Origin of the sequence: Paenibacillus sp. FSL R7-0340, from assembly GCF_038002205.1 — a bacterium.
In the GTDB taxonomy this organism is placed as follows: Bacteria; Bacillota; Bacilli; order Paenibacillales; family Paenibacillaceae; genus Paenibacillus; species Paenibacillus polymyxa_B.
The window spans coordinates 1,020,343-1,078,013 of record NZ_JBBOBY010000001.1 but is presented as its reverse complement, the minus strand read 5'-3'; the positions used below and the strand labels follow the sequence as shown (position 1 = coordinate 1,078,013).

Here is a 57,671-nt window from a genome sequence, read left to right as displayed (position 1 = left end):
TAACCATAATGCGGAATTTCACTCTCACAAGGCTTACATTGTCCTGGTCTGCCTTTTCGTTAATATCCAAAATATCCAATCTTGTTCTCTCCCTCAGCTTCGGTCATAGAGCTTGAACAAGTCTAACAGAGCACTGTTAAGAGAATGTTAAAACAAGCATTTTGCATAAATCCAGAAAATGGTTTTAAGCATACGATAAATTTTACATCATTTTTACCAAAGTCAGGAGTGGTTTTTACCCTAGCTACGGGACTAGCTGTTAAGATTTGGTTTGTCACAGCATTTACAGGTTTTTTATTATCGTTATCACTATGTTTAGGGGGAAATTATTTTGTTCAAAAAAGCACTGACCTTGTGCATGACTTTCACACTGGCAGCGGGTCTAGCCGCTTGTGGCTCCAATGCAAGCAATAACAACAGCGCGTCCACTCCGGGTACAGATGGCTCTAAAAACGAAAGCACAGCCTATGTTCCTAAGGAGTTAAAGGTACAGTTCGTTCCTTCTCAAAATGCAGATACGCTCGAAGCCAAAGCCAAACCGCTCGAAAATCTACTGGGTGACAAGCTTGGGATCCCGGTGAAAGTAACGGTATCTCCTGACTACAATACGATTGTGGAAGCCATGTCTTCCAAACAGGTAGATGTAGGATTCCTTCCGCCGAATGCTTATGTACTGGCCCACGATAACCGTAAAGCAGCCGACTTGCTGTTGCAAGCTCAACGCTACGGAATTGAAGATGCTACAGGCAAGGACACGACTGAAAAAGTAAACTTTTATAAAGCAATGATCGTGGTGAAAAAGGATTCTCCGATTCAAAGTCTAGCTGATCTGAAAGGCAAGAAGGTTGGCTGGCAAAATGTAACCTCCTCCGCAGGCTACGTGTACCCTGCAGCAGAGCTAAAAAAAGCTGGCGTGGACCCCGACACGGATGTGCAGGGTGTGACAATCAAAGGCCACGATGCTGCTATTCTGGCGTTGCTGAACGGTCAAGTTGATGCGGTAGCTGTTTTCCAGGATGCACGTAACACGGTGAAGAAGGAAATTCCGGATGTATTTGAAAAAACTCGCGTCATTCATTACACAGCTAAAATTCCAAATGACACCGTCAGCGTACGTTCTGATATGGATCAAGCGTGGAGAGACAAGATCAGCCAAGCCTTTATTGACATCGCTAAAGATCCTGCAGGCGGCGAAATCATTAAAGAGATTTACACCCATGTAGGTTATGAAAAGGGCGACGATAAAAACTTCGACTCCGTGCGTGAATACGCCGAAGCCGTTGGTCAAGCGGTTAAGTAATGGGAGCAAACAAGGTACTTTAATGAAGTAACAGCTACGAAACAGGCTTTACGAATGACAGGGCAACACCGTCCATGTATTCATGGCGGTGTTGTTTTCATTCCACCCCATCGGGGGAGAAAGTTGGGAGCATATGATCGAATTTCGTAACGTATCGAAAACATACCCGAACGGCACCAAAGGGTTAAACAATATTAATTTGACGATTCAGGAGGGAGAAATGGTCGTCATCGTCGGCTTATCCGGTGCAGGTAAGTCTACCCTGCTGCGTTCCATTAACCGACTGCATGACATTACGTCCGGCGACATTGTCGTGGGTGGCAGGTCCGTCACGTCTGCTGGAAGCAGCGAGCTGCGGCGCATTCGCCGTGATATTGGCATGATCTTTCAAAGCTTCAATCTGGTTAAGCGTTCGACGGTGCTCCGCAATGTACTTTCCGGCCGCGTCGGCTATCATTCAACGCTGCGAACCATTCTCGGCCTCTTTCCGAAGGAAGATATCGAACTGGCACTAACAGCGCTGGAGCGCGTGAACATCCGCGAAAAGGCCTACAGCCGGGCAGATGAGCTGTCCGGTGGCCAACAGCAGCGCGTATCCATCGCCCGTGCTCTGGCGCAGGAGGCTAAAATCATTCTGGCGGACGAGCCTGTCGCATCGCTGGATCCGCTGACCACCCGCCAGGTCATGGATGACCTTCAGCGGATCAATCGTGAAATGCAGATTACGACCATCGTCAATCTGCATTTCATTGATCTGGCGCGCGAATATGCAACGCGGATCATCGGATTGCGCGCAGGGGAAGTGGTCTTTGACGGCACACCGGAGGAGGCTACGGATGAGGCCTTTGCGGAGATCTACGGCCGGGCCATCAAGCATGATGAGCTGCTGGGAGTGGGATCATGAAGCCCGACTCTACTGCCCAGCCGCTCTCTTCGACGCAACCGTCACCGCATGCTGGACCGCCGCAGCCTGGCAAGACGCCCGCAGGGCCACCTTTGCCAGGACGTTACAAGCGTTATGCCACCTGGATGATTTTTATCGTGGTGCTGGTAGCCTGCTCCATTCATACGGATGCCACACCGTACCAGTTGATCGTCGGCTTGCCGGAGATGGGCAAATTGTTGGGGGAAATGTTTCCACCCGACTGGAGCTACTTGCCTACCATCTGGAAACCGATGCTGGAAACGATCCAGATCGCCATTGTTGGCACGACACTGGGAGCCATATTAGCGATCCCTGTCGCGTTGCTGTGTGCCTATAATGTGATGCCGCGCAAGCTGATTTCGCTCCCGATGCGCACGATCCTGAATCTAGTACGGACGATTCCCGATTTGCTGTTTGCCTCGATCTTTGTGGCGGTGTTCGGCATCGGGCCGTTTGCAGGGATGCTCGCCCTGCTCTTCTTCTCCTTTGGCATCATAGCCAAGCTGACCTTTGAGGCGATTGAAGCCATTGATCCCGGGCCGCTGGAAGCCATGACCGCTGTTGGCGCGAGCCGCATTCAAGTCATCGCCTTTGGTGTGGTTCCGCAGGCTCTTCCTTATTTTGTGTCGTACTTGCTGTATACCTTTGAGGTTAATGTACGCGCAGCTTCCGTTCTGGGCCTGGTCGGGGCTGGCGGTATCGGTCTGTTGCTTGACCGTTCTCTGGGGCTGTTCCGATATGATCGGGCAAGCATCATTATTCTACTGACCCTCGTCATCGTCCTTGCGATTGATTACGGCAGTAACCTGCTACGGAGGAAATTATTATGAATGATCCTACGCTTCGCAGACCTATTGGCTCCCGCCTGCGCCTATGGGCGATAGCTATTCTGCTAATCATCATTTATATTTGGGCTTTTCGCGGGATGCAGTTTGAAGGATTACAGGGGACGGCTAAAAGTGTCTCTGTCGCTATATTGGACGGCTTCCTTCATCCCGACTGGTCGTTCGTCTACATCCCTGAGGGAGAGGATTTGCTGCGCGGGTTGCTGGATACGCTGGTCATTTCAGTGCTCGGAACCTTCGTATCCGCATTTGTCTGCCTTCCGTTCGCCTTTTGGGCGTCCAGCAATATGACCCGTCTGCGTCCCTTATCGGGTAGCGGGAAATTTGTGCTTAGTGTCATCCGGGTATTTCCCGAAATGATCGTCGCCATCTTGTTTATCAAAGCCGTAGGGCCCGGCTCGTTTGCGGGTGTTCTCGCCCTTGGCATTCACTCCATCGGCATGCTGGCGAAGCTTTTCTCGGAAACGATCGAAAGCGTCGATCACGGGCCCCAGGAAGCTTTGATCGCGTGCGGTGCCAATCGTTGGCAGGTGATCTTCTTCGCCGTGCTACCACAGGTGATTCCACAGTTTCTTTCGTATTCGCTTTACCGTTTTGAAATTAATATCCGTTCTGCTACCACGCTCGGTCTGGTCGGTGCAGGTGGTATCGGTACTCCGCTATTATTTGCACTCCAAATGCGCAACTGGAACCGTGTAGGCGTTATTTTGCTCGGCATTGTGGTTCTGATCATTTTGACGGATCTGATTTCCGGCTGGCTGCGCAAACGGATCGTATAATTAGAACTCTAAAAGCCCAAAAAGCCTCTCCTGTGTAAAAAGGGACATGTCATGCTCCCATTCACTCGGAAGAGGCTTTTGTCGTTCAACATCTCCCTGCCAATTCATCTATGACCCGTCGGACTTCCTCAGCCGTATTGTAAAAATGAGGAGCCACACGGATAACATCCTTTCGTGCTGAAACGATCATATTTTGGCTTCTCAAATTCCTCTCCATAGCCGACACGTCGGCTACTTCAACAGCGAGCAGGCTTGGTAATGTGCCTCCCCTGTAAGGTACACGTATGTGTAGCCCTTTGCGCCGTCCATATTCAACGGAAAAATCCAACAACTCACTCATATAGGCCTGAATATTCGTGACTCCGATCTCTAGCAGCAGCTTTAAAGCCGCATTGGCGGCAAAAATGCTAATGAAAGAAGGCAATCCCGTCTCAAAGCGTCGGGCTCCCGCCGCCGGAACCGGGTGAGCAATATCAAACCGGGAAGCAGGCTCCTGCCCAAGCCAGCCTGTAAGACGTGGCTTGAAGCGGTCTATTCGGTCCTTGCTTACATAAAGAAAAGCCACGCCCGGAATTCCCAGCATATATTTGCGTGCTCCCGCGACCAAAATATCTACGCCCATCGCCTTAACATCCACTGGAACGATCCCTGCAGACTGGTAAGCATCCACAAACAGCAACGCCTGATTTCGGTGAGCTATATCTGCAATGGATTTTAAATCCTGCTGAAATCCGTTGGTATAGTTCACTTGTGACACCATAACGAGCGCAGTTTTCTCCGTAACATGCTCCTCATACTGCTCTATCGTCACTTCTCCCTCGATGGAGGGGATACAGCAGATGTGATCATGGAACATCTCCTGTGCCTGCCAGATGTGTCCCACCGTCGGAAAGTCGGTGTCCGCATACACAATGCTTTCTTTACCTGGTACATAAGGAAGGGCTGTAGCCACCCCAGCAATCGCCTCAGAGGCTGAGGACAGGACCGCAATTTCGTCAGGCTCCGCCCCGATGAGCTTGGCAAAATGCCCTCTGGCCTCCTCCAAACGTGCCATAGACAGATCGCCGTTATGACCATGTTGCAGCAAACTTCGATGATATTCCTCAATGGCAGCGGAAACCGGCCTCGATACAGCCCCCTGTGAACAGCTCCCTACATGGATATGTGAGGACAGCACTGGAAACAGCTGACGGTAGGACTGAAACGGATGTTTCATTTTTCCCTTCGCTCCTCCTGGGCACACCAACGTGCCTTGATATGATCATTTTATTATCCATATAAGCCACCTTAGAACAAGGGCCTCTCTTCCCATCTTCTCGCCGTTAACAGACGATAGACGCAAAGAGAGGCCCTGAGGGATCATATACAAAATCATAAATTAATGCACGCGTTTGCGTCCAAACCAGCTTTTAAGTACCAAGGTTGCCAGAGCAAGTAACAACAACAACGAGGCCACCGCAAAAGATGCCGAGAACTGATATTCGTTATACAAAATTTCTACATGCAGCGGCAGTGTATTCGTCTCTCCACGGATATGTCCAGAAACGACGGACACTGCACCGAACTCACCCATGGCTCGCGCATTACACAAAATGATGCCATACAACAAACCCCACTTGATGTTCGGCAGCGTCACTTTCCAGAAAATGCGCCAGCCGCGCGCGCCCAGCATGACCGCCGCTTCTTCCTCCTGCTGTCCCTGATCTTCCATCATTGGAATGAGTTCTCGCGCCACAAATGGAAAGGTGATGAACAGCGTCGCTAAAATAATACCAGGCAAAGCAAATATAATTTTAATATCATGCTCGTCCAACCACGGTCCAAGCCAGCCCTGTGCGCCGAACACTAATACATACATCAGCCCTCCGACGACAGGAGAGATGGCAAAGGGTAAATCAATTAAGGTGACCAGCAAGCCTTTGCCGCGAAATTGAAATTTCGTGATCAGCCAAGCGGCAGCTACACCAAATACCGTATTCAGCGGTACCGTTATCGCTGCCACCAGCAGCGTCAACCGCAATGCGGACATGGCATCCGGGTCCCGTAACGCTTCGACGTATACGCCCCATCCTTGCTTGAGTGCTTCGGTAAGCACGACGATTAGCGGCAATACCAGCACCCAGAGCAAAGCTAAAAAAGCAGCACCAATCAGCGTCCACTTCACCCAAGCGGCCTCGGTCGTGACCCTGTTGGGCGGTGCAGATGAAGGCACTGGTGCAGAAGCAAGCTCCTGCCCAGTTATCGCTTGTGACATAATCTATCCCTCCTTAGAACGTGGGTATCATGCGCAGCCCTGCATGTTAACATTAGATAGTCACATTAGACAGTTGCGTTTAGGCAGTACGCCGTCGTGACCAGCGCTGAATGCTGTTAATCACGAGTAACAGCACGAATGAAATTACCAACAGCATCAACGCTACTGCCGTAGCTCCTGCATAATCATTTTGCTCCAGCTTGGACATTATGAGCAGTGGAGCAATTTCCGTCTTCATCGGCATATTGCCAGAGATGAAGACGACAGAACCATACTCGCCAATGCCACGGGCAAAGGCGAGCGCAAAACCCGTCAGCAGCGGTGGCACCAGCTCCGGCACAATAACGCTGCAGAAGATACGCCATCTGCCAGCTCCCAGCGTAGCAGCGACCTCCTCCTCATCCTTGTCCAGCTCCTCCAGCACCGGCTGCACTGTCCGTACAACGAACGGAATGCCAATAAACATCAATGCTAGCGTAATCCCCGTCTGTGAGTACGCCATCCTCCATCCAAGCGGTTCAAACAATGAACCGATCCAGCCGTTCTGCGCATACAGAGCAGTCAAAGCAACCCCTGCTACCGCAGTAGGCAAAGCAAAGGGCAGATCAATCACCGCATCAAAAATTCGTTTTCCCGGAAACTCATAACGCACCAGCACCCAAGCTATCAATAAACCGAGAAACAGGTCGATCAGCGCCGCAGCCGCAGCACACAAAAAGCTTACCTTGTAGGAAGCCAGCACCCTAACATCAGTCGCCACGTCCCAAAATTTCTCCCACGTCAGTCCAGTTGAATTCAGAAGCAGTGCCGATAAAGGCACCAGCACCACCAGACTGAGATACAGCACACTATAACCCATTGTTAACCCGAACCCGGGAAGTACGCGTTTTCGAGTGGCTTGCACTTGATTCATGTTCTGTCCATCCCTCTCTGAATCCATTGACTATGACACTCGCGGCTACCGACCCAATCCCTACACAGTCCACCTATTTTATGAACTGCCGGGTACATAAATCTGGTCAAAAATGCCCTTGTCGCTGAAATGCTTCTGCTGCGTCTCCTTCCATGTCCCGAATACATCCTTCAAGGTCACGAGCTCCAATTTAGGAAATTGATCCTTGAACTTTGCCGTCACGCTCTCCAGTGTTGGGCGATAATAATTTTCGGCAGCAATGGTCTGCCCTTCTTCACTGTACAAATATTTCAGGTATGCGTCCGCCACCTCGCGTGTACCTTTTTTATCTACCACCTTATCAACTACCGCTACCGGTGGTTCCGCCAAAATACTGATCGACGGATACACGATATCGAATTTGTCCGCACCCAGCTCCTTCACCGAGAGCAGTGCTTCATTTTCCCAAGCGATCAGTACATCGCCAATTCCACGCTCTACGAAAGTCGTTGTCGCTCCACGTGCTCCGCTATCCAGTACCGGCACATGCTTATACAGCTCCTGTACAAACTGCTGGGCCTTGGCTTCATCGTTATTGTTCTTCTTGAGCGCATAGGCCCAGGCTGCAAGATAGTTCCAACGTGCTCCACCCGAAGTTTTAGGATTCGGTGTAATAACTTGCACATCGCCACGGATTAAATCGTCCCAGTCCTTAATCCCTTTCGGGTTCCCTTTGCGTACCAGTAACACGATGGTTGAAGTGTACGGGGCGCTGTTATGCTCATATTTACTTTGCCACCCCTCTTTAACGAGTCCTTTTTCCTGTAGCGCATCAATATCATAACCCAGGGCCAGAGTTACCACGTCCGCGTCCAGTCCGTCCTGCACAGAACGACTTTGCTTGCCAGATCCTCCGTGAGATTGCTTGATCGTAACCTTCTGCCCTTTCTCCTTCTCCCAATGGGCGGCAAATGCTTTATTATATGCCTCATACAGCTCACGGGTCGGATCATAAGAAACATTGAGTAACTCCACGTCCTTGGAACCGGCAGCAGAGCTACCATCCGCCTGCGTCCCTCCCTTGCTTGCCCCGCAAGCGCTTAGCATAATCGTTAAAACCAAAGATAGTCCGAGAATAAGTCCACTTTTCCATTGCCTTTTCATCAAGACACCCCGAATTCTATGTAATTTGTATTCATTTACGCCTGTTATTGACAGACATAATCAAAAAAAGAGCGGAGAATTCCCTGATGCAGCCCTGATAGGTCAAACCTGTCACGTGGACAGTGTCTGCCTGCTGTTCCTAGAGGTTCTCCGCCAAAATGGCGAGATCATACATTAATTCTTTAATTCCTACCTGTTTAATGAGTTATATGGATATAATACGAGAGTTTAGGAGTGATGTCAAACCTTTTTTTGGTATGTATCATCTGGACTTTTCTTTCTTTAAGGGGGGGCAGTCAGAAACATTATATATGTTTCCGACCGTTTAGAGGTCATTTACACACGAAGTACGACTTAGTTGGCAACCGTTTCAAGATTAATCGAAAAGACTCCAAAAAGCTTCGGATTGTCCGTAGCTCTTCTCAACCACAGTTCACCCGATCCCACCATGACTCCCTGATAATTAACAAACAAATCATCTGTCTTTTGATTCACCAGCGCCTCGCGAATTGCGTCCGTAAAAATCTGATCATACTTGGCCATAAAATCTTTCTTATTCGGAATCGTTAGCGACTTTTCACTATCATTAACACGCAGAGGGTACAAAATATAATTGGCCACTTTTTCCTTGTCATTGTCGGCAACTGCCTTCTGCAGCGCTTTGAACGTGTTCAAAAACGCTTTAGGATCTTGAATACCTGCTACCTCAAATGGATTTTGCGATGGATTGGAGGTTGCCGGAGAAGAAGATGTATCCGATGAAGCAGATGGAGCCGAAGGAGTTGATTTTTGTGCATCAGTACCGCTGTTTTCTGCACTCTCGCTCTCTTTCGCTGCTTTGTCACTTTGGGCTGAACCGCTACGATTACCACCGGCTCCGTTCTCGATCACGCTTGTACTGCTTCCAGTATCAATGGTTTCAGCATTCTTATCCTGACCACAGCCAGTAAGTGCTACAAAGGTAAGTGTAAGTAAAATGGCTGTGAGTGACAGCCTCCGTGACATCTTTTGATTACCGAATTCATGGTTTTTGGGCACAACGGGTCATCCTTTCTGCTTTCTGCTCTGACCTATTCTGTTCATTAAGTCTTCAACCGTTCTATTGTAACATAAGTAGACTAATGACCGCATGTCGTGCCCTTTCTGGAAGGAGCTTACAGTGTAATATATGCGAAGGTTTTAACGTTTCCTTGCGATCCATCGTCCGTACTTACTTTTAAAATCATCTCTTTTAAGGAGTCATTTGCAGCTTCATCCTGTCCCTCTGGCTTTACAAACACCAGATCGTGGCGTTCTCCCGGCTGCAACGTTCGGCTGGAAAACCCGCTCGTTGACCCTTGCAAGTCTAATCCATTCGCACTATTGAGCTTGTATTGTATGGGTTGCTTACCTGTATTCTTGATACTGATGTACAACTTGCGCCCCTCTCCACCATTTGATTTCCTCCTCTTCTTATCTTTCCTTCAGTCGTCACCGTGATTGCACAGATGGAACGGCTTATCTTCTATAAGGAAGCGATCCAGCCAGGTCATTTTGTATATAAAATCGGGTGCCGATTCGATGAATCCATTCACAATGTCCAAGGAACGCAGATTTTTCAGGTTTTGTAATTCAGGAGGCAACGTACGGATTCCGCTATACTGGACATCCAGATACTCCAGTTGTTGCAGCTCTCCGATTTCAGGAGGCAAATGCCGAAATGCCAGCTCCGCCTTGGGAATCACTTTGAAATCTGGGGCCGGACGATCATAGCATCCACAGCTGATCCTCAGGTTTTTGAGATGGGTTAGCTTGGCAATGTCAGCGGGTAGCTCTTCCAAATCCGCTACTTGTATCGTCAGTGACTCCAACGATTCCAATTCGAACAAAGCGTGCGGTAGTGTTCGTATATCCTGCTCGAAAATAGTCAGATGCTTCAGGGAATACAATTCTCTAATCCGTTCCGGTATCTCCCTCAAGCCAAACCGCATAAGCTCTACTCGATCCGGTTGATGCCGAATAGCATCGTCCAGAAAAATATCTATATTCTGATGATATTCAGGTTTGTGAATAAACACACCGGGGATAAGCTTCTCCAATTCATCCGCTTCTTCTGTAGCCATGTTTAGTCCACCTATTCGTTCGTGAGCTATGTTAATGATCCAATCCCTTCCCTCCGCATTCTGGAAGCACAAATCCTCAGGTAATTGGGGATGTACCCAGGAAAACAAACTAGACGCCGCCTGCTTTAATAATCCCCCTGCCTCGGGCGCACACTGGTATCGGTAAAATGTTCCTTGTGTGTAGGCAATGGAATGGATGCCCCTAATTTCCTCATAGGAGTGTGTGGACAGCATAAAAGGATTCAATTGCTGTAACAATTCCTTGAACAGGACATCCTGGTCGATCACTCCATTCTCATCCTCTGTCACCCATTTATGTATGCCCAGCATAAACGTGTCTGCCCGTTCCATAGCATAATCAATCAGTCTTTCATAGGCTGCTCCCCGGACATCGCTGTATAATCTGAACATGTCTCTCCCCCTCTGTGCAACCCTCGGCCTTACAATAAAAAAAGCCGAACTCATATCTATTATGAGTCCGGCTGTCATATTTTTCAAACTTGATCAAAGACACTCAACACGACTTTATAAATATGGCTTATCGCTTACTCTGTCACTGTTCCGTAGATTAGTACTGGCGCTTCCGCGTGATCCGCAATACGGATGTTGGCGTAGATTTTCTCCAGCACTTGGGCTACATCTTCACGGTTCGCATGGATAGTAACCAGTGAATCGCCTTTTTGAACAGCATCCCCGACCTTTTTGTTCAGCATCAAGCCGACAGCCAGATCAATCTCGGATTCTTTGGTCGCACGTCCTGCTCCAAGCAACATCGCTGCGGTACCGATTTCGTCAGCCACGATTTCAGCTACCACACCGTCCTGCTTCGCAGGCACCTCAATAAGATATTGCGCTTGCGGCAAGCGTTCAGGATGATCCACTACAGAAGCGTCACCGCCCTGATTTGCAATAAACTCTTTGAATTTCTCCAGTGCTTTGCCATTGCGAATGACTTCTTTGAGCTTCTCTTCGGCGTTTTCGAGGGATTCTGCTTTCCCTGCCAAAAACACCATCTGACTGCCCAAAGCCATACACAGCTCTTCCAGATCTTTTGGTCCTTCGCCACGCAGCGTATCAATCGCTTCTTTCACTTCCAGCGAGTTACCGATGGCCAGACCCAGCGGTTGACTCATATCGGAAATGACTGCCATCGTTTTTCGACCCACATTGTTACCGATGCTCACCATGGCATGTGCCAGTGCTTTGGCATCATCTACGGTTTTCATAAATGCGCCTGCACCTGTTTTTACATCAAGCACGATGGCATCGGAGCCAGCAGCGATTTTCTTACTCATAATCGAGCTGGCAATCAGCGGAATCGAGTTGACCGTCGCTGTAACGTCACGCAAGGCATACAGCTTTTTGTCCGCAGGTGTCAGGTTGCCGCTTTGCCCGATGACCGCAATTTTGCTGCGATTCACCAAATCCACAAATTCGTCCTTGCTGATTTCGACGTGGAAGCCTGCAATAGCTTCCAGCTTGTCGATCGTTCCTCCGGTATGTCCGAGGCCGCGGCCTGACATTTTGGCTACCGGAATGTCCAAGGCCGCTACGAGCGGAGCCAGTACCAGCGTTGTCGTATCACCCACACCGCCAGTGGAATGCTTATCGACCTTTACACCTTCAATCGCGGACAGATCAATGGTATCACCCGAATGAACCATCGCCATTGTCAGATCAGCGCGTTCGCGTTCAGTCATATCTTTGAAGAAAATGGACATCGCCAATGCACTGACTTGATAATCAGGAATTTCACCCTGAGTGTAGCCTTGGATAATAAAATTAATTTCCTCTGTACTCAGTTCTTTTCCGTCACGTTTTTTCTCAATCAAGTCTACCATTCTCATATGTCATTTCTCCTCACTGTGCGTATGATCGTTTACAGAGATACTGCTGTATCCAGTGCAACTTCCATCATTTCTTTAAAGGTTGTTTGCCGTTCTTCTGCGGTCGTTTCTTCCCCCGTCAGCAAATGATCGCTTACCGTCAGAATCGTCAGTGCGTTTACGCCAAACTTGGCTGCCAACGTGTATAAAGCCGAAGTTTCCATTTCTACACCCAGCACGCCGTATTCCATCAGCTTTTGTACCACTGTTTTGTCATCACGGTAGAAGCTGTCTGAGCTGAATACATTGCCGACATGCATGTTCAAGCCTTTGGCAACACCGCGATCATAAGCGCCCTTCAATAGATTGAAGCTGGCAATCGGCGAGTAATCGTAGCCGCCAAAGATATGGCGGTTCATGCCGGAATCCGTACAGGATGCCTGTGCCAAAATGACGTCACGAACGTGCACATGCTCCTTCATTCCGCCGCATGTACCCACGCGGAACAGGTTTTTCACACCATATTCGCTAATCAGTTCGTTGACATAAATACTGATGGAAGGCAGCCCCATCCCAGTTCCCTGTACAGATAGGCGTTTGCCTTGGTACGTACCCGTGAATCCGAGCATTCCGCGTACCTCGTTGTAGCAGGTCACGTCCTCCAGATACGTTTCAGCAATAAACTTAGCCCGTAACGGGTCTCCTGGCAGCAAAATCGTTTCTGCAATTTCTCCGGGTTTGGCTCCAATGTGTACACTCATGTTTTTTTATTCCTCCGTCCCATTTGTCCATGCTTGTATCGTTATTTATATCGTTACTAGTAATCTTGCTTGTACTCTTGCTGGTCCTTGATTACTGAAGGTCTGCCAAAAAGCTCGTTCCGTGTTCAGGCAGTTTCACACCAAAGTTATCCGCCACGGTCGCTCCAATATCAGCAAAGGTTTTACGAACTGCAAGCTCCTTGCCCCCAGCTGTAAAACGCGGGGAATATGCCAGCAAAGGTACATATTCGCGGGTGTGATCCGTTCCCCGATACGTCGGGTCATTCCCATGGTCCGCAGTGATGATTAGCAGATCGTCATCGGTCATTTTGGCAAAAACCTCTGGCAGACGCGCATCGTAATCGTCCAAGGCTTGACCATACCCCTGCGGATCACGACGGTGACCGTATACAGCGTCAAAGTCCACCAAATTCAGAAAACTTAATCCGGTGAAATCCTCATCGAGCGTAGCCACCAGCTTATCCATGCCGTCCATATTGGACACCGTACGCACCGCCTTCGTCACACCCTCACCGTCATAAATGTCGGAGATTTTACCCAAGGCGATCACATCCAGACCTGCATCCTTCAGCTCGTTCATGGTGGTGCGACCAAACGGTTTGAGCGCATAATCATGTCGGTTGGAGGTACGAGAGAAGTTCCCTGCCTCGCCTACGAACGGACGTGCAATAATGCGACCCAGCATGTACGGATCTTCCAGCGTGATTTTACGGCAGAACTCGCAAATCTCATAGAGCTCTTTCAAAGGTACAACTTCCTCATGCGCCGCAATTTGCAGCACAGAGTCCGCCGAGGTATAGATGATGAGCGCTCCAGTTTTCACGTGTTCTTCGCCCAGCTCATCCATGATTTCCGTTCCGCTGGCCGGCTTATTGCCAATAACTTTGCGGCCTGTGTGCTCCTCAATGCGCTGAATCAGCTCATCCGGGAACCCATCAGGAAATACACGGAAAGGAACAGCAATATTCAAGCCCATGATTTCCCAATGACCCGTCATCGTATCCTTGCCATTGGACGCTTCCTGCATCTTAGTGTAATACGCAAGCGGCTTGTCGGCCGCTTCCACACCTTCTATGGAACGAATATTGGATAGACCGAGCTTACCCATATTCGGCATCTTTAGACCACCGCGTTCGCGGGCAATATGACCGAGTGTATCTACATCGTAATCATCAAACTGGGCAGCATCCGGCGCTTCGCCGATACCAACCGAGTCCATAACCACCAAGTGAATTCGTTTGAATTTAGACATCATAAAAATCCTTTCCTAACTCGCTGTTTTTTTTACAAAAACAACCCTGCAATCGTTGCCGACAGCACGCTAACCAGCGTTGCCCCGTACAACAGCTTCAGACCAAAGCGGGCCACCACATTTCCTTGTTTTTCATGCAAACCCTTCACAGCCCCGGAAATGATACCGATGGATGAGAAGTTAGCAAAGGATACGAGGAATACCGATACGATCCCGACCGTGCGCTCCGACAAGCCTGTTTGCTTGGTCAGATCAAGCATGGCCACGAATTCGTTGGACACGAGTTTGGTAGCCATAATGCTGCCCGCCTGAACGGCTTCGTTCCACGGAATACCCATGACAAAAGCGAAAGGCGCAAACACATATCCAAGCAGCGCCTGAAAGCTGATTCCAAACAACCAAGAGAAAATCCCGTTAACCATGGCAATCAGCGCCACAAAACCGATCAGCATTGCAGCTACCGTAATAGCAACCTTGAAACCGTCCATAATATATTCCCCGAGCATTTCGAAGAAGGACTGCTTCTCTTCCTCCTGAACCTCCAGTAAATCGTCTTCCTTCTCAATCTTGTACGGATTAATAATGGAAGCGATAATAAAGCCGCCGAACAGGTTCAATACCAAAGCTGTGACCACATATTTGGGATTTAACATTTGCATGTAAGCTCCCACAATCGACATGGACACCGTAGACATCGCAGACGCACACAGTGTATACAACCGATGTTTTGGCAGCAGACCAATTTGCTTCTTAACGGAAATAAACACCTCGGATTGACCCAAGATAGCCGAAGCTACAGCGTTGTAGGATTCCAGTTTACCCATTCCGTTTACTTTGCTCAAGACAAGCCCGATATATTTAATAATAAAAGGTAACACTTTTACATATTGCAATATACCAATCAGCGCAGATATAAACACGATTGGCAGCAGTACACCGATAAAGAACGGTGCTGCTCCTTCATTCGCAATTCCGCCAAAAACAAAGTTAATCCCTTCAGTTGCATATGCCAAAAGACTATTAAAACCTTTTGCAAAGCCTTTGACCAGAAATTCGCCAATTCCTGTATTCAGCAATACGAAAGCAAGCGCTGCTTGCAGAACAACCATAACTATCAGCGGACGATACCTGATTTTACGCTTGTCACTGCTGGCAACGTAAGTAAGTGCAAATACAACGAGCAGTCCCACCAGAGCGATTACATATTTCATTTAATTTCCCCCTCATTACATTAAGCGCTTACATTCCCCGTAAAAAGAATGCGCTCCAAAGAGGCATTCTTTTTTTTATTTCCCCAGATCCGCAGGTCGAAAAGCACCCGGCAGTAATTGATCCACCGTCCACTCTTCCGTGTTGCCATGAAGGTTTGTCAGATAAATTTTGGTATCTTGATGAGCAAATTCGGAAATAACCTGACGACAGGCTCCACATGGAGACACAGGCCCTTCCGTATCAGCTACTATCGCAATCGAATCAATTTGACGGCAGCCTTCGGATACCATTTTGAAAATCGCTGTCCGCTCTGCACAATTGCATAAGCCGTAGGAGGCATTTTCCACATTACATCCGTGATAAATCGTGCCATCGCTTCCGAGAACCGCAGCACCCACCTGAAAATTCGAATACGGAACGTATGCCTGTTTACGCGCCTCAAGCGCTTTCTGAATCAATTGATCCTTCATCGCGAATCCCTCCATGACTTTAAAATAAACTTAGTAGGAAGATGTAGACTGCTCGCCCTCGATGATCTTCACACCGGAACTTGCACCGATCCGACTTGCGCCAGCTTCTACTAATTTTTGCACGTCTTCCAGACTGCGTACACCGCCTGAAGCCTTAACACCAATCTCAGGTCCTACCGTTTTGCGCATCAAAGCCACATCTTCCGCAGTAGCTCCACCTGTTGCGAAGCCTGTCGAGGTTTTCACAAAATTCGCTCCCGCTTTGACGGACAGCTCACATGCCAGTACCTTCTCTTCGTCTGTTAGCAGGCATGTTTCGATAATCACTTTTACCAGTGTACCAGCAGCTGCCTCCACGACCGCACGGATGTCCTGCTCGACGAGCTGTACATCACGTGCCTTCAAAGCGCCTATGTTAATAACCATATCGATTTCAGTCGCTCCGTTAGCAATAGCATCTTTCGTTTCAAATGCTTTCGTTGCGGACGTGCTTGCTCCCAGCGGGAAACCGATAACTGTACAGATGGCTACGCCTGTGCCTGCGAGCTGTTCTGCTGCATAAGCTACCCACGTCGGGTTCACACATACAGAAGCAAACTGATATTTTTTTGCCTCGGTAGTCAATTTCGTAAATTCATCCTTCGTCGCATCTGCACGCAACAATGTATGGTCGATTAATGCTGCAATGTTCATATCTAAAAGCTCCTTCATTAGATAAATAGTGTGAAGACAAAAGTCCTTTATTTCTCTGTGATGAGACCATCATAGCACGCCTTTGAACATATGTAAAACACATTTTGAAATTATGTTCAAGCTTATGCGCAAGGCGTCACCTACAATTCATATTACCCTGTAGGGAAACGCCATAACCGTGTATTTTGCTGGATTGAGAAAGACTTGCTCTATTGTAAAAGTGCTTGTGCCGTAAACTGATCTGTCACCAAGATATTCGCATACTTGCCACGCAGCGATGCCCGAATGGCCTCCACTTTACGCTGGCCTCCAGCGACGAGAATGGACTTCTCCTTCTTTCGCAAATCAGGCAAATCAATCCCGACGGTACGGCTATTGATTTCCTGACTGCATATGTTGCCCTCAGCGTCAAAAAAGCGCGAGCAAATATCGCCCTTGCCGATTCTTTGCAGTAGCTTCTGCTCTTCTCCGTTAAAATAGCCCAATCGGAACAGCAATGCATCCTCCTTGACCGTACCCACCGTAAACACAGCGATGTTCGCCTGCTTGCCAAGTTCAATGATACGCTGGATATGCCGATCCTCCTCGACCATTTTCTTAACGGCGTGACTGTCGAAAATCACAGGCAGCGGCAAATACCGTGCTATGGTATGAAAGGCTTCTGCGAACAAATTCACGGTTTCCACGGCATATGTGTTGACATGCGAATGGCTCACGCCTCCTTTGAGCTGAACCACCTCAACACCCTTGACCTGCTTTTGCTGGAGATGAAGCGCTACGGCATGCATCGTTGTTCCCCATGTCACTCCAATAATATCAGCATCCTGTACCGTTTCATGCAAATAATCGGCTGCTTTTTTGCTGATATGCTTCTTAATCTCCTGATATTCATTTAACGGCGAATAACAGACTAACACGGTATCCAGTCCGTACTTCTTCTTCACCTGCTCTCCGAGCGCGTCCATATCCTCCATCGGGTCCACAATACTGATCCGCACGTATCCCTGTTCCTTGGCAGCCTGCAGTAACCGCGATACCGTAGGACGCGAAACCCCGAGTCTGACCGCGATATCTTGCTGACTGTAGTCGTTTAGATAGTATAATCTGGCTGCCTCGATACTTAATCGCTGCTTTTCATGATCCATTCTACCTCAACCCGCTTATCTTAAAATGTAGTGCCAGCGGACACAGCTTTAGTCCCAAACATTATATATGAAGGGAAACTTGAAGCCACGCCTTGGCCGTATAGTTGTTAATTTGGAAGATTTAACTGCTCGTTTGTGATATTCTGTGATTAACTACAACTACTTTACCGCATCCTCAACTTTATCGTTCCATCTGTCAAAACGCAATAGTTAACCCATTTTACCGCTCATTCACAACCTGTGATGGCTTATCTGAATATGTAAGGAGAATTGCTATGTCTGAATTTATTGTGTGCAGTCTGGCGGACAAAAAGTTCGCGTTAAACTTTGTGGAAGTAGAAGAAGTCATGAATGCCAAAAAAGGAACGCCGCTTCCCTTTTCCGAGGCGTGGCATGAAGGAATGGTGACTATTCGCGGCAACGTATTTACGATCCTTAATTTACGCAAAAAGCTGTTTCTTCCTGCATCAAGCGATTCCGCCGAGGACAAAATGATTTTGCTCAGCCGTGCGAAGATTGCTCTGCTTGTCGATCAGGTGGAGGACACGGCTTCTGCCGAGGACAGTCAGCTACAAAGCAATGAGGAAGAGTGGCAGCGCGAGTTGTTCCCTACTGTGATGGAGCATCAGGGTACCCTCATTCCGGTGATCGATATGGACGCTTTTCTTGCATCCACCAAGACGAACTAAAACGCAAAATACTCCCGAACCTTGAGCCGGCTTGCACTCACCGTTTGGGAGTATTTTCAGTTATTGGAGTCCCTGCCCCTCTTTCATGTGAACCAGTGTGTTCAGCTGCTCCAGCAACGTATTTCCGCCAGTCAGCGAAATCGTGCCAATCTTCTCGCAGATTTTTTCCATGAATTCCAGTTCTTTAAGACGAAAGAGGGTGGCATTCTCGTCCATCAGCTTGGCCGTATTGAGCAGACTACGAGTGGATGCCGTCTCTTCACGTCGTGTGATGAGGTTGGCCTGTGCCTTCTTCTCTGCCAACAGCACGGTATTCAGAATATCCTTGATATCCCCCGGCAAAATAATATCCTTCACCCCTGCTGACGTAAAAGTCACTCCATATTCGCCGCTCTGCTCATTCAGTCGAGTCAAAACATATTCCGCAATCTCCTGCTTCATTTTCAGCAAATCATCCAGCTTCATCGTGCCAACATATTCGCGCAGCAGCAGTTGAAGCATAATGTACATTTGTTCCTCGTATGCCCGGAATTCCAACGCCCGCAACGGGTCGATGATACGGTACTGACAGACGAAGTTGAGGCGCAGCGTGATTTTGTCCTCTGTCATGATTTCCTGTCCCATCAGGTCCATCTGCTGTTGTCGCATATCTATCGTTTTGATCTCTGTATTCACTGTGGACATCCAGAAATAATATTTGCCCGGTTTTAGCTCACCCTGCAACACATTATCGTAATACAAAAATCCCAATTCATAGCTGCCCACCTGAAGTGCCTTCCAGAAGCCCGGTGTCTTGGACAAGAATGCTTGCCCCAATGCCTTATCAATCGCAGGCTGCCGAGTATCTGCACGAACAAAACGATGTTTCTTGAGCATGTTCCAAAAAGCATATTTCCCAGCCGTTAGCAGCTCCACAAATCGATTATCCTCATAATGCAACACATATTCATGGTCTTCTACATCAATGACATTCAATTGCTCAAGCAATAGGGGATCTGTCAAAAACAAACGAATATCATGATCAGGTACAAAAAAAGGTTCGGCTACATTCAAAATTTCAACTGCTTCCTGCTGAAATGTCTTCAATAGGTAAGTTCCTGGGTGCAACAACTTGTGGTAGCTTCCTTTTTTGAACAGCAGCCCGCGCTCATCAGATTTAATCGTTATCTTCTTAAACATCGTATCACTCCTAGTATTTAAAATCCTCAACTTAAAAATGTACATTTCCGCGTGTGGCGGCTCCACGGTCCATTTGATCTTCCGATCGCTGTTGCCACTGAATTTTTAGAATGGATAAACCCGTTAAAGGGTTAAATTCAGTGGCAAAGGCGAACGCTTCGCTTCTTCAGATTCAAATGGTCCGCTCCGCTGCTGCCCGCCTTAAAATCAACACACTTTTAAAATGAGGATTTTTTATTTTTATTTGTTGTAGTAGGGTTAGTGACCCTTGCAGAGCACCCCTTCGGTGTGGACGACGGGGTCAAGCTTAAGGAAAAAGAAAGATACCGCCTGTTTCCGTGTTCTAGGGATGGAATTCATCAGCCCAACATCGATTGTGAATCTGTATCCCCGAAGCCTCGAACCCTGTCGGCGCTTGCTCTCTCCGGTATCCGCTGGCCGCATAGCCATCGCCCCGGTACCTGTCATCGAGACCAGACATGGGATGCTCTTATCCGGGTCTTTTCATTGTTTTTATTCGATCATTCGAATACTCTACCAGAAGTCGCGTGGAAGGCGATTGGGAATTGAACCCTAATGTTGGTGGATACATCAGAATTACAGGATACCTGACCCCATCAGGGCAGGCACTGCGGGACCTTTGGAAATCCACGCCTCGGTAATATCTTCCTGTATCAGCCTTTATCATTATCGCGCAACCTGGAACTCACGAACATGGCGAAAGTATTACGACCCTATAAAAAAACAAAAAAGACACAGGAGAAGCGTATGTGCTTCCCTTGTGTCTTTCTTTCTATAGTTAACTGTCGCGTTCGTATCTTAGGCCTGATCCACTAGGATGTTTTTTCGAAAACGGGATCAACGCTCGGTAACGGAAGTTGTGGAACGTCTGTCGTTGTAGAAGCAGTCTGCTGGTGTGTATAGCTGAATGAAGGGGTCTCGTATTGCAATCCCGCCTTTTCATAGGTAAACCAATAGCTGACAGCCTTCCCGATATCGAGGTCTGTAACCCGCTGCTCCCAGACACCGCCGTTGTTTGTCATTCGGTAATTGAGCTGTTGTCCACCCGTTAAAGTATAATGCACGTCAACATAGACCGAGGCTGTTTTGGGTGTAAATTGAAGCAATGCTTCATGATCGCTGACAAAGCGAGCTCCTACTTTATAATCCTCCGTTTCTCCACCACCCTCATTACCGCCAGATGCTGGGTCTGTCGTTACCCCTACCGCATTGCTTGCTGCAGATAGGTTACCAGCTGCATCGCGAGCCTTAACGGTAAAGCTGTAAGTGGAAGCTGCATTCAGCCCTGTAATTGAAGCGGAAGTACCGCTTATCTCTGCGGCCTGAGCCCCGTTCTTATAAACGATATAACCCGTAACGCCAACATTGTCTGTAGCTGCATCCCACTCCAGAGTGACTACCGAAGCCGTTTTGGTCGTAGCTCGAACATTCGCCGGGATGGACGGAGCCTCCGTATCAGGTTGCGGATTGCCACCGCCGCTTCCATTTCCGGTATTAAAGCTATTCGGCTGCACGGTAATACTGTGCCCATCTGAGAAGGTTACTGTTTTGACTTGGTTTGTAAAATTGTAGGCCACATAAGTTTTTACACCGTTTTTATGAAATACGGCATAAATAGGTGAATTAGCAGTGATGCTGCGGTCGATGTTGCCTAAAGCATCCAAATTGTAGATCCAGTGGTAGGCATTCGCCTTGGAATTCCCCGCTTCCGGTGTCATGGCCGCTACGCGTGCACTGAATTTGGCCTTGGCATCGGACGGATCCGAGATCGCTCTGTACATATACACAATATCTTCCCATGGACTGAAATTCCCACCGCTTTTTCGCAGCAGATCGTTATAATTTTTAGCTGCATAATCTGAATACTGCGTCAGATACAAGGAAGCCGAGGTGATCGGTAGCCAGTTGATACCATGAACCTCTGCGGCATTATTGGTCCACCATGTTGCATTCCCTACGGTTTTACCACCCCAGATCATGCTTGCCGTCGCGCTTTGCATCCCTGCAGGGGTGTTTGTGCCATGCACATCAAACCAGTATTCGTTAATCGCATTCATTTCCGTTGTGTATAGATAGATGCCCAGATCACGAGTTTGAGTATTTCCCGTCGCCTCGCCCCATAAAATAAGACCTGCCCAAGCATTCATCGCTTCCGAGGAGGATTCATTGTTGTTGCCATCACCAAATTTGGCATGGCCGGAAGCCCAGGTATGCCCGGCATAGGGATCAAAATTACGCAAATACGGAAATTTCGAATCAGACCTGTCGGTATTGGCGATGTCACGAATGAGCAACTGTACCATCTGCCCCCATTGGGAATTGGATGCCCAGCTCTTGTCCACACGTGCAATTTCGGCCGCGGCCTTGATAAAGTATCCATAATGGAAGTGATGGTCATTTAATTCTACCGCACTGCCAAAGCTGTCGGGATAACCGATCAGTGTCCCCCAATTGTTGTTATACACAAATAGACTGGAGCTTTTCAGATTACCCGAGCTGTCACTGGCCTTAAACCAGTCCTGCAGCCTGCTTTTGATCTCATTGCGGAACTGGGTCGCTGCTGCGGTATTGCCAGCCTGGTCGGCAATCGGCGCCAGCACTGCTAGCTTGCCCAGACGTTTTCCAGTCCAGTACGTGTCTCTATCGCCGGAGTAGACTTCCGCTTTCGCTTCGTCTATATAACTGTTGAGCGTATTTTTATCGTAGGACCCCAAGTCGGGCAGGGAAGGCAGTACCCCTGTAAACTTCATTTTCGTTTGAAAAGAAGCACCTTCTGCTGTTTTCATCAGACCGCGTACAGAATTGTACGTATAGCCTAGCAGGGGTTGTGATGAATTTTTCCACTGATGCGGGTATAAGGCAAAAATAGTACCGCTTTGCGTGCCTTCCTTCGCTGTTGTCGCAACAGTAAAGGTGGTCGTCACTTCGGAAGAGGCTTCGTTATAGCTGTACTGTGCTTTGGAGTTTGTAACGAAAGAATAGGCGTATTGCTGAAATTTGTCCAATGTCGCGGTTGTTTTGTCAGGCAAAGCGGCCACTGTAAAATAGTTTTTCCCGTTCAATTGATTGATCAGAGTACTCGTTCCGAGGCCAGACCAGGTGCTGCCGGAAGGACCAAACAGACCATAGTGTGAGCCATTAACCGTAATGCCAAGCACAGGGGAACTAGCTGACCCAGACCAAACCTCTGGCACCCCATTAAATGAAAGCTTGGGATTGCCACCGCCAAACTCAAAAAAAACATAGGGGGAGCCGTGTCCATAGGTAGCACTCATTTTATTGCTGCCGCTTTGAAATAATGATTTGACAAACCAGTCGCTGAAACCGTCCACCTTGGCATCAGGAAATGAAGCGCTTACAGAATGACCGACGGAAAAATCGTTCACATCATCCATCCAACCTGCGATGTATCCCGGATTTACCGTAATTTTCCCACTCGGGTTAAAGATGCGTAAACCGTTTTGCTGATTTTTCAAGGCAAGGGGATGCGGATATTGAGCCTCGGAGTACGGTACCCAGGCGAGGCTGCTCCACCAGTCATTGGTAGGCATTGGGCTGTTTACATTCGCTGTTTTGTAAATCTCGTTTTGCGGTGTTGCTGCTCCGGCAGGTAGTGTGGTTGAATATGAGCCAGCGCCTTGTGTGACCTCACCCGAAAAGGCTTTAGTAGAAACTGGTGCAGCTAAAAATATCAGACTGGCACTTAACAAGCATAATAACGTTTTTTTCACAACCTACATCCTCCTTTGAATTCTATAATCCCTTTCACTGCAAGGCTTTTCCCTTCTCTTCCAAGTTGATTTCAACTTCATTGTGCTTGATCTCAATTTCCAGGTCAATCCTTTTATTTCTATATTCTAACTAAACGAGGCGAAAGTCTCTAAAAATACATGAGAAACCAGGACGAAAAACCCAAGCATGTGTAATTATGTTATCTCGAATTCACCCCATTAGACATTTACCCTATGAGTTATTCATCCCATTAATCATTCACCCTAATAAACGTTTAGTATATAAAAAAAGAATCCTCCAGGCCTTTTAGCCCTTCAGATTCTCTGTTCTTTTAAGTATATAAGCTTTTGAGCTTTTGAGCTTTTGAGTATTTAAGTCCTTTTGCCTTTCCCATGCTCCACACCATTTCGAAAAAATGAGTGACTTTGCGGTGGGCAGTAGCGGAGCGAAGGGGTTGAATCTGGAGAAGCGTAAGCGTTCGCCTTTGCAGTGGGATTCTTACCTTTAAATGTCTTATACAATCCGAAGAATCCCACTGCAACAGCGATCGGAAGATCAACCCCTTAGTGGAGTACCTTCTCCCCCGCAAACAACACTCATTTTTCCCGCTCAAAATACCCTTCTAGTTTCCAGTCTACACCAACCTGTGTCACGCTCAAATCATGCAATGCCACCGCATCGCTCATCGCAGACACGCCCTCTCCCCCGAGAAATCCCGGGGCTGCGCGTCCTCCAACCAGCTTTGGTGCCATGTACAGCACCAGCTTGTCTGCCAGCCCTTGCTGCACGAAGGAAGCGTTCACCTCGGCTCCGCCTTCTACGAACACTGATGACACCTCCGCTGCCCCCAGAATATCCAGCATTTGCGGCAGGTTAACCCGATCGCTGTTTTCATCCTGAGTCAGAAATATCTTTACACCTAGCTGTTCCAACTGGCTACGCTTGCCTTCATCATAAGCGCGTCCTGTGAATATCCAGGTAGGCGCCTCCCCATCTGTAATGACACGGGCATCCAATGGAATTCGAAGCTTGCTATCCAAAATGATACGAATCGGATTCCGTCCTTCTGGTAGACGAGTCGTAAGCTGAGGATTATCGTGAATCACCGTCTGTACACCGACCAGGATTCCCACATGCTCGTTACGAAGACGATGCACATCCTCCCGTGCAGCCTCAGATGTAATCCATTTGCTTTCCGAGGTCCGGGTTGCAATTTTACCGTCCAGTGTTACTGCCGATTTGATCGTAATAAAAGGACGCTTGCTCACAATATATTGATTGAACACTTCATTCATGCGGATGGATTCCTGCTCACATACTCCGACAATGACCTCAATGCCCGCATCTTTCAAAATCTGTACCCCTCTGCCGGAAACCAGCGGGTTCGGGTCCAGCGCTGCAATCACCACTCGACGAATGCCTGCCTTCACAATGGCTTCCGCGCACGGGCCTGTCCGACCGTGATGGGAACACGGCTCCAGCGTTACGTAAATTGTCGCTCCCTGAGCGTGTTCACCCGCCATACGCAACGCATGAATCTCGGCATGTGGCTCGCCGGGCTTCAGGTGAGCGCCGATCCCAACGATACGACCGTTGTTGACAATGACTGATCCGACGAGCGGATTCGGTTCTGTTTGCCCTTTAGCACTTCTGGCATTTTCCAGTGCCAGGCGCATATATTTTTCGTGAGTGGTCATAGAACCTCCCTGAGATCGGAATCCCGCAAATGGCCGGATCGTTCCACTTTTGTATTCAAATACCGTTCATTATATTGCGACACATCGCCCCAGAGCGGCATGCGACCCGCCACATTCATACCCGATTTCTTCAAGGCATCCAGTTTTTTGGGATTATTTGTGATCAGGGTTACTGGTTTTTGTCTCAGGTGACGGAGCACACTAATGGCATCCGCATAGTTGCGTGTATCATCTTCAAAACCCAATTGATGGTTGGCTTCTACAGTATCCATGCCTTCTTCCTGCAGAATATAAGCCATTGCTTTACTAAACAAACCGATTCCGCGGCCTTCATGGTTAGCCAGATAGAACAATGCACCCGTTCCATGTTCCACAATCATTTTCATGGACTGGTGGAGTTGAAATCCGCAATCACAACGCTTGCTACCAAAAATATCTCCAGTATGGCAAATACTATGCATGCGAACTAATGCATTTTCCGACTGTTGAAGATCGCCATACACCAAAACGCTTGACTGTTGTCCCTCTGCCAAATCCAGTGTGGACAATCGCTTCACAATCGTCTCAGCGGTGGCATTCAGTAAGTCCTGGCGATCTTCCTCATCCCGTACAGGCAACCAGCAGTACCACTGAAAAACAACCGTTTCTCCTTCCATATTAACTGGCAGCTTGATCGGTCCTACTAAAATCGTCGAAGATTGCTCTCCGCGAACGGTTTGAATTTTATCGTTAAGTAGCGTAGCTACATCTTTTTGGTTCATCTCTCTGCACCATCCTTTATATAAACTCTATATATGAAAATTCCGGTAATTCATGTTGTTGTCAGGATTTATATCCTTTGATTATCGGCTTGTAAGAAATGTTCATGAAACGTGGATTCCATCGTCAGCTGCCGTTCCTGAAGCTCGGTGACAGCCTGTCGTCGTCCGTCTTCGAACGCCTTTAGGTCTCCTGCGGTATAGCTCTTCTGTCGTAAACGAAGAAGCTCACTAGCTAGCACATCGGCATCCTTTAACGCTGCATTCAAGCCAAAAGCTCCGGTAGGTGTCATGGTATGCGCCGCATCTCCAATAAGGACCAGCCCGTTCTGCGCCCAGGTGTCACTGCGACTGCTGAAAATATCCAACGGTACGAAGTCCTTCCATGAACGAATGTGATCATGCACACTATGCTTCAAATCCGGAAAAGCCTCGGTAAGCAGTTGTATAAAGGGTTCAAAGGATTGCTTAAACAGGGTTGGAAAGCTACCTTCCTCCACATTCCAGCCAATTTGAATATAGCCCTCAGCCTGCGAGAATAAAGCCAACTGCCCTCCGTTGACCCGTGCCAGACGAGTGACGGGCTCCCACCCAGCAGGTGCCGTGATTTTCGCCCATAGCAGATCATAGCCGTGTCGAATGTTTGTCACAGGCATCTGCGCCAGCTTGCGCACAGTCGAATAGCGACCGTCTGCCCCTACAATCATCGAACTGTCAATCGTGATCTCATGACCGTTCTTATCGCGGGCGGCCAAGCCCGTGTACCCCTGCTCGCTGTTACCTTCCAAGGTAGTCACAGTTGTACCCGCCAGGTAACGGAAGGACCCGTAGGTTGACGCCTGCTTGAGCAGAGCCTCCAAAAATCGAGGCTGTGGAATATGAACCCCCACATTACCATCTACTGATGCTGGCTTGACCGTCTTCACTTGCTGCTGATGCTCCCAATATTCGATTCTTGTAGAGGCAAGAACATAGTCCTTATGAATTTGTTCGAGCAGCTTATGCTTTTGGATCACTTCCTGACCCTCATCATTCAAGATTTCACCGCGGAAAGCCTTTCCCGCTATGCTCTGTCGCTCAATCAATATCGTGGATACACCCTGCGCCGCCAGTAGACAGGACAACAAAGTTCCTGCGGGTCCCCCTCCAACTACGCACACTTCACATTCCAACTTCATCTGACTTCCCCCTACGCCCAAACCATCACCATAACGATTAGTTCGTATCTGTTCATTTAATTACATCATTAATAATATCAAAAATAATATCAAATTAAGTTCAAATTTTAAGTATTCATATCTCAAGCTCCGTATCAAAGCCAACAAGTTACTTTATGTAACAAAGTATATTTATATCACACCATTTCGTCAAGTAATAAATTTATGTAAAGTAAAATCATTTACTTTTAACAGTGGATCGTTAATAATAGGAGCATGAGGTGATCACATGAACATTCCGCAGATGTGCCCACGGTTTGAAAAAGCTATGGAGCTACTGAGTAAGCGTTGGACGGTGTTGATCGTATTTCAACTAACTAATGGTCCGCAACGTTTCGTCGCTATTGAGAATTCAATCCCTAATTTAAGTGGAAAGGTCCTTTCCGACCGTCTAAAAGAGCTGGAGGAAGAAGGAATCATACAACGTATGGTTTATCCTGAGAAGCCTGTACGGATTGAATACTCTCTTACAGATAAGGGACGCGATTTAGCTCCTTTGTTTGACCATATCGGTACTTGGGCTACACGCTGGATTGAGGTTCTACCAGCACTTGAAAAGCAATGATCCATATGGGCTACAGCTATTTTTCCTAAACTAACATGATAAAAACACACAGACTGCTAACATGCCAAAGAACGCCTTTGCTCTAAGTACAATTTGTACTCATAGTGCAAGGCGTTCTATTTTTCATATAAGGAACTTTATTGATTCACCTACATATCGATTCCATTATTTAAACGTTTCCCTCACCGCTGCGTTGCATTTCCTCACGGATGGATTGCACCCGTTTTTTCCCCCAGTCATACATCATCTCCACAATGGGTAAAATCGTCATCCCCAGCTCGGTCATCGAATACTCCACCTTTGGAGGTACCTCGGGATACACTTCCCGGTGCACAATACCGTCCTCCATCAACTCCCGCAGCTGATTGGTCAGCACTTTATGCGACAGCTTCGGAAACAGCCTTTGCAGGTCACTGAAACGGTGCGCCCCTTCTACACCCAGATGCCATAAAATGACGACCTTCCACTTTCCGCTTAAGACCGAAAGGGTCAGTTCCTTTTCGCAGTTATAGTCTCCGTTGACGATCTTCTCCCGTATTTCTTCTCTTAGCGTATCGGACATATATCAATTAACTCCTTCTAAATCATCATGGTCTTGCACTCTAATAGTAACCTACAGGTAACCTCCGTACTTGAAAGTGCATTCTTCACAGCCTGACGATGCCATCCTACAATAGTAGATATCGTTTCACATTCAAGGAGGAATGAAGTATGAGTAAAAAAGCTCTTTTTATTATACCCCCAGAGCGCTTTAATGAGGATGAATTGTTTAAACCAAAGGAAGCACTGGAGCAAGCAGGTGTTACTGTGACGCTAGCTAGTACAAAAACAGGCGAAATCATAGGTGACTACAACGGTAAAGCGACAGCTGATCTTGTTTTTACTGACGCTGTGCTGGCTGATTATGATGTGGTATCTGTGATCGGCGGATCAGGAACGAATGACTATCTTTGGAATAACGCGGATCTCCAAGCTCTGCTGAAACAAACTCATGAGCAAAAGAAACTATTGGCTGGCATCTGCGCAGGTTCTGTAGCCGTGGCTCAAACTGGACTGCTCTCCGGCAGAACGGCTACATGTTATCCTGTGGATGTACAAAAGGACCTGCTCCAATCGCATCAAGCCGAATATGTGGCACAGCATGTCGTTGCGCATAGTGACATTATTACAGCCGACGGTCCAGATGGTGCACAGGACTTCGGCGCAGCACTTGTCAAAGCCCTGCAATAAGCACATCTTTGAGGTTCTAGGTGGGCACTTTAAACAGCACTCCAAAAAGCCGCATCGCGTCCTTTCTTTTGTATGGGACCCGATGCGGCTTCTTTGTGCCATTTTCATGCTTAAGTGATTAATTTAATTGTATGGTCCTGGATTTTCGTGTTAGCTTTAAAGAATCGACGTTTAGTATAGGAGGCTTATATGCCGTGTTTATGAAAGGCAAAATCCATTTACATCAGGTAACGTCCGAATCGTTGCGACTGGGCGCCTTACTATCATTAGTAGGGGGCTTTTTGGACACATATACCTTTGTTGGAAGAGGCGGTGTTTTCGCCAACGCACAGACAGGCAATATCGTGCTGCTGGCTGTTAAAGTCATTCAGGGGCACTGGATTCAGGCATTATCCTATATCCCGCCTCTGATCGCCTTTTCACTGGGGGTTTTTGTTGCTGAAGGGATTAAACGCAAATCAACCCACCGTTTAACTCCAGACTGGACCCGCGCAATTCTTTTACTGGAAATCGCGATTTTTTTCATCGTGGGATTGATTCCGCAAGGAGTTCCCAATACGGTAGTAGTGGTGATCGTCTCATTCGTCGCTTCCGTGCAAATGACTTCCTTCCGCAAGCTCATTGATGTGCCGTACACCTCCACGGTCAGCACCGGTAACCTTCGATCAGCTATCGAGGCTGTGTATGTCGCTGTAACGACCAAGGACACGAACGCTGCCATTCGAGCGATGCGTTATGGTGTCATCCTGGCTGCCTTCTTGGTAGGAGCCTTGCTCGGGGGATTTCTGACTTTGACGATTGGGGATAAAGCCGTTTGGGGCGCTGTTGTTGCACTTATTTTTTCTTTTATTTTATTTACAGAAGAGGAAAAGTGGAAGCTGCCGCTTCGTCACTAATCCTCCATTACATCAGCCCTGAATGAACTGCCGCTGGGCCGTTTCGAAGAAATTCAAGAGGTCATTGCGGGACGAAAATGCTGCCTGCGCAGATTGGTTGCTACCGCCCCCTTTGCCCTGAAACGCGCCCAGATTTTCCTTTAAATACGCTCCGCAGCTAATGGAATGGGTACCATTATGTGCCAGAATGATTTTGTTTTCGGCTGTTGTGGCAAATAAAACAAGCAGATCATGCTCAGCGGTCAGCTTGGCAGCCAATTGCTGCATCTCCTGAATGGATTTTTGTTCAAATACATGAGCAAGAACATGCCCCTGTACAGCAGACAGCAACTCTTTCGCCTGGTACGATGCATTTTCCTCTTGCAAGAACTCCACTTGCGCCTTGAGCTGCTTATGCTCCTGCTCCCACTTTTCGAATCGAGTCAAAATATCCTTTCGTCCAGTATTGAACTTCGTAGATAACACGTCCAAAATCCGAACACTCTCATTAAAGTCCTGGAGTGCGCGAGCACCACATTTGAAATGGATTCTCGCCATCCCTTTTTGCTTTTCCCATTTCAAGCATTTAATCATTCCAATTTCCCCGGTCTGAGCTACATGTGTACCGCCGCAAGCATTATATTCAATGCCCTCGATCTCGACAATCCGAATATTTTCCGTCACTTTGGGCGTTTTCACCAGCGGAATATCCTTCAATTGCTCACTGGTTACAAAAAAACTTTTTATGTTGCGATTACTATAGATTTGCTGATTTACTTCCTGTTCGATTGCCGATAGCTGCGCAGGTGTTACATCCGAACAGTTCACATCAATCGTGGCATATTCTTGTCCCAGATGAAAGCTTTCAGTACGCGCACCCAACAACTCCAGACAAACCGCTGACAGCAAATGCTGCCCGCTATGCTGCTGCATATGATCAAATCTGCGCTCCCAATCCAATTGGCAGGCTACTTTCCTATCCTCCGGCAAATGCTCTACCTGATGCCAAATATCCCCATCCTCGAGAACAACATCTAATACACGGACGCCCTGAATTGTTCCTGTATCACAAGGCTGGCCTCCGCCATGCGGATAAAAGGCCGTTTCCTCCAGCATAACCAAATATTTTCCGTCTCTTTCCATGCTCTGTGTAATATGAGTGTCCCACTCCGTAAGATTTGGAGCAGTGTAGTATAATTTTGTCGTCATTCCAGATTCCTCACTTTTAGGTTCTTTGTCTCGTACGATATCCACTTATTATCAAGCACTTCATTGTAAATATCAATGTAGGGAAAAGCTTGAACCATGGCACGAACAACTGTAGAAAGAAAATAAAGTACTAGACTGGATATGTTGGTCCCACGCGACATTTCGAATTATAAAACCGTCAGATCTCGTAAAAAAAGTATTAGACTGGCCCCAGCTATAAAAACAGCGGCAGCCGTGGACGAGAAAATAAAGTCCTAGACTGTCGCTGTTTTATTGAACTAAAGTTCTCCGTTAGTATAACAATGCATCATCTTTACGGTTCCCGAAGGAGTTAATGCACAATGAGGACTGGGCAACTTGATAGCTGTGAAACCTTGTGGCTGACACTTCCAAGCATCATTTCTTTTATGCCACTTAGCCCACGGCTTCCAATAATAATGAGTTGCTGCTTGGAATCTCTTGCATAATTTAATATTTCATGTGCAGGATCTCCCTTAAGATGAAGTGTTTCCGGGTTAATCCCCGCAGATTCTAATTTGGATTTGGCTTGTTGCAACTGTTCCAAACTCGCTTTCTCCATTTCGTTCAATATTTCTTCCAAGAAATGCCCTGGTAAATATGTCATGCCATTCGATACATATTCCTGGCTGACATTAACCAAGGTAACTTGAGTTTGTTTGTTTCGAGCTATTTCAACGGTTGCATCGAGGAGTTTGTTCGTTATTTCAGCTTTATCAATTGCCACAATAATTTTGTCAAACATATTTATCGTCCTTTCCGTGGCAGCTCGTAACTATTTCGGCTACCTACAAAACGGTTTCTTGCTGCTCCTATACCGACTAAAAAGAGTAAGACCGAAGCGCCAAGCAGAATGAAAAGTGGCAGATTCCAACTATTTGTCGCATCATGCAGAAATCCTATAAGGGCAGGACCGATTGCGGCAAGAAGATATCCGATCGATTGCGCCATGCCAGACAGTTCCGCTGCTTGATGCGCATTTTCAGTACGTAAACCGAAAAACATCATGGACAAACTAAAGGCGCAGCCTCCACCAATTCCGAGTATTATAATCCACAACAGAATGATATTGGAGCTTCCGTATAGAAGTCCGAGCGTTCCCGTTAAAAGCAAAATGATTGTGATGACCACTAACAAACGTTGGCTAGACATGCGCCCAGCAATAACGGGGACAATAAAGGTAAATGGAAGCAGAGCTAACTGCATTATCGAGAGGTACCATCCTGATTGGTTTGAGCCAATTCCTTGCTGCTTTAAAATTTCAGGCAACCATGCGATCAACACATAGAAAACCATGGACTGTATACCCATAAACAAGGTTACTTGCCAGGCAAGAGGGGATCGCCAAACATTCACATCGTTGCTGGCCATCTGTTGACTCGTCGTGGTTGTTTGCTTCGTTTGATTTCTTAATTGAGGTAACCAACAGAGAATCGATACAAAGCTTAGAATCCCCCATATTCCCAATGCTCCCTGCCATTTTAGACCTGCGTTCACGGCTAGCGGTACACTGATTCCCGATGCGATTGCTCCAAATAAACTCATTGAAATTGAGTAAACACCTGTCATGGAGCCAATTTTATTTGGGATATCCCTTTTGATTAAACTTGGCAATAATACATTACATACGGCAATTGCGAATCCAAGAATTGCTGTCCCAATATATAGATTAGCTGCGCCAGATAAAGAACGTATTACAATGCCAACAGTCAGAAAGATTAGGGCAATCAAAATGATACGTTCAATCCCATACCTTCGTCCAAATTTGGGTACTAGAGGTGATAATAAAGCAAAGGCAAGCAAAGGTAGCGTTGTTATCAGGCCTGCTACTGTATTTGAAATACGAACGTCATCCCTTATGAGACTCACTAAAGGACCGACTGAGGTTAAGGGAGCACGTAAATTAGCTGCAATAATAATAATGCCGAGAATTATCAGTCCTATAGAGGATGGTACGGCTTTTATATTTTGTTTGTTCGACATTCTTCATTTCTCCTTACTAAATTCATACGTAAAATTTGTTTCCTGCTGATTGAAAAACTATGAAATAACATCCGCGCGAACAATAAAAGTATATTATAATATATTATTTTTAACAATAATTATTTTATAATATATTATTTTTAACAATAAGTATTTTATAACACACATTAACTCATCTAAAAACAAAAATACAACTCTGAATTCCCGTCATGGAATTCGGAGTTGTATTTAATAAGTGGAATTTTCGACTTTTAGAAACCATACTTTAAGGATATATGGAGCACTGTTTCGCTATTCGTACGATTGGTATAAGAGTGAGGACAATCTGCACGAAAACTGATCGTATCATATTGATTCAATGTGTAAATCTCTCCATTGACTTGAATTTCAATGGAACCAGTCATTACTGTCGCAATTTCAGTTGTATTCACATGATGACCTTCAGGGTGATACGAGCTATTCGGCTGTAAGTAAGCCCGACACATTTCAATATCGTTGCTTGCGTTTTTAAAGACCGGTTCAATGATCCAATTTTTTTGATCATTAGAAAACCGCAGTCCTTCGCCTGCTCGATACAAACTAACAGGGTCTTCTGATTTCAACAAAGCTAATAGCGGTAAAGATATGCCTTTTGAAATTTTCCATATAATCGCCAAAGTTGGATTTGTATCGCCACGTTCGATATTCCCCAGAGTAAGTTTGCTTACACCCGTTAATTCCGCTAAGTCGTCTAAGCTCATGTTTTTTTCTTTTCTGTACTTTTTCAAGACACCGCCGATTTGTAATACAATTTGTTTTGATTCATCGATTTCATCCATTTGATATGCACCTCAACAAAAAACAATTATAGCTAGTATACTGTTTATCTAGACTCTTTTCCATACAATTAGTATGGGATGGTGGACTACACTCCTATGCAAAATTCTGACGTCTATGTAACTAATCTGCCAGTTAGCTTAATGAAGCATCGTCAGTCTAACACTTTATTTTTCAGTCTAATACTTTATTTTCTTTTGACAACAACCTCCATATAGTGAAAAATCCACATGACGATTAACAAAATTTAGCTTGAAATTCATTTTTGAATAGATTAAGATTAGTCGGCTAACTAATTTGTTGATTGGAACATACTGTAAGAAGAAAGGAGAACCCTATGGATTTTGATTTACGGGACTTGCCCACTCGTGAGGCGCTGCAAGAATTTTCTAAGCGTATCCCCGAGATTGATGTAAGAGCGACAGAAGCTATGCTATTTTTTATGCGAGTATCTTCCAGTGTTTTTAAAGTCAGTTTTGAGGGCTTTGAGAAGTTCGGTATATCTCATGGAAAATTTTCAATATTAATTCTCCTGTACCGCAACATCCAAACAGGATTGCTGGCTACAGAGCTTGCGGAGAAAGTAGGAGTTAGCAAGCCTACCGTTACCGGTCTGCTTGACCGCCTGGAACGCGATGGGCTTACTATGAGATCCGTACACCCTTCCGACCGCCGTATGAGCATTGTTAAACTGACCGAACAAGGAACAGAAATGATGGAAAGACTGCTGCCTACACATTTCACAAGCACTTCCACACTGATGAGCCACCTATCCACCGATGAAAAAGAGCTGCTCCTGACATTACTCCAAAAAATAGAAAGCGGCATCCCTCAAGCAAAAGAGATATATAAAGCAGCAAAACCAGAATAAGTTTTAATTTTGCGTTTTAGTTAGCCGACTAACTTTTTAATTATTAAATAAAAGAATAAATAAAATGTACATATCAGGATATTTATTCGAGTCTATGTTTAACTCATTTTATGAATGTAAGGAGCGTATTACTCATGAATCGCACACAAGTCGCCAGCCTCATCATCCCTGTCATTTCTATTGCCTGCCTTATCGGCGGGGGGTTCCTGCTTCAGACCAACGGACAAGATCAAGTCAATGCTTCTCGATCTGTTAAAGGCACAACACTAAATGCGGATAGCATTCATGTATCGTTTGAACAAGTAGGAGGCAAAATCCTGAACATCCCGGTAACAGAAGAAACTAAGGTGAAAAAAGGAACTGTCCTTATGACTTTGGATTCCAAAGATGTGGATCTGCAAATTGAGCAGCTGCGGACACAAATCGCCCAGTTCAATACGCAGATCAGCCAACAACAACAATCCATCCATTTAGGGTATACACGAGCAGCAACTCAGGAAAAACAGGCACAGCTAGATATCGCGCAAGCTCAAGTGACTGAGAGTAAAAGTCAGGCCGCATTGCAGCGGGCACAAGCGGCTGAACGTCAAGCCACTGCTGCGGAACAACAGGTCAATAACGGGGCTCGGGATGAAGATGTTCAGCAGCAACGAATTGCCGTAGCCTCAGCCACCAAAAATGTTCAGACGGCTCAGACCAACTATAAGCGTAATAAAGCACTCTATGATGCAGGAAGTGCATCCAAAGCAGCGTTGGATGATGCCGAATCCTCTTTGACTTTAGCGACAAATCAGTTGAGCCAGCAAAAAGAGTCTCTTCAAAAGCTACTTCATGGTGCCACTTCTGAAGAACGTATGCAGGCCAGTGAACAGACGACACAAGCAGCCGTTTCGGTAAAACAAGCCGAGGAAGAAATTCGCGGTGCCCAATTGTCCGTCGATCGTTCCAAGACCCAACTGGAAACCATTCAGCAGAGTCGTCAACAGTTGGCAGATCAGAAGCTGGCTATTGACCTCTTAAAGCAACAAAAAGACACACAGGAAGTTCAGCTTAAAACGTTGCTGCTCAAAAAAGAACGCCTGGTGTTAAAAGCACCACAGGATGGCAAGGTTACTTCGATTAGTACCAAAGTCGGCGAAAATGTGGCGCAAGGGGCTCCTGTGATTACCCTGGAAACCAATGATTTATATTACGATCTCTATGTGAATGAAGAACAAGCGGGGAAATTCAAGGCCAATCAAGAAATTAAAACTCATATCTCTGGTCTCAATAAGGACCTGAAAGGTACGGTACGCTATGTAACTGCCGCACCACAATTCGCTAATGTGAAGATGTCCCGTGAAAAAGGAGAAGCAGATACCGCTACATTCCAGGTACGTGTATATGTAACAAGAGAAGCAGCTTTGCTACCAGGCATGACAGTTGAGGTGAATACAAATGAAATCTCTTCGTGATGAATGGTCGTATCTGGTTCACTCCAAGTATCCGATCATAGCTATCATCTTCCCGTTGATTGCCGTACTGGGGTATTCACTGTTGCTCCCAAGCAGCCAAATTAACGACGCTAACGTGGTAGTGGTGGATCAAGATAACACAGCTTACAGCCGTGAGTTCATTCAGAAAATAGATGCTTCCCCGTATATGAACGTAGCTGAGATTGTTTCGTATACGGACAACCCTGAACAGTATTTTTATCATGAGCAATATTTGGCTGTTATTTCCCTGCCGCATGGTTTAGAGGATAATCACAATCGTTCCCTTTCCAGCCGCGTGGGTCTCATTCTCGATAATACCAATGTTCAATCTATTACTTCGATTCGTACAGCTATGCAGGAAATTAGCGTTTCCGAGAATATGGAACTGTCTGTTCCAGCTATGTTGAAAACCGGGATGAACGCAGAACAGGCCCAAGGGGCCCTCAATGGTATCGCCTTGGAAGTGCGTTCCCTGTTTAATCCAACGAATGACTATCAGAATACGACGATACTTGCATTCACTTGTATGTTCTCTTTTATGATACTCAATATAAATAGCTTACCTCTGGTCGCTAGACTCCGGGTTTCCAAGAGGCTGGCTGCTGAGCTGCAAAATCCGTTCAACATACTACTGCGTATGCTTCCTTATACGCTGTTTTCGACGGCTGGCTTAATCTTCTCTCTCGGGATGCTTAAAGTGTTTGGAGGAGGCCGTTTCGAGGCCAATCCGATTCTCTTTATAATTCCGGTTGTCCTGTATGTATTCGGTACCGTTTGTATCAATGTCCTGGTTGCATGGGGCGCTGCACATCCAGGAATAGCCATCGGCAGAATGGTGATGATACTCATGCCTGCTTTTGTTTTATCAGGGGCTGTTCTTTCCAGATCACTGTTTCCACCTTTAGCGATTCAAATCGGTGATTTCTTCCCCTTTGTATGGATGTACAAATTCCTTCGTACCATGGGTCTGCGTGGTGCACCTTTGCAAGAGATGCTTCCCGAACTCGGTTCTCTGTTACTATATGTGGGTGTACTCTCCATGCTGGTTATCGCCAGAGCACTGTGGGAAAAACAAAAGCTGGCCAAGCAAACTGCTGGCAATGCTTCTGAAAAGGGATCACCACATCCCGTTGTTCCAGCAAGCTCAACTGGCGGCGGGTTATCTATGCAAGGGGCACCATCAGCACCTATGCATGAGCCTATAAAAGGATAGAGTCTCGTCTATAAAATAAAAAAGGGTTAAGTGCCGTCTAACGAGCCTTAACCCTTTTTCAATAATCAGGATTTTGCAAAATTCTCAATAATATTAAATTGTCATTGTTATCAGAATAAAATTCACTTATATGCCCGACCTAATTGATAAGCGTGCTCCAGTAAACCTTCAATGTATTCTTTCGATTCGGACAAAGTATCATAGAAGAACTCCACCTTGGACTCTCTTACTCTTGCGTAACCAGCAATGGCTTTATTCAAATAATTAGTAACTAAATCGTGATATTCATACTTGATCAGATGTTCTTTCGTTCCTCCCGCCAAGCACAGCCACAAGGCCTGTTTTGTCTTGAACTCCTCAAGTAAACCTATGTTCCACACTTTATCCAGGTACCCTTTTAGCATGGAAGGAACACTGTACCACCATAGAGGAAACACAAAGACCAGAGCATCCGCAGCAGCAATTCTGTCCATCTCTCTCCGTGTTTCAGGAGCATATTGTTTATGAGGCGTATTCCAATCCAGCTCATCTGCCGCGCTATATACCGGATTGTATCCATCCCGATACAAGTCCAAAATATCTACCTCGTGCTTATTCTCTTTCAATCCCTCTACAAAACGATTCATGACCGCAAGGGTAAGTGAATCTTCTCTAGGATGCGTGACGACCAATAGAACTTTCATGTATCCGTAACCTTCTTTCTCCTCGTGATTGGTGTACCCTGTTTACAGATGCTATTATGGTTGATATATATAAAAGTGTGAAGTACGCACTTCATTGTACCGTAGGTACTTTAAGGTTCCTTAGTACTTTTAGAACTACAAATTGGAGGGGGAAAGTTTATGGAAGACAACGCCAAAACCTATATGCTCGGGATCGAAGCAACTTTGGAGGTCATCAGTGGAAAGTGGAAAGGCATCATCCTACACCATTTAATCAGCGGCAGAAAACGTACATACGAACTTCGTCAACTCATTCCCAAAATCACCCAAAAAGTGCTCACCCAACAGCTTAGAGAGCTTGAAAAGGATGGAATCATCCACCGTATCATTTATAACCAGGTTCCACCCAAAGTGGAGTACGAGCTTAGTGAATATGGATGGGATTTTAAAGATCTGCTTGATCGTTTTTGCTTATGGGGAGAAGATCATTTGGATAGGATCTATGGAGATAAAACAAAGGTGCTGGAAGAGTATACTGTGAGGGAAAAAAACGCCAAACAAGCACCACCTCTTTAAGGAGGCGTGCTTGTTTGAAATACTATAGCCCTATGAAATGACTAACCACAGGTATAAGCCCAGTAGGGTCATAAAAAGTGTAGGAATGGTTAAGACAATGCCTGTCTTAAAATAAGTCCCCCAAGAAATTTTTACGTTTTTCGAACGGAGCACATGCAGCCACAACAACGTGGCTAATGAACCAATCGGAGTTATTTTCGGCCCCAGATCCGATCCAATCACGTTAGCATAAATCAACGCCTCTTTGACCATACCGGTTGCATGGGTGGCATCAATGGCAAGCGCATTAATCATGACCGTAGGCATGTTATTCATGACCGACGAGATAATCGCTGCAATAAAACCCATGCCCATGGTGGCCACAAACATACCTTGATCGGCAGCCGCTTGAATCACATGGGCCAGCAGATCCGTCAAACCGGCATTACGTAGACCATACACCACAACATACATTCCGATGGAGAAAAATACGATAGCCCATGGAGCGCCCTTGATGACTTCTTTCATCGGCACTGCAGGGCTTCTACGCGCCATCAATAAGAAAAAGATAGCAATAATACCGGCCACCACCGAAACGGGAATATTAAAAAATTCGCATGCAAAGTAGCCAATGAACAAAACCGCGAGAACGATCCAGGACATACGGAACATCTTTGGATCTTTAATCGCTTCCGCAGGCCTGATTAATTGTGTCGCATCAAACGTTTTCGGAATCCTTTTACGAAAAAAGAGATACAGTACTCCTATACTGGCTGCTAAAGAAAATAAATTAGGTATAATCATGCGACTCGCATATTCCATAAAGGTGATCCCAAAGAAATCGGCTGACACAATATTAACCAAGTTGCTGACCACAAGCGGAAGCGACGTCGTGTCTGAAATAAAACCGCTCGCTATGATAAAAGGAAAAACCATTTTCTCATCCAATTTAAGTGCCCGAACCATCGCCAGTACAATCGGTGTCAGTATTAAGGCCGCACCGTCATTCGCAAAAAAAGCAGCAACAACGGCGCCAAGAATGGTCACATAAACAAACATCCGGGTTCCGCTTCCTCGCGCAGCTCGTGCCATGTGAAGCGCCGCCCATTCGAAGAAGCCGATTTTATCAAGCACCAACGAAATCAGAATAATGGCTACAAAAGCCAGTGTCGCATTCCAGACAATATGAGTAACTTCCCAAACATCATGCAAATCGACGACACCCACCAGCAAGGCGAGTATGGCACCGCCGCAGGCAGACCATCCGATGGACAAATTTTTAGGCTGCCAGATCACCAACACTAAAGTGGCTAAGAATATAATGCATGCCAACAAAATCAATGTTTTAAACCTCCATTACATCACCTTATAAACATATACTTATATTAAAAACATCTTTATCCCTGCAAGGAGTTAAACGGAGCAGCCTTTAGGATGAGCAGCAAGCCGATGAATCCGGTCCACAAGATGCGATCGGCTCCTCTTTATTCAGCCATTTTAAAATCTGCTTAGAGTCTGGCATACTCTCAAGAACAGCTTGAATATGCGGCTTGTCGTCTACATTTAAGGAATAGTATACCCACTGACTTCGTCGTTCTTCTTTTACAATCCCTTGCGACTTTAATTTTCTCAAATGTTGGCTAATTGCTGGCTGCGACATATCAAAGATATCTACAAATTCGCAAACACACCATTCTCTCTCTCTTAGCAGGGAAAGCATGGCCAGCCGAGTTTTATCCCCCAATAGCTTTAAATGATCGGCTACATAACCAAGTTGATCCAAGGTGTGCCCCCCTTCCACTTATATAACTATATGCTTATATACTAATGTAGTACGGTTTTAATATCAAGCACGAATAATACTTATTCGTTCACCAATTGCATAATCCAGTCTTTTATATCCACGATTCGCAGTGTTTTGGGGCGTGTATTCGTTCCAGAAATAATTAATGGGACAAGGGAATCTTTTTCATGCAGCGATCCATGAGCTCCCCCTCCGATGTGAGTAGGGGAACTTTCGCCGACGAGTTCATATCCAGGTTGGACCGTGACGACAACATATCTTCCTTCATGTGAATTCATTGCCCCGTGTAGCCTCGCCAAAACGTCTGGATATTTTCCATATTGGATCCGGTTGTTATTCACCGTAATATCCACAAGGTCCTCTTCGCCCGACAAGGTCCACGATTGCCCATATTCATCGATGAATTTTCCACCGGGATGATAAGAAAACAGCTTATCCTTTTTTCCCTTTGTAACATGAATATTGTTTTTACCATCTTTCATAGCGATAATGTCGAGCTTGTCCTCATGCTGTAAAAGCTTCGCCACGTTGGACAGCTCTACGTTATCGTTTATCGCATAGATATAGGCCATCCGTTCATTAGCGGCAATCACGATTTGGTCATCACTTCTTACAGGTTGATTTAATTTTGCAATACGGTAATGATTCAAAAGCGACTTTAAATCAACAGTGGCAACCTGTCGATCATCATAAACAGCGCTTTGCGCACTGTCACCCATGACAACCCATATCGCATCGTTTACAGCCTGTTCCCACGAACCATATGCATTCAACACAGTTTGCAGTGCTTGATCTGCTTTTTCGATTCCCTCCAGTTGAGTCGGGCCCTTTCTATGCGCTAAATTATCATTCTCTGGAAAGTATGTGATGGTTACGTCTGGAAGTTTCTTCTGGCTTATTAGAAAAGCGGTATCTTTTGCGGAAAATTCGTCGTTCATCCCAAATTTTTTCCACAAAGGAGTATTCCAGCTATTTTTCGGATTCAATTGTGCCAAAGCTGCATAAGATAACCATTTAGGCCCTGTTACTATCATTTTTTCTGGCACCCTGCTGCTATTCGCTATGAAGTCAGGCACTTTTAAGGCATGTTTCGTTTTCCCTCTGAAGACAATAGCATTGATGGACGCGGATTCTTTTCCTTTGTCAGCCAATTCCTCATGTATGGTTTTCGTTTTTTTATTCAAATGAACTTGGTTTAATTGGTAAATTGCGTCTAAGAATACTTGCAGTTGGTCTATCTTCAAGGCTTCTTTGGCACCATTGCCGTAGAGAATCATGCGTTTCTTTTGGTCGCTGTACCAAACGAGTCCGGGCACATGATGTTGGTCGGCATACGTTCCCGTTAATAATGTACTGTCGATTGTCACAGACATCGTGGGAAATGAACTCACTACTTGCGGGAAATATTGCCCTTGATGAAGGAGATATTGCATCGCGGGTGCACGGCCTTCTTGAATCGCATCTTGCAAAGGCTTATCCATTAATGAATCAATCAAGATCACAATGACAGGTTTTTTGCCCATTTGATTTACTATGATAGGTGACTTCACACTTTGTTGTTTTAGCTGTTGACTGGAGTCCGATCTACAGCCCAAGATCATCAACAATAAACTTAGCACTAGTGCTATGGTAACTTTATTTTTCATGCCCATGTATGTGTCCCTTTCTTAGAAAAACTTGATCCTCTTATTTTTTTCTTGTACTAAAAATATTATTCCTGTATTGGATCATCGGGACAAAGGTATTTCATACAAGCAATTAAAGTTACGCCTCCATGAATTTTTTGGATCTAATAGGCCAAATTTAAGATCAAACCATTCAGGGAGGGAGCATAACCATGGCTAATACAAACATAAACGAATACTCTATGCATTACATGGATTCTGGTGAAGGAATGGCCATCCTATTCATTCACCCTCCAGTACTCACAAGCTTAAATTTTACACACCAATTCCAAGAGTTATCATCCGATTTTCGAACTATAGCTTTTGATATCAGAGGACACGGTAAAAGTCAGCCTTCCGAACAAACGGTTACTTATCCTCTCATCGCCCTGGATATTAAACATTTGATGGACCGGATGAGCTTAGATAAAGTATTTTTGTGTGGATATTCTACCGGAGGCTCGATAGTACTTGAGTTCCTCTTGACTTATCCAGATCGGGCATGGGGAGGCATTGTTATCAGTGGAATGTCGGAAGTAAACGAATGGCGACTAAGAAACAAAATTTCTTTGGGCCTTGCTCTTTCCAAAATCGGCGCAGTCGGTACGCTTGCCCTTTCTATTGCTTGGTCACAAACGAAACAGCTATCTTTGTTCCGTAAGTTATTCAACGATGCGAAGCAGGGAAATCCCAGGAATGTCGAACAATATTACCGTTACAGCTTGAAGTACAACTGCACCTCTCTGCTCAAGGAAATCCAGCTTCCTGTCCTGCTCGTTTATGGTGAAGAAGATAAGCACTTTCATCCCTATGCCAAAATATTGCATCAACAATTACCAAATAGTGAGCTGGTTTTCCTTAAGAAAGCTGATCATCGCCTTCCTACGAAGGCCGCCAGATTATTGAATGAACTGATCAAGCAGTTCGTAGATCGCTTCAGTCTTTAAGGTAAATCCTACAGGAAAATTCCACATACATATCTACATCCCACTCCTGTTACGTAAGCGTCAAGTAGCCCCCACCTGTTCAACTAAATGAGGGCTAAGTTATGCTGAATTATGATTTAACAAGTTAGCGGAAGTGATGCTGACCGAGGTGTTTCGGTCAATCTCGCCTTTGAACCCTTCCATAAACGAAGCAAGAAGCTGAGTTCTGAAAATCATTTTATCGGAGATTGGAGATTGAGCTGTCTTCACAATTGTGAAACAAACAACCCCGGCCGAAAGGCAGGAATCAGCACATTACATGCCGTTTTCTGCGCCATCGTCGCGCAACCTTACAAGAGTGTTAGGCAATTGTCATCTAGATCAATGGTATCAACCTAGCTGCTCCTCTATACTAATCCATTGATAGGATTATTTTTAAGGAGGAGTTGGCGTGAGGTTTTTTGAAATGCTGCTATTCTTTTCAAGTGCTTGTTTGTTGGCACTCCTGTTCATTATCAATCAACGTATTCGAAAACCAGCTTTGCTCCTGACAAGCGGAGCAGGCTCCATTTTTTTAGTGATACATTTGCTTGTCGAAGGATACAGGGTTCAGCTTTTATTTTTATACGGATTTACGATCCTGATGCTTATGCTCTCACTTATAGACGTTTTCATAACGCTGAAAGTCGTTCGGACTGCCTCGCGAATCCGTAGGGTGCTGGGCCGCCTTTTTATCGTGATTGGGCTAATCGCAACGGGGTGCTTCCTCTATGTGTTTCCCGTATTCGACTTTCCGGCGCCAACCGGCGAGTTGAAGGTAGGTACGCAAGTCTTTCATTTCATCGATCCAAGCCGGGAGGAGACATTTGGCAAAACCACGACAGGCAAAAGGGAATTGATGGTTCAGGTATGGTATCCAGCTCAAGCTGGCATCGGCAAGTATGCTCCCTTTATTCCCGAAACCCAGATTTTACGTTATATGGCCGCGGACTATGGCCTTCCCGGGTTTACTTTTCAACACCTGAAGTACGTACCCAGTCATGCTTATTCGGGGGCCGAAGTCTCTTGGGCACAGACTTCATACCCGCTGATCCTTGCGAATCCCGGCAACGGCTCTTCCAGGTACCTCCACACGTCGCAAGCCGAAAATCTCGCGAGTCATGGATATATCGTGGCAGTGATCGACCACACCTACAATACATTTGCAACCGAGTTTCCGGACGGGCGAATCACGACCAGCACAACCAACGACTTATTCTCGCCCGACCATGATTACCAGACGAGTAGAGGAAATCGCGACAAATTGGGACAAGTTTTAACCGGCGATGTGGCGTTTGCGCTGGACCAATTCGAGCTCATCCAATCGGGACAGATTCCAAGTCATCTAAAAGGGAGAATTGATCTTGGTCATGTCGGGGTGTTCGGTCATTCCATCGGCGGAGCGACGGCCTATGACGCTTCTTACGATCCGCGAATCGCGGTTGGAATAGACCTTGATGGAGGGCTTTATCGACTGCGTGACAGAGAGGGTCTGCGAAAGCCGTTTTTGTTCATCAACTCGGAAAGCTATTTCGAAAAATTAAAAATGGTGATGGATAACCGGGTCTACACGGATGCAGAGCTTAACCATATGGGCTCAACAAGAGAGTGGGAGGATCAAGTAACGGAAGATAAAAAGTTGGAGCTTGAACGGATGCGCGAAACGGTCGACGAAGGAGGACAAGTCCTCTATATCGAAAATACGGAGCATTTGAATTTTGCCGACGTACAGTTCATTTCTCCGATTTTCAAAATGCTGGGCATTACAGGAAAGATTGCGCCCGAAAGAGCGAACTCCGTTATCAATGCCTATATGCTGGATTTCTTCGATAGGTATCTGAAAAATCAAGGCGGAATCTTAATGAAAGGACCGGATAGCCGCTTTCCGGAGGTGAAGTTCGTAACCTCGCTATTATAAATTACGGAACAGGCTACCGATTTTGATATGCTCCCCTTCAAGTAGACAGGTTTAATAAATAAACCGCTACTTGAAGGGGAGTTTTCCTTTGTCTAAGAAGAACGAATACAATGCGATTGAGAAACTAGCCATCATACAGGAGTTAAAAGCAGGACAGAGCAGCCGTGTGGAAGTAGCAAAAAACATAACATCAGCGTTACCACCTTAGTAAAATGGCTACTACTTCTTCCTTGCCTGTAGGCCATTGAAATCTGCCACGTTCTAGGCTGCGATAGTAAAGCCAGAACCCATTGTGATCCCAATATAGAATTTTGAGCTTGTTGCATGCCCGGTTACAGAATACGAATAAGCCGGAGGAGAACGGATTCAGACCAAAGCTTTCCTGAACGATGGCAGCAAGTCCGTCGATCGACTTGCGCAGATCGGTGGAACCACAAGCAAGAAACACACGCTGATGCTTGGAAAGGTCAGCATGGTGAAGTAAGCGCGTGAATCACTTCGCGCAAAAGCATTGGGTCAAAGCGGGAATGAAGCTCGATACTGGCTTCACCGATATGAAGGATTAGAGAAGGAGAAACGCTGCCAGGTGGATCTACAGTGGCAAGAGGTACAAACTGTACGGGAGAAGTCTTTGGATCTGGAGTAGCTGAGGATGATACCGCTTTATTTTGTACAGCAATATTTCAATTGTTCGACAGAACAATGATTTGCGGAGCACCAAGCTTTCATCGTGAGGCCACTTGCCCGATAGGCTGCGATACGTGTGTGCCAATCTTGTCTGCGTTGTTCTTTGGCATTCATGAGTTACCCTCCGTATTCAGGTTAATCTCATGATCTCATAGCTAGGTTAGTAGTTGAAGGTATGGAGAGTTTGACTCTTAGCCTGTTACTGTATCTTTGCCTGTATATTGACCTGGTCCTCAAAGTGAAAAATAATATATAATATTTCACACCATGTAAATATACATTTTATACTAAAATCATATATAGTTTAGGAAGGATAGAAATGTTTCTGCTACTAAATCCGAAGGGGTGTAAAAAAGAAATGCTAAAGCGTATTCAAAATCTTTTCGTTATCCCTAACTACCCATTGTTCATGATCTGCATGTTATTGCAAGGCATGGCTATATCCATCAGCGCACCTTTTTTAGCTGTATATTTTACAAGTACACTTGGCGTATCTGTGGGAACCTTTGGTGTGTTTACAGCGGTGACTTTGATTTGTGGCATATGGATAAGCTCTCTGATTGCCAAACGTTCTGATACCGGATTAGATCGTAAACAAATTTTGGTGATTTGTACGTTATTTAATGCCGTAGCATTTGCAGGATATCTTGTAATCCAAAATTTTTATGTACTTTTTGTTTATATGACGATCTTTACGGCCATTGGTGCTCCTGGGATGCCGCAGTTATTTGCCAGTGCACGTGAAGCAGTAGATCGCAGTAAATCTGCGGATCACGCCTTTGCTAATTCAACGCTTCGGTCTATGTTTTCTCTTGGCTTTATTACCGGGCCGCTTTTTGGTTCCTTTTTGATTGCACATACGGGCTTTAAGGGTATCTTTATGGGAACGACCTCTATTTTTGTTCTTATTGCTGTTCTTTTATTCTTTTTTATCCAGCAGCCTCCCGCTCAGCTTAAACATAAGAATCAACTTTCACTTCATAACATTACATTACATAAAAATATTGAGATTCTGATCCCCTTTTTAGTTCTTACTCTGCTCTATACGTCTCACTGGATGAACAGTTTAAATATTTCTTTGTTCATCATTCACAATTTAAAAGGTGACACGAGTGACGTTGCTCTAGTATCCAGTATTTGCGCCATTTTAGAAATCCCATTGATGCTCATGCTAGGCGTACTAGCAGCTAAATACTCCAACCGTTTGCTTGTATTTTTAGGGGCATTAACAGGAGTTGTCTATTATATCCTTGTTATTATGTCTACGGAGATGTGGCAGCTATTCGTGGGGCAACTTCTTCTAGCCTTCTTTGTTGCAGTGATTTCTGCCATTGGCATTAGTTACATGCAGGATTTGTTGCCCTCTCTTCCAGGGTACGCATCGACGCTATATTCCAATGCGACAACCATCGGAAGACTGGTAGGGAGCTTGATGGGCGGATTAACCGCTCAATGGATTGGTTACCGAAACACCTATTGGGTATGTTTGGCCCTAATCATCTGCTCCCTTGGTCTCCTGGCAATTTCGAAGAAATTAGAGTTTGAAAAATCTGCTGCTTTAAAAGAAAGGAATCACAGTATATAGACTGCGCTTATTTTTCTATGGTGGAGAAATGACTCATAATTGTATCTGCAGCATGTCTATACCCACCAGCCTGGCGTAATGATTCGCCGATCACATGAGCCTGTTCTTTATAGGTTGGATGACTCAATACCTCTAATAAGGCAGCTCTCAAACTAGCGGGTGTAAGCTCATTTTTATCCACAACAACACCCGCTCCCAGTTCCTGCACCCGACTGGCTACGATCGGCTGATCCGATGTTAAAGGAATCATGACCTGCGGTACATTGTAATATAGGGCTTCACTTGTACTGTTCATCCCCGCATGTGTAACAAAAGCGTCCACATGCTGAAGCATTTCCAATTGCGGAATATAAGGCTTGATTATAAAATTGTCAGGGATACACGGGGCCAATGGCTCCATGTCTGTATAATTGCCTGAAGACAGCACAAACTGCACCGGCAAATCGCGAAATGCTGCAAAACAAAGCTTATAAAATTCCAAGTCTTTATTCAATATAGTACCCATTGAAATGTAAACCGCCTGTGGATGCAGAACACGAAGTTGTTCGAACGGGAAAGATGGAGCATCTTTACGCGGTACAATAGAAGGACCTGTAAAAATAAAACTGTGATCCAGTTTTTCGGCTTGCGGTTGAAAATAGCGGCTTGTATAAACTATTCTTAAGCGCCCGCCATGAGGAGCAATCTCTTCTATAGCCGGAGCGTCAACCTGAAGCTCATTAGCTAGTTGATGCGTTATTTGCATCGTAGCCGTGTACAACTTTTTTACCTCCGGATCATTGTCATTCATGCCTTGTCCCGATCCCAACGGCTCTACGAAAGCAAAAGAAGCGATAGAGCACACAGCAGGGATTCCTAGCTTCTGTGCAATAATCGTGCCTCCCCAGCCCATCAAAGAATCATAGATTAAATAATCATAGGTTCTGTTTTCAATAACTCTCAAAACCTCTGGAATAATCGGAAGAATCATACCTTTTACCATCATGTACACAAATTGATAATGATGTTTGTATTCTGCTGGCTTTAAATCAGAGTCTTTAGAAAAAGCATCATCAACAAAAGGGTAGGTGATCATCTGTGCTCCTGTCTGTTGAATTCTCGTACGATATTCTTCCGTACACACATAGTCAACATCCTCCCCACTGTCTACCAACCTTTTCACTAATCCTAGTGTCGGATTAACATGGCCTTCAGCAGGCGTGATCACTACTAACACACGTGCCATACCTTACACCTCCAAATCAATAATAAATTACAATTTGAAATAAATGCACTTTTAACATAGCAAACATTTACCATATAAACAAGTATTTTCAACACCGAAAATTAAGTATGTATCCTCTACTCAAACTATAGAAATAAGCGAGGCTGAACGCTAGAAGCGCTTGCCCCGCTTAACCATTGAACATCAAATTTAAAGACGCCAATCCCAATGGTCTGTCCCGCTCAGAACAGCTTCAACGGTGTACTGGCTTGCTTCATCGGCGGTAAGCTGTTTGGCCCAAGGTACACGCCCGCTACTTTCTGCACCTGGCCCAAAGTTGTCAAACTCTCCAAATCTTGCGGTCTGCTCATTGGATTCCTTGCCCCAATTGTTCCAGCCGCCCGGCTTGATATGGTCATCCATATAGGTCTTCAAAAAAGTAACATGAGCGTAAGGGCGCCATGGCCGTCCGAGATCCACCTTGCCTGTCAAGCCATTTTCTGTTGTCAGCCGACATTGAATAAATACAAAGCCCGGCTTGTTCTCTTCTGTTGAAGCTGCTGTCACATATCCAGCACGCAGGCTGTGTATGATCGAATTATCAAACACGGCAGGTGCATTGCCAAATATAAAATCTACACTGCCACTGATGTAGCTGTCCTTGAAATACTGTCTGCCACGGTTCACAAGCAACGTATCCTGTAGGCCGGTAATTTTGACATTGTGATACTTACCACGATCGCCTTCGGCATATAACGCTACAGCCTGCACCTGCCCAGTTCCTTCTGTATTGGCAACCGTGACATTCTCCAACACAAAATCGGGACTTTGCACACGCATTGTATAGCTGTTGCTTGTTCCTAATTCTTTTCCGTCCACCACGGTTTTGGCCGTATCATCAAAAGAAATGATCGTTTTGTCGCGATCTTCTCCGATAATGCTCAGATTTTTTTTGGAGGAATTCACCTTTATTTTTTCACGATACGTACCGTTTTTGAGATGGATAACTGTCCTTGTGTTGCTGTCGTCAGGGACTGCGTCAATAGCTGCCTGAAGAGATCTAAAGTCAGCAGGGCCATAGGTCGCTACCACCACACTAGTGGGATGAGTTCCTCCTGAGTCTGTCAGGTTGCGGATGGTGACATTGCTGAATTCCGACGTATTGTAATTCCATACATCGTTTTGTTGTTTGGATGCATCGGTAGCCAACCCGATCAATAGCGGCTGATTATCCGGCACATCTATAACAGTTTCACCAACCTTCTCCCAGTTCGTCACACCATCTGCGGATACCCAGCCGGTAACCTTTTGTCCTTGTCGTACAAGACGAACCGAATATGGCGTTGTAATAAAAGCCTCCATTGACGCGCGTTTCGTCTTACCATCGGTTTGATCACGACTGATAAGAATACCCTGTTTGCCATATTTAACAAATGCTAAAGACATAAAAACCATTTTTGATCCAGACTTCAGCGATTCACGAATCATTACACCCGCTTCGGCATTATCATCCACCGGGGTAATTTGTTCCACACGGGCTGTGATCTCAGTGTCACCTTCCCATTTTTGATAAGCATAATGGAAAAGATCTGCCTTACCGTCAACGTCTCCCGCTGACTTCAGTCGTATGCTGCTGCCGCTTGCATCTTCTTTTAAGACCTGAGTATGCCCTTTTATATAACCATCGTTGCCCTCAGAGCCAATCTCTTCGCTGAGCCAACTTCCCGATGGCGCAGTCGTATTGACGTGAATGGTAACAGGATTGGAAAATACAGCAGTCCCCTTGCGGTCAGTCACCCGTACAATAATATTATGGGTACCGTCTGTTACATGATTCCAATCGAGATGATAAGGTGCGGTCTCTACTTTACCAACAAGTTTGCCATCAATGATAAATTCAACGTGAGCAATACCATCTTTGTCCTTGGCTGTTGCTGTTATGGTCGCATCCCGGCCTGCTTCCAAAATATCGTTATGCTTTAGTGAACGTCCGTTTGCATCCGACACCTGAACGACGGCCTCTGGATTATCCACCTCATTTCCATTCGACAGCTTCTCAATAAGATCATTTAAATAGACCTCAAGATTCGTATAACCCTTGGCAAAATGAGCATACGCCCCTGTACCGGCAAGCCCCTGACCGTTACGGTCATCTGCATTATTGGGGTCCAGCCCATTGGCACGTTCCCATTCATCCGGCATTCCATCATGGTCACTGTCAGAAAGCTCCGTCGTCGTTACCTTATAATCGTCATAAATCCACCCTGCTTCACGCGGAGAGTTAATAAACGTACCCGTTCCATTCTTCACATCATTCATAATTCGGGCGTCCACCGCATCTCTTCTTGGCAGCGTGGCTCCTGAGCCGGCAAGCACCTCAGTATATGCGGTTTGTGCATCTGTCGCTTGATATGGACCATACGCATCTGGTGAGATTCCGTTGTCGTATTCCCCTCTAACTTCAATCGGCTCCGCCAAACGGGTGGAAGGATCAATAATTGACCCAATGGATGTTCCAAGCTGCCAGTTGTCTTTTGTAACCGAGTCATTGCCGTACATGTAGTTACCACCAATAAAGATGCGTGTTTTATATTTTTTACTACCCACGTCCACAAAGATTTGACCGCGAACGTCCTGATATGTGTTGGGGCCATACTTATAATAGTTATTTAGCACATTATACGATCCTTCACCGCCGCCGTATGAAGAGAAAAATCCCCAGTTATAAATGACATTATTGGTCATTTCCACAGCGTCGATTTGTTTTTTATCGGTTGGAAAACGCGGATTACGGCTTGCATTGTGAGCCAACAAGTTATGATGATAGGTGGAATTCCGTCCGCCCCATATGCCGCCATAGCCGTGGCGACCTTTCTGGTGCGTAGTCATTAGCATACTCTCGGACGCAATGGACCATTGTACCGTTGTATTGACGTTGTCATACAGGCTCAGTATCTCATCCACCGACCAGCTAAAGGAACAGTGATCAATCATTATGTTTTTATGGTATCTGGCTCCTAACGCGTCATCCTCACTGGGGTAACGGTCGGTCAATCGGAAACGCAGGTAACGGAGAATGACGTTATCTGCATCAATCCCTGTTGTGTAATCGCTTACAGTTATACCGTCGCCAGGAGCTGTCTGACCAGCAACCGTCAGGTTGTTTCCCAAGATTTTAAGTGGCTCCTTGAGGTGAATCGTTCCACCCACCCGGAATACGACCGTCCGATTATCGGAGCTGACCGCTGCGCGAAGAGATCCGGGTATTATCTGTTCCCCTTTGCCGTAGTCTGCCAGCGTGGTAACCTCATACACTTCACCTCCGCGTCCACCGGTAACATATTTACCGCCACCCTCAGCCCCCGGAAACGCCGGAATATCCGTCGCTACTTTCGACACCTTTGCATTCTCTGTTCCTACCGCAGTCTCCGCTTGGATTAGTGGTGGGCACAAGGTCAACAACAATGAACCCACAACCACATTACATAGCACCTTTTTCCATGTACGCTGCTTGCTCATATTCTGTTTCCTCCCTAAGATTTTCTTCCACATCAGCGCATATTTTTATAAAAACACGATTCGAGACGTTCAGAAGCGCCTTCACCTCCTTTCATCAATCTTTTCTGCTTTTATCATTGGCAGGTTGTCATATATACTGTTGGTATATGAATGCGCTTACTTATCTTAATTTGTAAAGGAAGAAGCACATGAATGAAATGAAAGAAGATAAATATGTCATTGGCGAACAACAATTTTCCATTCATCACATCTATCGTACCGGTTTCACAGTCATGCCCCGGCCTCATGTCCATGAGAACTATGAGCTGTATCTCTTACTGCGAGGCGAACGCATCTATTTTATGAATGGCAAGGTATACACCGCTCGCAAGGGGGATCTGATATTCATCCTTCCTCATGACTTGCACTCTACCGCCAGTACGCAATTGCAGGAAACAGAGCGCATCTTGATTCATTTTTCTCCGACGTTTCTCCCACAGCAGGATCATGACATTCTTGACCTGCCGCCGTATCAGCAATCCGCGTTGCTTCGCTTACCTGCGAGAGAGCAAGTGGAAGTTGAACGTTTATTCCTACAGATGAATACCGAATGCAGGAATAAGCAGCCTCTGCATGACCGTTGCGTACAGCATCTACTGCTGGAAATGCTGATCCTGGTGCACCGATCGGAAGCGATCGAGCGTAGTGAACCTGTTTCCTCTCATCCCATGCATCAGAAAATCACGGAAATTTCTTCTTTTATTCAGGATCATTACAATGAACCGTTAACTCTCGAACAAGTGGCCGCCTGCTTTTTCATTAGTCCAGCGTACCTAAGCCGTATCTTTCTAAAGTTGACTGGTTTTCATTTCAGCGAATACATCCGCGTAGTGAGGGTCAGGGCGGCCCAAACCAGACTTCGAACCACCAAGGACAAAATCCAGCATATTGCAGAGGATGTCGGGTTCGGTCATGCTTCCCACTTTAATAAAATCTTCAAAAAAATAACTGGGCTCTCCCCTCTTCAGTACCGCAAGCAGGTTCGGTAGATATTCAGTGTAAAGAATTAGACGCCGATTTTATACCTCCGCTCTTGTCTTGTTTTTCCATTTTTATATCCACTTGCTCTTTCATGGAACTAAAGACAAGCCACTTTGGAATAAGTAAAATGCACAAAAAAAACCATACTTCGCTGCAATGCATGCAACGAAGTATGGCTATTACATAGTCATTCTACATCTTTAAAATTATAAATTACTCTTTCTATGACCTTTATCGCAATGCTTTAATATCCTGAATTAGCAATTCAACATTTTCTTTCTTCGTTGCCCAACTGGTACAGAATCGAACAGCACTATGTGCATCATCAACCTTTTCCCAAAAGGAGTAAGTATATTTTTCACTCAATGCCTTTAGTATACGATCTGGTAAAATCGGAAACTGCTGATTGGTTGTAGAACGGTATTGAAAAGAAAACCCTTGCTCAGATAATCCGTTTTGAAGCAGCATGGCCATATCTATAGCGTGTTTGGAAATTTCAACGTATAAACCGTCTTCAAACAAAGTTTCGAATTGAATGCCCAACATTCTTCCCTTAGCCAGCAGCCCTCCTTTTTGCTTGATCATATATCGAAAATCTTTTTTCAATGTACCATTTAGAATGACTACTGCTTCTCCCATCAAGGCTCCAATTTTGGTCCCACCAATATAAAATACATCGCATAGCTTCGCTATATCTGCTAAAGATACATCGCTATCTTCGGCCACCAAGCCATAACCTAATCGGGCTCCATCTATAAACAGTGGTAAACCACACTCTCGACAGACTCTACTTAATGCCTCCAGCTCTGATTTACTATAGATCGTTCCATTTTCAGTAGGTTGGGAAATATAAACCATACCGGGCTGTACACTATGCTCAGGAGCGGCATCATTCCAGTGAGCGTCATACAAATCTTGTACCTGCTCGGCCCGGATCTTCCCATCCCCGCTTGGCAAAGTAAGTATTTTATGTCCAGTAGCTTCAATCGCTCCGGTTTCATGAACAGCAACATGTCCAGAAACTGCCGCAACGACGCCTTGATGTGGACGCAGAATAGAAGAAATGACGGTGGTATTGGTCTGTGTACCTCCAACCAAAAAGTGTACATCCGCATTTGGGGAGTCACATGCTTCTTTAATATATGCTCTGGCTTTTTCACAATGATCGTCCACACCATAACCTGGAGTTTGTTCATCATTAGTCTCCAGTAGTCGCTTTAATATGCGCTCATGGGCACCTTCGGTATAGTCGCATTCAAATCGTATCATTCTGTATCCTCTCCAAATTATCCAATTTCTTCTGAATTAACAACATAGAAGCATGTAATTCCTTTATCTCTTCTTCTGAAAGTCCTTGAACTAATTTTAGAATTTGTTCATCAGACCTTTCATTCAGTTGGTTATAGAACTCCTTTCCTTTAGGAGTCAAACGAATCAGATTTGTTCTATTATCCAACGTTGAATTTTCCTTAACAAGAAAGCCCTCTTTGCAAAATTTAGCAATGATCCTACTCATATAGCTGCGATCAATTTTAAGAGATTCGACAAGAGTATTCGCAATACATGGCTCGATCAACCCGATCTCTATAATGACACGGGCCTCGGTAAAGGAATATCCGCTATCCAGCACATGTCTATCTAAAACCCCCAGTATATTCGTATAGAACCGATTAAAACGCCTCATATCCGCTATGATATTAGCATCTATATTGATCATAACTCCCCCAATTTAGTGGACTTTTGCAACAATTATAGTAATGATTTTTGTGGACTATGTCAATGAAATAATAATCACAAAAGAAAAATCGTACATTAAGACACTCGTCTAATGTACGATTTCATAATAATAAGGAAATAATGAAGTATATTCTTTTCTATATTTACTTACAAGGTCATTGAGCTATCGCTATTTATAGCCTTTTCCTTCTTATGCTTCCGTTTCAGCTTCAGATGAGCTACGACCATATAAAGAGTCGGAACTACAAACAACGTTAAAATGGTTGAAAAAATCAGTCCGAATATAATGGTCGCTGCCAATGGCTTGAATAGAATTTCTCCCATCGTAGCAATCGGTATCATTCCGACGATCGCAGTTAGCGAGGTGAGCAAGATCGGACGGAAACGGGCAGAGCATGCCATTAAGATGGCTTCTGTTAATTCTGCGCCTTCACGCCGCGCATCTTCAATAAACTCGATCAATACAATACCATTGCGCACGACGATACCGGCAAGTGAAATGATACCCATAATACTCATAAAACCAATTGGCATACCTGTAATAAAGCTACCAAGCACTCCTCCTGCTGCTGCCAGGTACACAGTCGTCATTATAATGATCGGTGTGGAAACCGAGTAAAACTGCATGGTGATCAAGAGCAGAATGAGAAAAACAACGATAACGGCTAATTTGCCTAAATCCTTAAACAAATCGGTCTGCGTAGATGTTTCCCCGTCCATTTCCCAAGTGTACCCCGAATCGAAATGTGTACTTGTAAGCTTGCTACGGATGTCCTGGGTGAGCTCCGTAGCCGTACGCCCTTTTGCATTGGCGGAGATCGTTACCGTCCGTTCCAAATCATAGCGGTGGATTTGCTGAATGGAAAAGTCCGGTTTCATCGTTGCTAACTGGGATAACGGGATCTGCTCTCCTCCCGCATTAGTGACACTTAGCTGTTGGAATAACACCTCAGGATCATGGTTAGGTTTATCCATGTACATATTGATATCCAGCAGTTCCTTACCCGTGTCAAAATCCGTGACCTTCACTCCGTCACCCATTAGCAACAAAGTGCGGGTTAAGTTGGAATAGTTGACCTGATATTTATCCAAGGCCTGCTGGTTGACTTGAAAATTCAAATTATAGCTTTGCATCCCCATATTATCGGTCACATCTACAGCTCCAGGAGTTCCCGCAACAATTTCTTTTATTTTTGTGGTCATCGTTTGCAACTTTCCAAGGTCTTCTCCTTTAATACGGACAGATACTGCACTACCGACTGGGATGCCTAATTGAGGAACACGTATACTTATTAATGCTGCTGGATATTTGGCTTGCAGCGTACTTGTCCAGCTGTCCACTGTTTTTTTGATATCAAAGACTCCCTCTTTACCAACAACAGTAAGTTGTCCGTGTACCGCTCCCACGGAGCCACTACCAGCTACTATATCGCTGTACATTTGAGGTGCTCCACCACCTGCCGTTGCTGCCAAATGTTCGGTTTCTGGCTGCTTTTTAACCCAGTTCTCAATCTCGGTTATAACCTGATTGGTTGCCTGCAACGACGTTCCTTCTGGCATCGTTACGTTGATTGTGGCATCCGGTTGGTCCGATTCAGGAAATAATTGAATGGGCACAATAGCAAGCAGTCCATAAGCTGCCGTACCAATCATAAGACCAATAAGCGCAGTGAAAAGTGGTCGACGCAGTATTCTCGGCATCCAGTTTTTAGCGTATACATTAGAGAGGGACTGAATTTGATTGCCAAGAAGCCCTGGAGGCTTGGTCGGTTTGCTACGTTCTTTACCTTTATGACGGTTATCGTACCATTGACGGAAAATAGGAATGATCGTAAGCGACATAATCATGGAGGCCAGCATCGTTAACGAAATAACGGTAGGGATCGGTTTAATAAAGTCTCCCATATTGCCCGGTAGAAATAAAAGCGGGGCAAATGCTGCAACCGTAGCCAGCGTGGCTGTAATGATCGATAAGGATACTTCTTTCGTTCCTTTAATTGCCGCCTCCGTAGCATCTTCCCCAAATTCAGAGCGTCGGCGTTCAATGTTGTCGTTTACCACAACGGCATCATCAACCAGTATCCCCAGTACGATGATTAATCCGATGACTGAAATTTGATTCAGCGTCGTTCCTGTCATCGGCAAGACAATAAAACCGATGGCAATAGAAACAGGGATAGCCAAGGCCACAAATGCAGAGGTCAGCAAGTTCAAACCTAATGTACAAATCACAATAACCGATGCAATAGCAATCATCATCTCTTTGGAGAGATTACCAAATATTTCACTTACACGGTCATTTTGAGCGAAAAGTAGTTCAAAATGTACATCCTTAGGTAAACTACTCGCAAGTTCGTTGATTTTGGCTGTTGCCGCTTTGGATACCGTTGGTACGTCTGTGCCTTTATCTCCACTCAAACTGATTGAAATAGCAGGCTTGGTATTCACATACGTATAACTCCCCGTTTTTTTTAAAACAAGCGAGGCTGAACCTATATCCTTCAAGGATATAGGGAACCCTTCTTCGTTGCTTGAAATCTGAACATTATTTAAAACATTGGGATCAGTTGAAGCATCTACTGTCAACTGATACGTACGCTGATTGAAATCCAGACTTCCTGTAGGCACTCTATCGTTTTCATTTTTAATGGCTTGAACGACCTGTTCCCAGGAGATGTCATATTGCTGCATTTTTTGAGTGTTCAGGCTTATCCGTACTTCTTGTTCTGGAATTCCTTGAATATTAACTTTTGAAATTCCTGAGACCGTTTTTAATTGATCTTTCCATTTATTCATCAATTCATTTAACGCATATAAATTTTCAACTTTATCAGAAGTGATTGCGTATGACCCGATGAAGGAGCCTGCCATACTATCATTGATAATGGGCTGCATCGCATCGTCCGGAAGTTCAGACTGCGCATCCTGTACCTTTGTACGAAGATCGGCCCACACTTTTGTCGGATTTGCCTCATCCAAAGCTTCTATACTTATACTAGATTGGCCCTTAGATGAAGTGGAAGAAATAGTTTTGACACCCTCCACTTCTTTAATTTTCTGTTCCAATATCTTCGTAATGGTTTGTTCGATTCTTTCAGGTGAGGCCCCTGGATACACAGTTGTGACACTGGCTGACATAGGAATAACGTCGGGCATCTCCTG

General features: G+C 45.6%; 52 protein-coding genes (2 of these 52 only partly in view). 16 read left to right on the top strand and 36 right to left on the bottom strand.

The genetic code is table 11. The annotated features are described in order from the left end of the window. Positions 1 to 79 carry the 5' portion of a bifunctional 2',3'-cyclic-nucleotide 2'-phosphodiesterase/3'-nucleotidase gene (locus MKX59_RS04690; protein WP_076264975.1) on the bottom strand. It extends 1,832 nt beyond the left edge of the window, so only the first 79 of its 1,911 coding nucleotides appear in the window; it begins with the start codon at positions 77 to 79; its stop codon lies beyond the left edge, outside the window. Between the two features lie 252 nt (positions 80 to 331). Here MKX59_RS04690 and MKX59_RS04685 point away from each other — a divergent pair, with 252 nt between their 5' ends. The 4 genes from MKX59_RS04685 to phnE (MKX59_RS04670) all read left to right on the top strand — a co-directional run bounded on the left by MKX59_RS04685 (position 332) and on the right by phnE (MKX59_RS04670) (position 3,849). Then, entirely contained in the window at positions 332 to 1,300 is a 969-nt protein-coding gene (locus MKX59_RS04685; protein WP_025722520.1) for a phosphate/phosphite/phosphonate ABC transporter substrate-binding protein, read from the top strand. A gap of 133 nt (positions 1,301 to 1,433) precedes the next feature. Continuing rightward, the gene (phnC, locus tag MKX59_RS04680; protein WP_023990372.1) at positions 1,434 to 2,204 is read left to right on the top strand and encodes a phosphonate ABC transporter ATP-binding protein; all 771 of its coding nucleotides are present in this window, start codon (positions 1,434 to 1,436) and stop codon (positions 2,202 to 2,204) included. Continuing rightward, positions 2,201 to 3,055, top strand: coding sequence for a phosphonate ABC transporter, permease protein PhnE (gene phnE, locus MKX59_RS04675; RefSeq protein WP_034095097.1), 855 nt, complete (start codon positions 2,201 to 2,203; stop codon positions 3,053 to 3,055). Before phnC ends, phnE (MKX59_RS04675) begins: the two co-directional genes overlap by 4 nt. Next, positions 3,052 to 3,849, top strand: coding sequence for a phosphonate ABC transporter, permease protein PhnE (gene phnE / locus MKX59_RS04670; protein WP_013312028.1), 798 nt, complete (start codon positions 3,052 to 3,054; stop codon positions 3,847 to 3,849). Before phnE (MKX59_RS04675) ends, phnE (MKX59_RS04670) begins: the two co-directional genes overlap by 4 nt. A gap of 85 nt (positions 3,850 to 3,934) precedes the next feature. On the opposite strand, the gene MKX59_RS04665 is transcribed toward phnE (MKX59_RS04670), so the two are convergent. The 14 genes from MKX59_RS04665 to MKX59_RS04600 form a co-directional block, all read right to left on the bottom strand. Further along, a complete protein-coding gene (locus MKX59_RS04665) occupies positions 3,935 to 5,065 on the bottom strand; it encodes an aminotransferase class V-fold PLP-dependent enzyme (RefSeq protein ID WP_075154773.1) in 1,131 nt (376 codons plus the stop codon). 162 nt (positions 5,066 to 5,227) lie between these two features. Further along, the gene (gene cysW / locus MKX59_RS04660) at positions 5,228 to 6,103 is read right to left on the bottom strand and encodes a sulfate ABC transporter permease subunit CysW (RefSeq protein WP_013312030.1); all 876 of its coding nucleotides are present in this window, start codon (positions 6,101 to 6,103) and stop codon (positions 5,228 to 5,230) included. 79 nt (positions 6,104 to 6,182) lie between these two features. Then, positions 6,183 to 7,016 carry a sulfate ABC transporter permease subunit CysT gene (cysT, locus tag MKX59_RS04655; protein WP_023990375.1) on the bottom strand — a complete coding sequence of 278 codons (834 nt, stop codon included), beginning with the start codon at positions 7,014 to 7,016 and terminating at the stop codon, positions 6,183 to 6,185. Positions 7,017 to 7,094: 78 nt separating this feature from the next. Beyond that, entirely contained in the window at positions 7,095 to 8,159 is a 1,065-nt protein-coding gene (locus MKX59_RS04650; RefSeq protein WP_023990376.1) for a sulfate ABC transporter substrate-binding protein, read from the bottom strand. A gap of 354 nt (positions 8,160 to 8,513) precedes the next feature. After that, positions 8,514 to 9,197 (bottom strand): hypothetical protein, encoded by a 684-nt coding sequence (locus MKX59_RS04645; protein ID WP_025722514.1) that lies wholly within the window; start codon positions 9,195 to 9,197, stop codon positions 8,514 to 8,516. 116 nt (positions 9,198 to 9,313) lie between these two features. Beyond that, positions 9,314 to 9,574 (bottom strand): hypothetical protein, encoded by a 261-nt coding sequence (locus MKX59_RS04640; RefSeq protein WP_023990378.1) that lies wholly within the window; start codon positions 9,572 to 9,574, stop codon positions 9,314 to 9,316. A gap of 48 nt (positions 9,575 to 9,622) precedes the next feature. Then, positions 9,623 to 10,672 carry a leucine-rich repeat domain-containing protein gene (locus MKX59_RS04635; protein WP_340857706.1) on the bottom strand — a complete coding sequence of 350 codons (1,050 nt, stop codon included), beginning with the start codon at positions 10,670 to 10,672 and terminating at the stop codon, positions 9,623 to 9,625. Between the two features lie 134 nt (positions 10,673 to 10,806). Further along, the gene (locus tag MKX59_RS04630) at positions 10,807 to 12,108 is read right to left on the bottom strand and encodes a pyrimidine-nucleoside phosphorylase (protein ID WP_025722513.1); all 1,302 of its coding nucleotides are present in this window, start codon (positions 12,106 to 12,108) and stop codon (positions 10,807 to 10,809) included. Between the two features lie 32 nt (positions 12,109 to 12,140). Continuing rightward, on the bottom strand, positions 12,141 to 12,848 hold the full coding sequence (gene deoD / locus MKX59_RS04625) for a purine-nucleoside phosphorylase (protein ID WP_076264973.1): 708 nt from the start codon (positions 12,846 to 12,848) through the stop codon (positions 12,141 to 12,143). A 91-nt stretch (positions 12,849 to 12,939) separates the two neighbouring features. After that, positions 12,940 to 14,124 carry a phosphopentomutase gene (gene deoB, locus MKX59_RS04620; RefSeq protein WP_023990382.1) on the bottom strand — a complete coding sequence of 395 codons (1,185 nt, stop codon included), beginning with the start codon at positions 14,122 to 14,124 and terminating at the stop codon, positions 12,940 to 12,942. A 29-nt stretch (positions 14,125 to 14,153) separates the two neighbouring features. Continuing rightward, complete coding sequence (locus MKX59_RS04615; RefSeq protein ID WP_023990383.1) at positions 14,154 to 15,332, bottom strand: NupC/NupG family nucleoside CNT transporter; 1,179 nt, start codon at positions 15,330 to 15,332, stop codon at positions 14,154 to 14,156. A gap of 75 nt (positions 15,333 to 15,407) precedes the next feature. Then, positions 15,408 to 15,803 (bottom strand): cytidine deaminase, encoded by a 396-nt coding sequence (locus MKX59_RS04610; RefSeq protein WP_023990384.1) that lies wholly within the window; start codon positions 15,801 to 15,803, stop codon positions 15,408 to 15,410. A 30-nt stretch (positions 15,804 to 15,833) separates the two neighbouring features. Further along, positions 15,834 to 16,496: a deoxyribose-phosphate aldolase gene (deoC, locus tag MKX59_RS04605; RefSeq protein ID WP_075154774.1), complete on the bottom strand. Its 663-nt coding sequence runs from the start codon at positions 16,494 to 16,496 to the stop codon at positions 15,834 to 15,836. 209 nt (positions 16,497 to 16,705) lie between these two features. Continuing rightward, positions 16,706 to 17,641 carry a sugar-binding transcriptional regulator gene (locus MKX59_RS04600; protein WP_023990386.1) on the bottom strand — a complete coding sequence of 312 codons (936 nt, stop codon included), beginning with the start codon at positions 17,639 to 17,641 and terminating at the stop codon, positions 16,706 to 16,708. Between the two features lie 275 nt (positions 17,642 to 17,916). Here MKX59_RS04600 and MKX59_RS04595 point away from each other — a divergent pair, with 275 nt between their 5' ends. Then, the gene (locus MKX59_RS04595) at positions 17,917 to 18,330 is read left to right on the top strand and encodes a chemotaxis protein CheW (RefSeq protein WP_023990387.1); all 414 of its coding nucleotides are present in this window, start codon (positions 17,917 to 17,919) and stop codon (positions 18,328 to 18,330) included. 60 nt (positions 18,331 to 18,390) lie between these two features. Here MKX59_RS04595 and MKX59_RS04590 read toward each other — a convergent pair whose 3' ends face one another. The 5 genes from MKX59_RS04590 to MKX59_RS04570 all read right to left on the bottom strand — a co-directional run bounded on the left by MKX59_RS04590 (position 18,391) and on the right by MKX59_RS04570 (position 26,895). Beyond that, positions 18,391 to 19,509, bottom strand: a complete 1,119-nt coding sequence (locus MKX59_RS04590; RefSeq protein ID WP_023990388.1) for a slipin family protein — start codon at positions 19,507 to 19,509, stop codon at positions 18,391 to 18,393. An 833-nt stretch (positions 19,510 to 20,342) separates the two neighbouring features. Further along, on the bottom strand, positions 20,343 to 23,261 hold the full coding sequence (locus MKX59_RS04585) for a glycosyl hydrolase (protein WP_340857701.1): 2,919 nt from the start codon (positions 23,259 to 23,261) through the stop codon (positions 20,343 to 20,345). 597 nt (positions 23,262 to 23,858) lie between these two features. Then, entirely contained in the window at positions 23,859 to 24,959 is a 1,101-nt protein-coding gene (gene ribD / locus MKX59_RS04580; RefSeq protein WP_023990389.1) for a bifunctional diaminohydroxyphosphoribosylaminopyrimidine deaminase/5-amino-6-(5-phosphoribosylamino)uracil reductase RibD, read from the bottom strand. After that, on the bottom strand, positions 24,956 to 25,720 hold the full coding sequence (locus MKX59_RS04575; protein WP_025722502.1) for a GTP cyclohydrolase II: 765 nt from the start codon (positions 25,718 to 25,720) through the stop codon (positions 24,956 to 24,958). The genes ribD and MKX59_RS04575 overlap by 4 nt, the downstream gene beginning before the upstream one ends. Positions 25,721 to 25,788: 68 nt before the next feature. Next, entirely contained in the window at positions 25,789 to 26,895 is a 1,107-nt protein-coding gene (locus MKX59_RS04570; RefSeq protein ID WP_340857699.1) for an FAD-dependent monooxygenase, read from the bottom strand. Positions 26,896 to 27,163: 268 nt separating this feature from the next. Between MKX59_RS04570 and MKX59_RS04565 the strand changes: the two genes are divergently transcribed. After that, entirely contained in the window at positions 27,164 to 27,499 is a 336-nt protein-coding gene (locus tag MKX59_RS04565; RefSeq protein WP_023990392.1) for a winged helix-turn-helix transcriptional regulator, read from the top strand. Between the two features lie 169 nt (positions 27,500 to 27,668). Here the strand turns inward: MKX59_RS04565 and MKX59_RS04560 are convergent, their stop codons facing one another. Next, a complete protein-coding gene (locus tag MKX59_RS04560; protein WP_013312050.1) occupies positions 27,669 to 28,061 on the bottom strand; it encodes a winged helix-turn-helix transcriptional regulator in 393 nt (130 codons plus the stop codon). Positions 28,062 to 28,210: 149 nt separating this feature from the next. On the opposite strand from MKX59_RS04560, the gene MKX59_RS04555 reads away from it, so the two are divergent. Then, positions 28,211 to 28,729: a DJ-1/PfpI family protein gene (locus MKX59_RS04555; protein WP_023990393.1), complete on the top strand. Its 519-nt coding sequence runs from the start codon at positions 28,211 to 28,213 to the stop codon at positions 28,727 to 28,729. Between the two features lie 194 nt (positions 28,730 to 28,923). Next, a complete protein-coding gene (locus MKX59_RS04550) occupies positions 28,924 to 29,625 on the top strand; it encodes a YoaK family protein (RefSeq protein ID WP_023990394.1) in 702 nt (233 codons plus the stop codon). A 12-nt stretch (positions 29,626 to 29,637) separates the two neighbouring features. On the opposite strand, the gene MKX59_RS04545 is transcribed toward MKX59_RS04550, so the two are convergent. The 4 genes from MKX59_RS04545 to MKX59_RS04530 form a co-directional block, all read right to left on the bottom strand. Further along, entirely contained in the window at positions 29,638 to 30,813 is a 1,176-nt protein-coding gene (locus MKX59_RS04545) for an alanyl-tRNA editing protein (RefSeq protein ID WP_023990395.1), read from the bottom strand. A gap of 331 nt (positions 30,814 to 31,144) precedes the next feature. Then, the gene (locus tag MKX59_RS04540) at positions 31,145 to 31,576 is read right to left on the bottom strand and encodes a universal stress protein (protein ID WP_023990396.1); all 432 of its coding nucleotides are present in this window, start codon (positions 31,574 to 31,576) and stop codon (positions 31,145 to 31,147) included. Between the two features lie 2 nt (positions 31,577 to 31,578). Then, entirely contained in the window at positions 31,579 to 32,814 is a 1,236-nt protein-coding gene (locus MKX59_RS04535; RefSeq protein WP_023990397.1) for a CynX/NimT family MFS transporter, read from the bottom strand. A gap of 251 nt (positions 32,815 to 33,065) precedes the next feature. Beyond that, entirely contained in the window at positions 33,066 to 33,632 is a 567-nt protein-coding gene (locus MKX59_RS04530) for a helix-turn-helix domain-containing protein (protein ID WP_023990398.1), read from the bottom strand. 335 nt (positions 33,633 to 33,967) lie between these two features. On the opposite strand from MKX59_RS04530, the gene MKX59_RS04525 reads away from it, so the two are divergent. From MKX59_RS04525 to MKX59_RS04515, 3 genes are all read left to right on the top strand, one after another. Continuing rightward, positions 33,968 to 34,501 carry a MarR family winged helix-turn-helix transcriptional regulator gene (locus MKX59_RS04525; protein ID WP_023990399.1) on the top strand — a complete coding sequence of 178 codons (534 nt, stop codon included), beginning with the start codon at positions 33,968 to 33,970 and terminating at the stop codon, positions 34,499 to 34,501. A 134-nt stretch (positions 34,502 to 34,635) separates the two neighbouring features. Further along, on the top strand, positions 34,636 to 35,955 hold the full coding sequence (locus MKX59_RS04520; RefSeq protein ID WP_023990400.1) for an HlyD family secretion protein: 1,320 nt from the start codon (positions 34,636 to 34,638) through the stop codon (positions 35,953 to 35,955). Continuing rightward, the gene (locus tag MKX59_RS04515; RefSeq protein ID WP_023990401.1) at positions 35,939 to 37,189 is read left to right on the top strand and encodes an ABC transporter permease; all 1,251 of its coding nucleotides are present in this window, start codon (positions 35,939 to 35,941) and stop codon (positions 37,187 to 37,189) included. The genes MKX59_RS04520 and MKX59_RS04515 overlap by 17 nt, the downstream gene beginning before the upstream one ends. A gap of 122 nt (positions 37,190 to 37,311) precedes the next feature. Here MKX59_RS04515 and MKX59_RS04510 read toward each other — a convergent pair whose 3' ends face one another. Continuing rightward, the gene (locus MKX59_RS04510; protein ID WP_023990402.1) at positions 37,312 to 37,872 is read right to left on the bottom strand and encodes an NAD(P)H oxidoreductase; all 561 of its coding nucleotides are present in this window, start codon (positions 37,870 to 37,872) and stop codon (positions 37,312 to 37,314) included. Between the two features lie 159 nt (positions 37,873 to 38,031). On the opposite strand from MKX59_RS04510, the gene MKX59_RS04505 reads away from it, so the two are divergent. Continuing rightward, positions 38,032 to 38,427 carry a winged helix-turn-helix transcriptional regulator gene (locus tag MKX59_RS04505; RefSeq protein WP_023990403.1) on the top strand — a complete coding sequence of 132 codons (396 nt, stop codon included), beginning with the start codon at positions 38,032 to 38,034 and terminating at the stop codon, positions 38,425 to 38,427. Between the two features lie 30 nt (positions 38,428 to 38,457). On the opposite strand, the gene MKX59_RS04500 is transcribed toward MKX59_RS04505, so the two are convergent. The 3 genes from MKX59_RS04500 to MKX59_RS04490 form a co-directional block, all read right to left on the bottom strand. Beyond that, entirely contained in the window at positions 38,458 to 39,747 is a 1,290-nt protein-coding gene (locus MKX59_RS04500) for an arsenical efflux pump membrane protein ArsB (RefSeq protein ID WP_023990404.1), read from the bottom strand. 88 nt (positions 39,748 to 39,835) lie between these two features. Beyond that, entirely contained in the window at positions 39,836 to 40,189 is a 354-nt protein-coding gene (locus MKX59_RS04495) for an ArsR/SmtB family transcription factor (RefSeq protein WP_023990405.1), read from the bottom strand. A gap of 80 nt (positions 40,190 to 40,269) precedes the next feature. Further along, complete coding sequence (locus tag MKX59_RS04490; RefSeq protein ID WP_103744680.1) at positions 40,270 to 41,862, bottom strand: alkaline phosphatase family protein; 1,593 nt, start codon at positions 41,860 to 41,862, stop codon at positions 40,270 to 40,272. A gap of 185 nt (positions 41,863 to 42,047) precedes the next feature. Here MKX59_RS04490 and MKX59_RS04485 point away from each other — a divergent pair, with 185 nt between their 5' ends. Together MKX59_RS04485 and MKX59_RS04480 are read left to right on the top strand one after the other, a co-directional pair. Further along, positions 42,048 to 42,821 carry an alpha/beta fold hydrolase gene (locus tag MKX59_RS04485; protein ID WP_023990407.1) on the top strand — a complete coding sequence of 258 codons (774 nt, stop codon included), beginning with the start codon at positions 42,048 to 42,050 and terminating at the stop codon, positions 42,819 to 42,821. A gap of 430 nt (positions 42,822 to 43,251) precedes the next feature. Continuing rightward, entirely contained in the window at positions 43,252 to 44,757 is a 1,506-nt protein-coding gene (locus tag MKX59_RS04480) for an alpha/beta hydrolase family protein (protein WP_023990408.1), read from the top strand. Positions 44,758 to 44,953: 196 nt separating this feature from the next. On the opposite strand, the gene tnpB is transcribed toward MKX59_RS04480, so the two are convergent. Together tnpB and tnpA are read right to left on the bottom strand one after the other, a co-directional pair. Further along, a complete protein-coding gene (gene tnpB, locus MKX59_RS04475) occupies positions 44,954 to 45,205 on the bottom strand; it encodes an IS66 family insertion sequence element accessory protein TnpB (RefSeq protein WP_071558214.1) in 252 nt (83 codons plus the stop codon). Positions 45,206 to 45,420: 215 nt separating this feature from the next. Continuing rightward, complete coding sequence (gene tnpA, locus MKX59_RS27570; protein ID WP_397344732.1) at positions 45,421 to 45,558, bottom strand: IS66 family insertion sequence element accessory protein TnpA; 138 nt, start codon at positions 45,556 to 45,558, stop codon at positions 45,421 to 45,423. Positions 45,559 to 45,802: 244 nt separating this feature from the next. Between tnpA and MKX59_RS04470 the strand changes: the two genes are divergently transcribed. Further along, positions 45,803 to 47,029: a sugar efflux transporter gene (locus MKX59_RS04470; RefSeq protein WP_023990409.1), complete on the top strand. Its 1,227-nt coding sequence runs from the start codon at positions 45,803 to 45,805 to the stop codon at positions 47,027 to 47,029. A gap of 7 nt (positions 47,030 to 47,036) precedes the next feature. On the opposite strand, the gene MKX59_RS04465 is transcribed toward MKX59_RS04470, so the two are convergent. Then, positions 47,037 to 48,254 (bottom strand): macrolide family glycosyltransferase, encoded by a 1,218-nt coding sequence (locus tag MKX59_RS04465; protein WP_023990410.1) that lies wholly within the window; start codon positions 48,252 to 48,254, stop codon positions 47,037 to 47,039. A 189-nt stretch (positions 48,255 to 48,443) separates the two neighbouring features. Next, positions 48,444 to 51,752, bottom strand: coding sequence for a pectinesterase family protein (locus tag MKX59_RS04460; protein WP_340857695.1), 3,309 nt, complete (start codon positions 51,750 to 51,752; stop codon positions 48,444 to 48,446). Positions 51,753 to 51,940: 188 nt separating this feature from the next. Here MKX59_RS04460 and MKX59_RS04455 point away from each other — a divergent pair, with 188 nt between their 5' ends. Next, the gene (locus tag MKX59_RS04455) at positions 51,941 to 52,780 is read left to right on the top strand and encodes a helix-turn-helix transcriptional regulator (protein ID WP_023990412.1); all 840 of its coding nucleotides are present in this window, start codon (positions 51,941 to 51,943) and stop codon (positions 52,778 to 52,780) included. 223 nt (positions 52,781 to 53,003) lie between these two features. Here the strand turns inward: MKX59_RS04455 and MKX59_RS04450 are convergent, their stop codons facing one another. From MKX59_RS04450 to MKX59_RS04440, 3 genes are all read right to left on the bottom strand, one after another. Then, positions 53,004 to 54,041, bottom strand: a complete 1,038-nt coding sequence (locus tag MKX59_RS04450; RefSeq protein ID WP_028541770.1) for a threonine aldolase family protein — start codon at positions 54,039 to 54,041, stop codon at positions 53,004 to 53,006. Continuing rightward, positions 54,028 to 54,489, bottom strand: a complete 462-nt coding sequence (locus tag MKX59_RS04445) for a MarR family winged helix-turn-helix transcriptional regulator (RefSeq protein WP_076161044.1) — start codon at positions 54,487 to 54,489, stop codon at positions 54,028 to 54,030. The genes MKX59_RS04450 and MKX59_RS04445 overlap by 14 nt, the downstream gene beginning before the upstream one ends. A gap of 167 nt (positions 54,490 to 54,656) precedes the next feature. Then, positions 54,657 to 57,671: the 3' portion of an efflux RND transporter permease subunit gene (locus MKX59_RS04440; RefSeq protein ID WP_340857692.1), read on the bottom strand. It continues 96 nt past the right edge of the window; only the last 3,015 of its 3,111 coding nucleotides appear in the window; the start codon falls outside the window, past its right edge; the stop codon is at positions 54,657 to 54,659.

Bases quoted from the DNA above. Each gene is read 5' to 3' on its own strand.
- phnC (WP_023990372.1), top strand. From the start codon at position 1,434: ATGATCGAATTTCGTAACGTATCGAAAACATACCCGAACGGCACCAAA.
- phnE (WP_034095097.1), top strand. From the start codon at position 2,201: ATGAAGCCCGACTCTACTGCCCAGCCGCTCTCTTCGACGCAACCGTCA.
- phnE (WP_013312028.1), top strand. From the start codon at position 3,052: ATGAATGATCCTACGCTTCGCAGACCTATTGGCTCCCGCCTGCGCCTA.
- MKX59_RS04665 (WP_075154773.1), bottom strand. From the start codon at position 5,065: ATGAAACATCCGTTTCAGTCCTACCGTCAGCTGTTTCCAGTGCTGTCC.
- cysW (WP_013312030.1), bottom strand. From the start codon at position 6,103: ATGTCACAAGCGATAACTGGGCAGGAGCTTGCTTCTGCACCAGTGCCT.
- cysT (WP_023990375.1), bottom strand. From the start codon at position 7,016: ATGAATCAAGTGCAAGCCACTCGAAAACGCGTACTTCCCGGGTTCGGG.
- MKX59_RS04650 (WP_023990376.1), bottom strand. From the start codon at position 8,159: ATGAAAAGGCAATGGAAAAGTGGACTTATTCTCGGACTATCTTTGGTT.
- MKX59_RS04635 (WP_340857706.1), bottom strand. From the start codon at position 10,672: ATGTTCAGATTATACAGCGATGTCCGGGGAGCAGCCTATGAAAGACTG.
- MKX59_RS04630 (WP_025722513.1), bottom strand. From the start codon at position 12,108: ATGAGAATGGTAGACTTGATTGAGAAAAAACGTGACGGAAAAGAACTG.
- deoD (WP_076264973.1), bottom strand. From the start codon at position 12,848: ATGAGTGTACACATTGGAGCCAAACCCGGAGAAATTGCAGAAACGATT.
- deoB (WP_023990382.1), bottom strand. From the start codon at position 14,124: ATGATGTCTAAATTCAAACGAATTCACTTGGTGGTTATGGACTCGGTT.
- MKX59_RS04615 (WP_023990383.1), bottom strand. From the start codon at position 15,332: ATGAAATATGTAATCGCTCTGGTGGGACTGCTCGTTGTATTTGCACTT.
- MKX59_RS04610 (WP_023990384.1), bottom strand. From the start codon at position 15,803: ATGAAGGATCAATTGATTCAGAAAGCGCTTGAGGCGCGTAAACAGGCA.
- deoC (WP_075154774.1), bottom strand. From the start codon at position 16,496: ATGAACATTGCAGCATTAATCGACCATACATTGTTGCGTGCAGATGCG.
- MKX59_RS04600 (WP_023990386.1), bottom strand. From the start codon at position 17,641: ATGGATCATGAAAAGCAGCGATTAAGTATCGAGGCAGCCAGATTATAC.
- MKX59_RS04595 (WP_023990387.1), top strand. From the start codon at position 17,917: ATGTCTGAATTTATTGTGTGCAGTCTGGCGGACAAAAAGTTCGCGTTA.
- MKX59_RS04590 (WP_023990388.1), bottom strand. From the start codon at position 19,509: ATGTTTAAGAAGATAACGATTAAATCTGATGAGCGCGGGCTGCTGTTC.
- ribD (WP_023990389.1), bottom strand. From the start codon at position 24,959: ATGACCACTCACGAAAAATATATGCGCCTGGCACTGGAAAATGCCAGA.
- MKX59_RS04575 (WP_025722502.1), bottom strand. From the start codon at position 25,720: ATGAACCAAAAAGATGTAGCTACGCTACTTAACGATAAAATTCAAACC.
- MKX59_RS04570 (WP_340857699.1), bottom strand. From the start codon at position 26,895: ATGAAGTTGGAATGTGAAGTGTGCGTAGTTGGAGGGGGACCCGCAGGA.
- MKX59_RS04565 (WP_023990392.1), top strand. From the start codon at position 27,164: ATGAACATTCCGCAGATGTGCCCACGGTTTGAAAAAGCTATGGAGCTA.
- MKX59_RS04560 (WP_013312050.1), bottom strand. From the start codon at position 28,061: ATGTCCGATACGCTAAGAGAAGAAATACGGGAGAAGATCGTCAACGGA.
- MKX59_RS04555 (WP_023990393.1), top strand. From the start codon at position 28,211: ATGAGTAAAAAAGCTCTTTTTATTATACCCCCAGAGCGCTTTAATGAG.
- MKX59_RS04545 (WP_023990395.1), bottom strand. From the start codon at position 30,813: ATGACGACAAAATTATACTACACTGCTCCAAATCTTACGGAGTGGGAC.
- MKX59_RS04540 (WP_023990396.1), bottom strand. From the start codon at position 31,576: ATGTTTGACAAAATTATTGTGGCAATTGATAAAGCTGAAATAACGAAC.
- MKX59_RS04535 (WP_023990397.1), bottom strand. From the start codon at position 32,814: ATGTCGAACAAACAAAATATAAAAGCCGTACCATCCTCTATAGGACTG.
- MKX59_RS04530 (WP_023990398.1), bottom strand. From the start codon at position 33,632: ATGGATGAAATCGATGAATCAAAACAAATTGTATTACAAATCGGCGGT.
- MKX59_RS04525 (WP_023990399.1), top strand. From the start codon at position 33,968: ATGGATTTTGATTTACGGGACTTGCCCACTCGTGAGGCGCTGCAAGAA.
- MKX59_RS04520 (WP_023990400.1), top strand. From the start codon at position 34,636: ATGAATCGCACACAAGTCGCCAGCCTCATCATCCCTGTCATTTCTATT.
- MKX59_RS04515 (WP_023990401.1), top strand. From the start codon at position 35,939: ATGAAATCTCTTCGTGATGAATGGTCGTATCTGGTTCACTCCAAGTAT.
- MKX59_RS04510 (WP_023990402.1), bottom strand. From the start codon at position 37,872: ATGAAAGTTCTATTGGTCGTCACGCATCCTAGAGAAGATTCACTTACC.
- MKX59_RS04505 (WP_023990403.1), top strand. From the start codon at position 38,032: ATGGAAGACAACGCCAAAACCTATATGCTCGGGATCGAAGCAACTTTG.
- MKX59_RS04490 (WP_103744680.1), bottom strand. From the start codon at position 41,862: ATGGGCATGAAAAATAAAGTTACCATAGCACTAGTGCTAAGTTTATTG.
- MKX59_RS04485 (WP_023990407.1), top strand. From the start codon at position 42,048: ATGGCTAATACAAACATAAACGAATACTCTATGCATTACATGGATTCT.
- tnpA (WP_397344732.1), bottom strand. From the start codon at position 45,558: ATGAATGCCAAAGAACAACGCAGACAAGATTGGCACACACGTATCGCA.
- MKX59_RS04470 (WP_023990409.1), top strand. From the start codon at position 45,803: ATGCTAAAGCGTATTCAAAATCTTTTCGTTATCCCTAACTACCCATTG.
- MKX59_RS04465 (WP_023990410.1), bottom strand. From the start codon at position 48,254: ATGGCACGTGTGTTAGTAGTGATCACGCCTGCTGAAGGCCATGTTAAT.
- MKX59_RS04460 (WP_340857695.1), bottom strand. From the start codon at position 51,752: ATGAGCAAGCAGCGTACATGGAAAAAGGTGCTATGTAATGTGGTTGTG.
- MKX59_RS04455 (WP_023990412.1), top strand. From the start codon at position 51,941: ATGAATGAAATGAAAGAAGATAAATATGTCATTGGCGAACAACAATTT.
- MKX59_RS04450 (WP_028541770.1), bottom strand. From the start codon at position 54,041: ATGATACGATTTGAATGCGACTATACCGAAGGTGCCCATGAGCGCATA.
- MKX59_RS04445 (WP_076161044.1), bottom strand. From the start codon at position 54,489: ATGATCAATATAGATGCTAATATCATAGCGGATATGAGGCGTTTTAAT.